Below are 57,671 nucleotides of genomic sequence, written 5' to 3'. Positions count from 1 at the left end.
TCCACTAGGGACGCTGATACCTTTGAATTCGAATTCAGAATCAGGAAAAGCAGAAAGGAATGCACTTTTAACGGCGTTTATTTTAGCTGGGTTCAGCGACGCAATGACGACGGATTTCATGTATTGGATTCTTTTTGTTGTCGATTAAATTGAGTTGGTGTAGTCGATACCATTCGTTCAGTTCTTCCAATGGCATCGGTTTACCGAAGTAATAGCCTTGCAGCATATCGCACTGCGCATCTTGCAACCAGTGATGCATGCTTTCGGTTTCGATGCCTTCGGCTGTGACCTTTTTGCCTTGAGCATGGCATAGCCCGATAATCGGTTTTACTATGTTCTGATTATCGGTTTCAATTAAGGTGTCTAAAAAGACTTTATCTAGTTTGATTTTTTGAGTCGGATACTGCACCAGTTGAGTGATCGAAGTATATCCAGATCCAAAGTCGTCAATCGCTAATCGATAGCCCATTAGCGAGAGTTGGTTGAGTAACGGAAAGCCTTGTGAATCTGAGTAAAATGTTTCGGTTATTTCGAAATCAATCAAGCTAGGTGGAATTTGATTAATATCAGCATGTTCTTTAATGAAGTCAGCAAGGTGCGTCGTTTCTATCCCTGCAGAAGATAAGTTAATTGATAGCTGTACCGAGTGATCAAATTGAGCCTGAAGTCGATGAAAAGACATGAATGCATTTTGAATTACCCAACGGTCAACTTGTTCGAACAATCCAGTTTGTTCAGCAATTGGAATGAATTCATCAGGTGGAACTAAACCAAGTTGTTTCGAATCCCAGCGCAATAAAACCTCAACACCAATAATATGGGCTCCGGTTGAATCCATATAGGGCATATAGACGAGTCTAAATTCGTCATCAAAGTTCTTGTCTCTGAGTGCTCGCTCGATGTTTGCTTGGCGTTGAATTACTTTGTCTAAATCTCTTGAATAGTCAGCAAATTGGTTTTTCCCCGCACGCTTGGCTTGGTACATCGCCGTGTCAGCATGTGAGATTAACTTCTCAATTGAGTGACCGTCGTTAGGGTATGTTGCAATGCCGATACTGGCTGTAATTGGAAAACTTCCAGATTCGGTGGTAAAGCCTTTTTGAAGTGGTGTCAGCAAATCGTCCGAAAACTTATGGGCGATATTTCCTCTCTGAGTGGGAGCATTGATGTACACGACAAATTCGTCTCCAGAGAGGCGAGCAGGCATACAGTGAGCGTCGTATTTTGTTTGATAATGGGCACAAATATCGGAAATACGCTTGGCGAAAGAGACCAATATTGAATCACCAATTTGATGTCCGTATTTGTCGTTAACAAACTTGAAATTATCCAGGTCAAAGTAGAGAACCCATGTTTCGGTATTTGAGCTAGGCTTTGGTAGCGATTGTTGAACAAAGGTTTGAAATTGATGCCTATTGGCTATTTGTGTTAATTGATCATTCTCAGCCAAAAGCTTAGTTTGCTGATAGGTATTATCTAACTCTTGGTACATGTCATAAAAACGCTGCGATAGACGACCAATTTCATCACGAGTACCCAAGCGTTCAATATTCTTACGTTGTTTTTTCTCTACTTGTTGTAGCTGTCTATCGAGTCGTGTTATCGGAGTAATAACACTGCGTGACAAAAGCATGAGCAATAAAATGACGGTAACTAAGGCAGAAAGTGCAAATGATAAACTTAGTTTGTTCCAAATGGAGTCGAGTTTGTTCTCTAATAGAAACTGTGCAGGGTCTACTGTGGCGTAAAGCTCTGGTGCAAGCTTTACTGAGTGAGTGACACTGTTGTCCATCGAAACCGCGATAGGTGTGAAAAACAGACTTGTTTGATAGTCGAACTCTATCTGTTTTCTCAGTGCATTAAATTTGTCGAGAGAGACCGAGACTACAACAAAAAAAACATCATTGAGTGGGCTGTTTGTGGATGGAGCAACGGCTTTTTTACCTAGCATATCATAGTGAACCAACATTCCTTCTCCTTGAGAGTTTTGGATATAGTTGGTGCTCGATGTTGCTAATGTCTCTTGGTAATGTTGATCAACAAATTCTAATATCTTAGTGTCAATCTGAGCTCTAACATCATTGCTATTGTCTGCGTAGTAATTGAGCTTTCGATCACCATTGAGGATCGCTAAGCCAGTATAACTTTCATCACCATCCTGCAATACATGTATGGCTTTTCGAAGATTACTAACCAATTCAAGATCGCGAGATAAACTCTGTTCGGTGAAAAAGTACCGCTTAACCATATCACTTTGAGTCAATGTGTAAGAGTAGCTATTGAGGAAGGCGCGAGACTGTCGAAAATGCCCGGCTAACTTTTCCATATTCAGTTGAAGTGCGTTGTCTTCGCGTTTGATGAAGCTGCTTTTCTGCGTTGAATAGATAATATAGTTAGAAGCCGCGGTACTGATCAGTATCACAGGAGTTATCAGTAGTAATATTTTAGTACTTAGCTTCATAGTTAATGACAACACTATTTATAAATTAAGCAGATGATTTTATGTTACTTAATGCTTGCTCGCTATTAATTGCACTTAGTTCGATGCGTTCCTGTGAAGGGAATTAGATTTTCGATTTATTGTTGGAAGTTTTATCAATGAAGATGGAGTGAATGAAGCTGTTGATTTGGTGAAGCTAGAAAGGTTTGATAGCTGACAATAACCTGCTAACGAATAACTAATTGAGATATAACAAAATATTTTTGTACGTCATTTGGTCGAATCGTTATTACGTTAGCAGTGATGTTATTTTACTTAGTGGTCTATCATAGGCCAAATGCTAGTCACGTCATGCTCACGACAACTTAACTTGAGTCGCCTTAATGTTTTCACTTGGGTAGCATCCCAGTACTTTCAGGTGACGGGTAATGGCCGTTAGTTCAGTTATCGCTTGTTGCATGTTATCTGAATCTAGGTGCGCCTCTAAATCAACATAGAACATCTCTTCCCAAGGGTTTCCCATGATAGGACGAGATTCCAGCTTGGTCATGTTGATACCTAGACGTTGCAAAATAAGTAGTGTCTCCACTAGGGAGCCAGCTTCTTGAGATGTCGACATAATCAACGTTGTTTTAGCTGGAATTTGAGTTGAAACCTCAACGGGTTTGCGAGCTACAACGATGAAGCGAGTATGGTTCTCTGTTTGGTTTGCAATATTGCCTTGGATAGGTTGCAGGCCGTAAAGCTTACCACTAGACGCATTACCAATAGCGGCAACATCATCACCATCCAGTTCTTTTACTTTCTTCATTGCATCTGCTGTGCTTGCACAAGATTCAAGACTCACGCCTTTTAAGCGACTCAAAAACTCACTGCATTGTTGATGTGGCTGTGGGTGTGAATAGAGTGTTTTGATGTCTTCTAAACGGATATCACTTTTCGCAACAAGGCAGTGCTCAATAGGCTGAGAAAGTTCACCAACGATGTAAAGAGTCGTGTGTTGTAGTAGGTCGTAGACTTCGTTAATTGACCCTGAGCTGGTGTTCTCAATAGGCAATACACCGTAGTCAGCATGGCCAGATTCTACCGTTGATGCTACTTCTTTGAAGTGATTACAGTTTAATTCAATCAACTCCATATTCTTACGGCTAAAATATTCACGGCTCGCCAGATGAGAGTAGGAGCCTTTAGAGCCTAAGAATGCAACGCGAGCCAGTGGCTTACGGCTTTGTGGATTCGCCAAATTTTGCAAGTATGACTGTTGCAGTAGAACGGAATCTTCAATGATTGTGTGAAACAGTTTAGTGATGTACTGCGCATCAAGCTCATATTTATCTTTACCATTGTTAATGAGCTTAACCAGAAGCTGCTGCTCACGAACAGCATCGCGTACAGGCTTTGATGTTTCTACTTTGCTTTTCGCAACTTCGATACTGAGTTTGCGACGTTCGGAAAGTAAACTCAGCAGTTCGTCATCTAAATCATTAAGACGAAGGCGGATATCATCCAGTGAAATTGAGCGGTCAGTCATAAATGTGTCCTTATAAAAAAGCCTCCCTAGTGTGGGAGGCTTCTTGTTCGTTTTTGACTTGTTTTTCTAAAACGACTCAGCCTCCGATTTACGGAAGAAAAAAGAAGTCAAAAATAAACAAAGATTGAGAGTGCATAAAAAGTGATTGTTTTATGAATGTTTAAACACAATAAGCAAGCGAGCTACGAGCGTCAAGCAAAAAAATAGCGCCTTGAGGCGCTATTTTTTAATCTGTTCTCTTTCCTTATTCTACTTCAGCTTCTAGCTCTTCAATTTCAGGCTTTTCAGCGCGGCGCGCTTCTGGTTTATGGCGTAGCTTGTTGAGTTGACGCTCTAGTTTTTGTTCTACTTCGTTGATAGCTACGTAGAGGTCGTCATGGATTGATGAAGCAACAAGTTGGCCTTTCGGTACGGTTAGAACCGCTTCAAATTTCTTTTTCTTGTTTGGTTCTTCACTAAAGCTCGCTTGGCAACCAATGATGTCTACTTGCCATTTATCAAGCTTTTTAAATTTGCTTTCTATGTGATCACGGATTGCAGAGGTAATGTCGATGTTTTTACCAGTGATGTTCATTTTCATAGAAGTTTTCCTCTGTTGTATCCCTCATGGGTTAACTTCAGATTACGACTTTTAGGAATTAAGAACGTGATCTAGATCTCATTTTTATTGGGTGGGATGAGCATTAAAATCAAATGTGATCTTACGCAAGTCTTGATATATTTTTGGCGAAAAATGCTTGTTATCCTTATGAAAAACGATAACTTGGAGGCAAGGCTTCGCTAAAAATTACATCAGTTTTTAGGGGCGTTTTACAGCCTTTTTAAAGTGCGTGATGAAAATTCACTCAATAAGATTATGTGAACTAACGCACACTTAGCTTCTGCTTTAATGGAATATTGAAAGCCCGCACCGGTTTCCTTGTGCGGGCTTTTTAGTTTTTCGTTGCTTCGCGATTTCGCAATCGGAAAGTTTCGTATGGACTCAATATGACTTTTTGAGTTTGTACGTTAATCGCTGGTTTGTAGTAATCTCGCTGTACCGTTCTCTCGGATGGTATTAATTGCCTGTAATTGTTTGTAAATAACGAAGTAGCGGTTGATATTAGTGACGTAAGTAACGGGTTCTTTACTCACATACTTACGCGTGATGATTTCTACATTCTTGAACCAGATGTTGGGGTTATAACCTTTTTCCTTGGCTATAGCTCTCATCTTTCTAATTTTAGCGGGTCCGGCGTTGTAAGATGCCAACGTAAAGTAGATTTGGTTATCAGGAGATATTGCCGGGTCATCAAAATACCGATCTTTGATAAAACGCATGTATTTCACGCCCGCGTGGATATTGTTATCCACTTTGTGAATGTTTTTAATATTGACGTTTTTGTCTCTAGCAGTACTCGGGAGTACCTGCATTACGCCAATTGCACCTCGGTGAGAAACCCTGCTCTGATCAAGTCCTGATTCTTGAAAGCCTTGAGCTGACATCATTAAAGGGTCAAATTCATACTTGCTTGAGTATTTTTCAAACACATCAGCGAGTTTAGCCACTTTGTCGACTTTGTTAGGATTGAGAGCTCGGCCTAGCCAGCGAGTATTATCGATATACTTTTGATATATCACGTTGCCGAGTAAGGTGCCGCTGCGAGAGGTTTTAACGTATTTATTGATCTCTTTCTTTAAAATTGGACTGTCTTTTCTTAATGCCCAAGCAATGCGACCATTTTCTCGTAAAGGCAAGTCGGTATGGACTTGAATATTTTCCATTACGTCAGTCCATAGTTTTGCTTTGTGACTATCGAGTATCGTGCCTTGTATATAACCTTGGTTAACTAACTCGATCAGTTCGTAGTCTTGTAATGATTCTTCGACAAAGTGGACGTGAAGTGGGGATAAATCTAATCTGTTGAGTTCTTTGTTCACTCTCTGCACACTCTCGAAATAACTTGAGCTTGCACGAATCCACACCTCTTTGTCGCTTAGTTGTTTGATATCGGTAATAGGGGGAGACTTTTTCCCAGTGATAATGAGTTCTTTGACACTTGTTATCATTGGGTCTGAAAAATCGATGGCTTGTAAGCGTTTATCGGTGACCGTTAGGTTTGCTACGGCGATATCGCCATAACCAGATTGCAACGAGGGGAGTAGGTCATCTCTTTGTATGGGGATGATTTGAACATTGAGGTAAGGGTGTTTCTTACGAAGATTTTTCTCAAAGTGATAGAGCATCTCTGCCACTATACCCTTTGGTTTGCCATCTTCTATGTAATAAAATCCAAGATCGGCCGACACGAGTACTCTAACCATTCCTTTGGTTTTAAGTACATCCAAGTCGCCCATGTAAGGCTTATTGCTTAATGGGGATAACTCCAATGAGTGGGAAATTTGGCTAAATAGCATGATCCCAATAAATAATAACAACCTACTCACATCCACACTCCATGTTGATGATTTGTTAAAAGTTATTTATTGAAGATACCGTGTATTATGCGATTCATCAAGTTTACGAAATGTGGTTAAAAAAAAGCGCGCTAATAAATTAGCGCGCTTTTTTATATTGATATGTAAGTAGTTGATTAAGGTAGTGGGTTTAGCTCAATTAACTGCTCTGTTCTTGCTACCGCATCTTCCAGACCTAGTTTTTTGTAGGCTTCTAACTGTATGTCTAAAGATTTACGAGCCGCAATGGTATCAGGGTAGGTTTTTTGTAGTTCTTGTGTACGGTTCACTGCAGCAATCCAAGCTTCACGTCGTAGGTAAAAGTCAGCCGTTGCTAAGTCATACTCTGCTAGGCGGTTTTTAAGTGCGAACATGCGTTTTTGTGAGTCTTCGGCATAAGGGCTGCTAGGGAAGCGTTCGAGCAGTCGCTTGAAGTCAGCAAAAGCAAGCTTCACGGGTTCTGGATCTCGGTCACTTCGGTCGATATTAAAAATATCGTGCATGAAGTTTCTATCTTGAGCCATGTGCGTTAAGCCACGCATGTACAGTACCCAGTCTTGTTTCTCATGGGTTGGGTTCAAACGTAAGAATCGCGAAATAGTTGCAAGGCCAAGTGCCAAGTCATCATTTTTGTAGTACGCGTAAATTAGATCCAGTTGTACTTGTTCTGAATAGGCGCCGAATGGGTAACGAGAGTCTAAGGCTTCTAGCTTTTCGATTGCTGAAAGCCAACTACCACTCTGCAGTGATTGTTGAGCGTCAGAATAAAGAACCGATGGCGGTACATCCGGTACTATTTCTTCACTACTTGAACAGCCAACTAAGAGTGATACGGCTAATAGACCCGATAAAGTAAGGTGTTTCATGTCAGGCGTCGATTCCTTGAATTAAATATTTCGTAAGCTTCCGTTACTTTCTAACCAGTAACAGATACAATGATGCAATTATTCTATTTTATCCATACTAATGGGTATTAGTCTCACGGTTTTTAAAAAAGTTCGATATGGCTCAGCAGATAACATTAACAGACACAGTAAAAAGCAGCCAGTTAGGTCAACGTTTAGACCAAGCTGTCGCTGAACTATTTACTGATTTTTCTCGCTCTCGTATTAAAGAGTGGCTTCTTGACGGCAAAATCCAAGTGGATGGCGAAGTTATCACTAAACCGCGCACTACAGTTTTGGGCGGTGAAGCGATCATCTTACAAGCGGAGCTTGCGGATGAAGAACGCTGGGAAGCACAAGATATTCCGTTAGACATTGTCTATGAAGATGATGATTTATTGGTTATCAATAAACCTCGTGACCTGGTTGTACACCCAGGCGCAGGTACGCCGGATGGAACCATACTAAACGCATTGCTTTTCCATTACCCTCAGATTGCCGAAGTACCTCGTGCTGGTATTGTGCACCGTCTTGATAAAGACACAACTGGTCTTATGGTTGTGGCTAAAACGGTTCCAGCTCAAACTCGCCTTGTACGAGCTCTTGCCAAGCGTCGTATTACTCGTGAATATGAAGCAATTGCTATTGGTAAAATGACTGCGGGCGGTGTAGTAGAGAAAGGCATTAGCCGTCATGCAACGAAGCGTACGTTAATGGACGTCAATGAATTGGGTAAGCCTGCGGTAACTCACTACCGTGTTGCTGAGCATTTCCGCGAACATACTCGTATTCGTCTGCGTCTAGAAACCGGTCGTACTCACCAAATCCGTGTTCACATGTCATATCTTCAGCATCCGCTGTTAGGTGATATAGCGTACGGTGGTCGTGCACGTATTCCAAAAGGTGCATCTGAAGAACTAACGACAATGATTCGTTCTTTTGATCGCCAAGCACTACACGCGGTTATGCTGAAGTTTGTTCACCCGATTACTGGTGAAGAAGTTGAGTTCCATGCACCTGTGCCAAATGACATGGTTGTGATGGCTGAAGCATTGCGTGTTGATGCTCGCGAAAACATAGAAGACGACATTTAATCGTGTCAATGATCATCCCTGACTGGAATGCACCACAAAACGTAAAAGCATTTGCTTCGACTCGTTTTGATGGTTGTTCTACAGGTGCTTATCAAGGGTTAAACCTTGGTATGCACGTTGGGGATGATGCTTTACTTGTTGAAAGTAATCGAACATGGCTAAAGCAACAATCTAAGATGCCCACGGCTCCGGTATGGCTAAATCAAACTCACTCAACTGATGTTGTTACGGTTTTAGAACCTGCGGTGAATGTGCTTGATGCGGATGGTACATTTACCACTGCAAAGGGTGTTGTGTGTTCTGCGATGACAGCCGATTGTTTACCGGTCATCCTTACCGATACCAAAGGTACTCAAGTTGCTGCAGTTCATGCAGGTTGGCGTGGTCTTGCTGGTGGTATTCTTGAAAATGCCGTCGCAAAGTTTTCAAACCTAGATTCAGATAACCAGATTATTGCTTGGCTTGGCCCTGCAATTGGTAAAGAGGCATTTGAGGTTGGCAACGATGTGTTGGACGCTTTTGTTCGTTTTGACGCTCAAGCGAAGTTAGCATTTAAAGCCAAATCCGAACCTGGCAAGTGGTTAGCAAACATGTCTCAGCTAGCAACCCAACGACTCAATAAGGTTGGCGTTACTTCGGTGACAGATTCGAATTTATGTACTTATACTGATTCCGATGCTTTCTATTCTTATCGTCGTGATGGCATTACTGGGCGTCAGGCTACCTTTATTTGGTTAGAGTAACTTCTAATTAATGTAATTACCCATCGAGCTCATTTATATTTCCATATAAGCTCTATTCTTCATTTTTATCCCTTGAAAATCTTCGTTACCGTATCCATCTTCTAAACATAAGATAAACATATCTAAGAGTAGGAAGGTTGGCATGCGTCTCGATCGATTCACTAGTAAATTCCAAATTGCGATATCTGATGCTCAGTCGCTCGCATTAGGTCGTGATCACCAATATATAGAACCAGTACACCTAATGGTGTCGTTGCTTAATCAAGATGGTAGTGCAATTCGTCCATTGCTTACTATGTTGAATATTGATGTGGTTCAACTTCGTTCTAAATTGAGTGAAATGTTAGACCGTGTACCGAAAGTAAGTGGTATCGGTGGTGACGTTCAGCTTTCTAGTGCGATGGGTACGTTGTTCAACCTATGTGACAAGGTGGCGCAAAAGCGTCAAGACAGTTATATATCCTCAGAAGTCTTCTTACTTGCAGCTATTGAAGATAAAGGACCTTTAGGTAACTTGCTTAAAGAGCTAGGTCTTACAGAAAAAAAATTATCTCAAGCTATCGAACAAGTTCGCGGTGGGCAGAAAGTCGATGACCCGAATGCAGAAGATCGACGTCAAGCACTCGAGAAGTTCACCATTGATCTGACTGAAAGAGCAGAGCAAGGCAAGCTTGACCCTGTGATTGGTCGAGATGATGAAATTCGTCGCACCATCCAAGTTCTTCAGCGTCGAACCAAAAACAATCCAGTTATTATCGGTGAACCTGGTGTTGGTAAAACCGCAATTGTTGAAGGCTTGGCGCAACGCATTATTAATAACGAAGTACCTGAAGGTTTAAGAGGCCGTCGCGTGCTGTCGTTAGATATGGGTTCTTTGATTGCGGGCGCTAAATATCGTGGTGAATTCGAAGAGCGTTTGAAATCAGTTCTCAACGAATTATCTAAAGAAGAAGGAAACATCATCCTCTTCATTGATGAAATTCATACTATGGTAGGTGCGGGTAAAGGCGAAGGCTCTATGGATGCCGGTAATATGCTGAAACCAGCATTGGCTCGTGGTGAGTTGCACTGTGTCGGAGCAACAACTCTTGATGAATATCGTCAGTATATTGAGAAAGATCCTGCTTTAGAGCGTCGATTCCAAAAGGTGATAGTCGATGAACCAACCGTAGAAGATACCGTTGCTATTCTCCGCGGTTTAAAAGAACGCTATGAACTTCATCACCATGTAGAAATTACCGATCCAGCTATTGTGGCTGCGGCAACATTATCTCATCGGTACGTTTCAGATCGTCAGTTACCAGATAAAGCTATTGATTTGATTGATGAGGCTGCTTCGAGCATTCGTATGCAAATAGACTCAAAGCCTGAGTCATTGGACAAATTAGAACGCAAGATAATCCAACTGAAGATCGAGCAGCAAGCGTTAACTAACGAAAATGACGAAGCCAGTGAAAAGCGTCTTCGTACATTGCAATCTGAGCTTTCCGATAAAGAACGAGACTTCGCGGAACTTGAAGAAGTGTGGAATGCAGAAAAAGCGGCTTTGTCTGGAACGCAACATATCAAATCGGAATTAGAACAAGCTCGAATGGATATGGACTTTGCAAGACGAGCTGGTGATCTTAACCGAATGTCAGAGCTTCAATATGGTCGAATTCCAGAGTTGGAGAAGCAGTTAGATCTTGCGACTCAAGCTGAAATGCAAGAAATGACGTTATTACGTAACAAAGTCACCGATGCAGAAATAGCAGATGTTCTATCGAAGCAAACGGGCATCCCTGTTTCTAAAATGCTAGAAGCTGAGAAAGAGAAGCTTCTTAAAATGGAAGGTGTTCTGCACAAGCGCGTTATTGGTCAAGCAGAGGCGGTTGAAGTGGTATCGAATGCGATTCGTCGTAGCCGTGCTGGTTTATCAGACCCAAACAAGCCGATTGGCTCTTTCTTATTTCTTGGCCCTACTGGCGTAGGTAAAACCGAACTTTGCAAAACACTCGCTAACTTTATGTTTGATAGTGACGATGCCATGGTGCGTATCGATATGTCTGAGTTTATGGAGAAACACTCTGTTGCTCGTTTAGTTGGCGCTCCTCCGGGCTATGTTGGATATGAAGAAGGTGGCTATTTAACAGAAGCTGTACGCCGTAAACCTTACTCAGTGATTTTGTTGGATGAAGTTGAGAAAGCACATCCGGATGTTTTCAATATCTTATTACAGGTTCTCGATGATGGACGATTAACTGATGGACAAGGTCGTACGGTAGATTTTAGAAATACGGTCGTGATCATGACATCTAATCTAGGCTCTTCGAGAATTCAAGAAAACTTCAATACACTTGATTATCAAGGAATCAAGAATGAGGTGATGGAAGTGGTCAGTAAGCATTTCCGTCCTGAGTTTTTGAACCGTGTTGATGAAAGTGTTGTGTTCCATCCTCTAGGCCAAGATCACATTCAGTCCATAGCCTCTATTCAGCTTGAACATCTTAAAAAGCGAATGGAAGAAAATGGTTATGAACTTGAAGTATCCGACAAAGCACTTAAGTTGATTTCTCAGGTTGGTTTCGACCCAGTGTATGGCGCACGACCATTGAAAAGAGCGATTCAACAGAGTGTCGAGAATCCGTTAGCGAAAGCGATATTGGCGGGAAAAATCAATCCTGATAAGAAAGTGCAGCTATTAGTGAATAATGACCGAATTATTGCTCATCAATAATCAAACTATGAATAATAGGTACGATTAGCCGAAATTAAGGTTTAATCGTACCTATTTTGAACGCTTTGTGTGAATAGTGTCCGAACGGTCGCTTGCGACGGTTTTTTTTCATTTTTGCCCTTGTGCAAAGGATTATTCTCTCTATAATGCGCCTCCGTTGCCAAGGATAACCAAGCGGTTTGAACTAAGTAACGAGACGCCATTAAGCATTTAAGATGCTTTGAAAAATTAGCGAGAAAAAGTGTTTGACACTGGAATCCAATTCGCTAGAATGGCCGTCCACTTCGAGAGGCTCCTTACTTAAAGGAACGCTTAAGAAGTAAAGCTCTTTAACAATTTAAACCTATCAATCTGTGTGGGCACTCGTTGATGAATATCAAAACGTTTTATCCTTTGGATAAAACAGTTACTTCGGTAACACAATGATTTCAATGAACTGAGTGACCAATACGTTTAACTACTTTCTCTTGTAGAAAGAAATTATTCGGCACAGTCAATTCATTATCTTTCTGTTGGAAAGATAATAGCTTTAGAATTACTTCTTACTTTCGAGTGAGAATGGATTTTGAAGTCAGTATTCGTTGAGTCACACCTATTAATTTAGGTAATCAAAACTTTAAATTGAAGAGTTTGATCATGGCTCAGATTGAACGCTGGCGGCAGGCCTAACACATGCAAGTCGAGCGGAAACGACACTAACAATCCTTCGGGTGCGTTAATGGGCGTCGAGCGGCGGACGGGTGAGTAATGCCTAGGAAATTGCCTTGATGTGGGGGATAACCATTGGAAACGATGGCTAATACCGCATGATGCCTACGGGCCAAAGAGGGGGACCTTCGGGCCTCTCGCGTCAAGATATGCCTAGGTGGGATTAGCTAGTTGGTGAGGTAATGGCTCACCAAGGCGACGATCCCTAGCTGGTCTGAGAGGATGATCAGCCACACTGGAACTGAGACACGGTCCAGACTCCTACGGGAGGCAGCAGTGGGGAATATTGCACAATGGGCGAAAGCCTGATGCAGCCATGCCGCGTGTATGAAGAAGGCCTTCGGGTTGTAAAGTACTTTCAGTTGTGAGGAAGGGTGTGTAGTTAATAGCTGCGCATCTTGACGTTAGCAACAGAAGAAGCACCGGCTAACTCCGTGCCAGCAGCCGCGGTAATACGGAGGGTGCGAGCGTTAATCGGAATTACTGGGCGTAAAGCGCATGCAGGTGGTTCATTAAGTCAGATGTGAAAGCCCGGGGCTCAACCTCGGAACTGCATTTGAAACTGGTGAACTAGAGTACTGTAGAGGGGGGTAGAATTTCAGGTGTAGCGGTGAAATGCGTAGAGATCTGAAGGAATACCAGTGGCGAAGGCGGCCCCCTGGACAGATACTGACACTCAGATGCGAAAGCGTGGGGAGCAAACAGGATTAGATACCCTGGTAGTCCACGCCGTAAACGATGTCTACTTGGAGGTTGTGGCCTTGAGCCGTGGCTTTCGGAGCTAACGCGTTAAGTAGACCGCCTGGGGAGTACGGTCGCAAGATTAAAACTCAAATGAATTGACGGGGGCCCGCACAAGCGGTGGAGCATGTGGTTTAATTCGATGCAACGCGAAGAACCTTACCTACTCTTGACATCCAGAGAAGCCAGCGGAGACGCAGGTGTGCCTTCGGGAACTCTGAGACAGGTGCTGCATGGCTGTCGTCAGCTCGTGTTGTGAAATGTTGGGTTAAGTCCCGCAACGAGCGCAACCCTTATCCTTGTTTGCCAGCGAGTCATGTCGGGAACTCCAGGGAGACTGCCGGTGATAAACCGGAGGAAGGTGGGGACGACGTCAAGTCATCATGGCCCTTACGAGTAGGGCTACACACGTGCTACAATGGCGCATACAGAGGGCAGCAAGCTAGCGATAGTGAGCGAATCCCAAAAAGTGCGTCGTAGTCCGGATTGGAGTCTGCAACTCGACTCCATGAAGTCGGAATCGCTAGTAATCGTGAATCAGAATGTCACGGTGAATACGTTCCCGGGCCTTGTACACACCGCCCGTCACACCATGGGAGTGGGCTGCAAAAGAAGTGGGTAGTTTAACCTTTCGGGGAGGACGCTCACCACTTTGTGGTTCATGACTGGGGTGAAGTCGTAACAAGGTAGCCCTAGGGGAACCTGGGGCTGGATCACCTCCTTATACGAAGATACTTACGATGAGTGTCCACACAGATTGATTAGGTTTAGAAAGTTTAAGAGTAGAAATACTTTTCCAGATGGGGCTATAGCTCAGCTGGGAGAGCGCCTCGCTGGCAGCGAGGAGGTCTGCGGTTCGATCCCGCATAGCTCCACCATCTTTAAGTGTTTTTCTTTGAAAATATTTAAAAATGGTTTTGAAAGTTTAATACTTTTAAAACTCTTGCTCTTTAACAATTTGGAAAGCTGACTGATTAGCTTAATTATTTTTACTTTTTTAAAAGTAAAACAAAACGGCCAAGGCTGTGATTAAGTTAATCAAATTTAAAAGTTCTCAACGTTTATCTGCTCTTATTTAATAAGAACGGTATAAACACAACAAACACATTCAAGTGTCTTGTATTCGAATGATCAGAAATGATTGTTCATTTTTTGATTCCACTTTTTATTAAAAAGTGGAAACAAAAAGTAAATTGAGTCCGGCAAACAGTTATCAAGAATTAACCCTTCTTGATGACAACCAAAAACCTTGGTTAGTTGCCATACGCTAAGACCCTTTCGGGTTGTATGGTTAAGTGACTAAGCGTACACGGTGGATGCCTTGGCAGTCAGAGGCGATGAAAGGCGTAATAACTTGCGATAAGCCCAGATTAGGTAGTAATAACCTTTTGAGTCTGGGATTCCTGAATGGGGAAACCCACTTACATAAGTAAGTATCCTGTTGTGAATACATAGCAACAGGAGGCAAACCGGGGGAACTGAAACATCTAAGTACCCCGAGGAAGAGAAATCAACCGAGATTCCGAAAGTAGCGGCGAGCGAAATTGGATTAGCCCTTAAGCTTTTAATGATGCAGGTGAAGAGTCTGGAAAGTCTCGCAATAAAGGGTGATAGCCCCGTAACCGACACATCATAATCAGTGAAAACGAGTAGGGCGGGACACGTGATATCCTGTCTGAATATGGGGGGACCATCCTCCAAGGCTAAATACTACTGACTGACCGATAGTGAACCAGTACCGTGAGGGAAAGGCGAAAAGAACCCCTGTGAGGGGAGTGAAATAGAACCTGAAACCGTGTACGTACAAGCAGTAGGAGCACCTTCGTGGTGTGACTGCGTACCTTTTGTATAATGGGTCAGCGACTTAATTTTAGTAGCAAGGTTAACCGTTTAGGGGAGCCGTAGGGAAACCGAGTCTTAACTGGGCGTACAGTTGCTAGGATTAGACCCGAAACCAGGTGATCTAGCCATGGGCAGGTTGAAGGTTGAGTAACATCAACTGGAGGACCGAACCGACTAATGTTGAAAAATTAGCGGATGACTTGTGGCTAGGGGTGAAAGGCCAATCAAACCTGGAGATAGCTGGTTCTCCCCGAAAGCTATTTAGGTAGCGCCTCGGACGAATACTACTGGGGGTAGAGCACTGTTAAGGCTAGGGGGTCATCCCGACTTACCAACCCTTTGCAAACTCCGAATACCAGTAAGTACTATCCGGGAGACACACGGCGGGTGCTAACGTCCGTCGTGGAGAGGGAAACAACCCAGACCGCCAGCTAAGGTCCCAAAGTATAGCTAAGTGGGAAACGATGTGGGAAGGCTCAGACAGCCAGGATGTTGGCTTAGAAGCAGCCATCATTTAAAGAAAGCGTAATAGCTCACTGGTCGAGTCGGCCTGCGCGGAAGATGTAACGGGGCTAAGCTATACACCGAAGCTGCGGCTACGTACCTTAGGGTATGTGGGGTAGGGGAGCGTTCTGTAAGCCGTTGAAGGTGGTCTGTAAGGGCTGCTGGAGGTATCAGAAGTGCGAATGCTGACATGAGTAACGATAAAGGGAGTGAAAAACTCCCTCGCCGGAAGACCAAGGGTTCCTGTCCAACGTTAATCGGGGCAGGGTAAGTCGACTCCTAAGGCGAGGCCGAAAGGCGTAGTCGATGGGAAACAGGTTAATATTCCTGTACTTCTTACAATTGCGATGGGGGGACGGAGAAGGCTAGGTGGGCCTGGCGACGGTTGTCCAGGTTCAAGTATGTAGGCGGGTGGTTTAGGTAAATCCGGACCGCTACTAACGCTGAGATACGATGTCGAGCTACTACGGTAGTGAAGTCATTGATGCCATGCTTCCAGGAAAAGCCTCTAAGCTTCAGATTGTAAGGAATCGTACCCCAAACCGACACAGGTGGTCGGGTAGAGAATACCAAGGCGCTTGAGAGAACTCGGGTGAAGGAACTAGGCAAAATGGTACCGTAACTTCGGGAGAAGGTACGCTCTTATCAGTGAAGTCCCTTGCGGATGGAGCAGACGAGAGTCGCAGATACCAGGTGGCTGCAACTGTTTATTAAAAACACAGCACTGTGCAAAATCGTAAGATGACGTATACGGTGTGACGCCTGCCCGGTGCCGGAAGGTTAATTGATGGGGTTAGACTTCGGTCGAAGCTCTTGATCGAAGCCCCGGTAAACGGCGGCCGTAACTATAACGGTCCTAAGGTAGCGAAATTCCTTGTCGGGTAAGTTCCGACCTGCACGAATGGCGTAATGATGGCCACGCTGTCTCCACCCGAGACTCAGTGAAATTGAAATCGCTGTGAAGATGCAGTGTACCCGCGGCTAGACGGAAAGACCCCGTGAACCTTTACTACAGCTTGGCACTGAACATTGAACCTACATGTGTAGGATAGGTGGGAGACTATGAAATTGCGTCGCTAGATGTGATGGAGTCGTCCTTGAAATACCACCCTTGTAGTTTTGATGTTCTAACGTTGGCCCCTGAATCGGGGTTACGGACAGTGCCTGGTGGGTAGTTTGACTGGGGCGGTCTCCTCCCAAAGAGTAACGGAGGAGCACGAAGGTGGGCTAAACACGGTTGGACATCGTGTGGTTAGTGCAATGGCATAAGCCCGCTTGACTGCGAGAATGACAATTCGAGCAGGTGCGAAAGCAGGTCATAGTGATCCGGTGGTTCTGAATGGAAGGGCCATCGCTCAACGGATAAAAGGTACTCCGGGGATAACAGGCTGATACCGCCCAAGAGTTCATATCGACGGCGGTGTTTGGCACCTCGATGTCGGCTCATCACATCCTGGGGCTGAAGTCGGTCCCAAGGGTATGGCTGTTCGCCATTTAAAGTGGTACGCGAGCTGGGTTTAGAACGTCGTGAGACAGTTCGGTCCCTATCTGCCGTGGGCGTTGGAAAATTGAAAGGGGCTGCTCCTAGTACGAGAGGACCGGAGTGGACGAACCTCTGGTGTTCGGGTTGTCATGCCAATGGCATTGCCCGGTAGCTAAGTTCGGAATCGATAACCGCTGAAAGCATCTAAGCGGGAAGCGAGCCTTGAGATGAGTTTTCCCTGGCACTATAAGTGTCCTAAAGGGTTGTCGTAGACTACGACGTTGATAGGCAGGGTGTGTAAGTGCTGCGAGGCATTGAGCTAACCTGTACTAATTGCCCGTGAGGCTTAACCATACAACACCCAAGGGGTTTTGTGGACTCAATAGAAAGACAGACCTTGAATGCGTTTGAAGAGAAATACTTTTAAATCAGTTTTCCGAATTTTAAAATTTGCTTGGCGACCATAGCATTGTGGACCCACCTGATTCCATGCCGAACTCAGAAGTGAAACACAATAGCGCCGATGGTAGTGTGGGGCTTCCCCATGTGAGAGTAGGACATCGCCAGGCTTTAAATTAAATCTTTAGGTTGACCAACCTGGAGATATGGACGCTCACTTAGTGAGTTGACCACTGCGGAGTGGTAGTTCAGTTGGTTAGAATACCGGCCTGTCACGCCGGGGGTCGCGGGTTCGAGTCCCGTCCACTCCGCCACTTATTCAGAGTTTCAGCTCTTTAAAACTGAAAATAGGGGTGTAGCTCCAATTGGCAGAGCAGCGGATTCCAAATCCGCGTGTTGGGAGTTCGAATCTCTCCACCCCTGCCATATTTAAGGCTCTAGCAGAAATGCTAGAGCCTTTTTGCTTTCTGGAGCTTGATAAATTATAGAAAGTAACTTGGTCTAAATAGCTCATTACGCTTCAAAATTCATCTATACCGAGATTTTTCTGTTTTCTCTTTTCCTACTTTATAGCTTTAACCCGTCTCATTCACTGGCTAGCACCAAAAATTTAAATACGATATGCACCTAATCCTAAATGACGACTAATATAATGAGTAAGCGTCAGTAATTTAGGATTATTATGAGGTTTTTTTTCGCACTGTTTGTATTCTTTTGTTCCTTTTCTTTATCAGCAACTTCGTGGGAGAAAGAGAGTCACCCTACTAATAACTCACCCTCATCAATTGGAAGTTATGCTAATGGCTGTCTAGATGGTGCGCAGGCTTTGCCTATTAATGGTTTGGGATATCAGATCATTCGTCCTCAAAGAGGGCGCTATTATGGCCATATAGAAGCTATAAGGTTTATTGAAAGGTTAGGTGGAACGACCAGCGAGAAACTCAATACTAATTTATTGGTCGGTGATATTTCACTTCCTAGAGGAGGGCGCTTTTCTTCGGGTCATTCAAGTCACCAAACTGGATTAGATATTGATATCTGGTTAAGGTTGACGAATAAAAGGCTATCTGAGAATGAACTTGCTGTCCCCAAGCCAATGAGTGTCGTGGATCTCACCAACTACAAGTTGCGTGAGTCGAATTGGACTGATGAGCATTTTCAGGTGATTCGCTATGCAGCTAGAGATGAAAAAGTAGTGCGTATATTTGTCCATCCAGTTATTAAACAAATCCTGTGTAACCGAGAGTCCTCAGATATGAAAGACAGAGCTTGGTTGGGGAAAATTAGGCCTTGGTGGGGGCACCATTCACATTTTCATGTACGCTTAAAGTGCCCCGAAGGTAGTTCGAACTGTATCGCGCAAGCAAACCCTCCAAAAGGTGATGGCTGTGGAGATGAACTTGCAAGTTGGGCTCCGAAAAATATTCCAGTCTCCCCCCCGAAAAAAGTCGCTAAGACTACTAAAAAGAAAAAAATAAAAGTGATGCCTAGTCAGTGTTTAGCTTTGATATCCAAGAAGTAATTTTAGTTACTAGGCTCAACTAGAGTGGTAATGCCATTGGTTTTCTCATTTCTAAAACTGGAGAAATGTCACACTTTTGTCTAGAGTTTATAAACACAAGATTAAGAACATCGTTTGATATTAATAAGAACAATAATGAGAATAGTACGAGTAGTTACGAATTTGATAACGTTTGGTCAGGAATGGAGTGTTTTTGGGGTGAAAGATGCGGCTTATGTGCAGTATGCGAAATCAGAGTCTGATGCCCGTCGATAGATAATTCAAGGATAAGACTATGACTATGATTTGTGCAAAGGAATTTTCAGAATGGTTAAGACATAGATTCAGTACAGAAAATTCAGGTATTTCTATTTCAAGAGATGACATTAATCACCTGACTGGTAGACAACGCTTAGACCCGAGTTTTGTTAATGATGTCCATTATGAGTTGATGCAGTATGGAATGGCATTTGTGACAGATACCAGTAGGGAAAATTTCTATCTTATTCCTATCGCGCAATCGATAAATTGGCGAGAGAGACTTGAATATCAATTTGAAAAGGAGCTCTTTTGCAATATTTATCCAATCGGAAAATCAGGTTAAAAAAAAGGTTCAGCTTATAATAAGTTGAACCTTTTCTTTATTAGGTCAAGCCTTGAATAATGACAAACTTTTCTAGCAGCTCGTCATCAGTTTCAATATGGTTTGGGTCAGTGATGATGCATTTTGTAATGGGGCACACTGACTGACATGTTGGCTTCTCATAGTGACCTTTACACTCAGTACATAAATCAGGATCGATCTCAAAGATACTGTCGCCCATAGTGATTGCACCATTTGGGCATTCAGGATCACACATATCACAGTTTATGCACTTGTCGGTAATTAACAGAGCCATATATTATTCTCAGCAAAAGTTTCTCAAGTAAAGGTTATTTACCTGATGCGTTACGTGTATCTTGACCTGCGCTTAAGTTACGCATCAGTAAGCCGTACTCTAAATCCAAATCTGCTGGTACAGGGATAAATACAAAGTGACCGTTACCTTTTGCATCGTCTACTGCTTCAGATTTACGGTTTTCCATAACTTCTAGTTTGAAAACAATGTTACCTTTCGGTGTCATCATTTCTAGGCTGTCACCAACTAGGAATTTGTTTTTCACTTCTACTTCAGCGAGGTCGCCACGGCGTTTACCTGTGAATTCACCAACAAACTGTTGAGTATCAGAGATAGAGTAACCGTATTCGTAGTTTTGGTATGAATCGTGAGTGTGACGACGAAGGAAGCCTTCAGTGTAACCACGGTGAGCTAGGCTCTCTAGTGTACCCATTAAGCTTTCGTCGAATGGTTTGCCTGCTACAGCATCGTCGATAGCTTTACGGTAAACCTGGGCTGTACGTGCACAGTAGTAGAAAGACTTAGTACGGCCTTCGATTTTTAGAGAGTGAACTCCCATCTTAGTTAGGCGCTCAACGTGTTGGATTGCGCGAAGGTCTTTCGAGTTCATGATGTAAGTACCATGCTCATCTTCAAACGCCGCCATTTTCTCTTCAGGTTTGTGTGATTCAGAAAGTAAAACGACTTCATCAGTTGGCTTACCAAGGCCTAGTGTGTTGTCAGGGCGCTCGTCTTGAACTTCAATACCTTGAGTTTCGACTTCTTGAATAGCAACGCCTGTAGGGTTAGCTTCAACGATCTGACCGTTTTCGTCTTCTTTTGCTGCTTCTGTCTTGTATTCCCAACGACAAGCGTTAGTACAAGTACCTTGGTTTGGATCGCGTTTGTTCATGTAGCCAGAAAGTAGGCAACGACCAGAGTAAGCCATGCATAGTGCACCGTGAACAAAGATCTCTAGTTCTGTTTCTGGACAGTGTTCGCGAATCTCTTCGATCTCTTCAAGTGAAAGCTCACGAGATAGGATCACACGCTCAACGCCTTGAGTTGACCAGAACTTAACGGTCGCCCAGTTTACGGCATTTGCTTGAACTGAAAGGTGGATCGGCATTTCAGGGAATGATTCACGTACCATCATGATAAGACCTGGATCTGACATGATAAGAGCGTCTGGGCCCATCTCAACAACTGGCTTAAGGTCGCGAATGAATGTTTTTAATTTAGAGTTGTGTGGCTGAATGTTACATACAACATATAACTTTTTGCCTTGAGCATGAGCTTCATCGATACCGATTTGTAGGTTTTCGTGATTGAACTCGTTGTTACGAACACGAAGGCTGTAACGTGGCTGGCCAGCGTAAACTGCATCTGCGCCGTAGGCGAATGCGTAACGCATGTTTTTAAGGCTTCCTGCCGGTGATAATAGTTCAGGTACAAATGGTTTTTGTGTAGTCATTGCTTCGTTCTCTAATCTGATCTCAAGTCAGGTTGATACCACCAAGTGATATCAAAGGGGCGCAAATTTTACGCTAAAATGAGTTTGGTTGATAGCCCTAAAGATAACAATGGTATTGCGAAGAGTGTTGTTAGGTGTTGATAAGCGGGGTGGAGAAGAAAACAAGCTCAGATATCGTCGACACCTGAGCTCTAAATCGAAACAATTAAGCGTTAGGTTGAGTTAACCCGCCTAATGATTCAAATAGGTTTGGAAGGAAAACACTGAACTCACCACAAAGTAGAGAGAAGTCTGCATCAAAACGTGCAGCTTGATCTTCACGAGGAATATCGTCGTTCTCATCTTTTAGTTCATCACTGAATTTCAGGCGCTTGATGCTGCCATCTTCAGCAAGGATGAACTCAATGCGATCTTGCCAGTTGATAAGAAGCTTAGTCACAACTTTGTTGGCTTCAATGTGGTTTTTAATCTCATCCGTTTCTAGTTCTTGTTTCTTAACTCGGACAATACCGCCGTCTTCTTGGATTGATTTTAGTTCAGCTTCATCAAGCATGGTGATTCCTTTAGGCGTATCACCTGATTTCACCCACTCTGTCAGAGTCGTTTCAATCGCTTGCTCTGGAATAGCTGGCACTACTGGTAGGCTACCCATAGTTTTACGTAGTAATGCCAATACGTCTTCAGCTTTTTTGTAGCTGCTAGCATCAACCACAATAAAGCCTTCTTTCGGCATGATCAGCGCGTAAGTGAAGTTACTGCGGCTGAAAGCTCGAGGAAGAAGGTCGATGATGATGTCTTCTTTTAGGCTATCTTTCTCTTTCTTTTTCAGAGGAGTACCAGACTCCGCTTCAAGTGTTTCTACTTTTGCATTTAATGAATCTTTGATCACAGAAGCAGGAAGCATTTTTTCTTCTTTCTTTGCACAGATTAGAATGCGGTTTTCTGATACGTGCGTCATCATATCGCCGTGTCTACCCATCGCATTTACCCAACCAAACTTCTGTTTGTCTTGGCTACCACAAGGGGTAAAACGGAACTCTTCAAGTTGTTTCTCTAGCTGATCTGCATTGAAATCAATATCACGGTTGAAGCGATAGACTAGGCAATTTTTAAACCACATAAATTTTTCTCATACCTTTTTAGAAGTGCCTCATGATATGAGATCTAAGTTGATTTGTCCCTAGCTCTGTATCAAAAGTTATAAAGTGAATTGTTTGAGACAGTTATATGAAAATTTGTTTTCAAAGGTCACAAAAGTGTCATAATTAACTCAGATAATGCAATGCGTTGATTAAATACAAAGGCTATTCAATTATGTCGAGAAGGATTCTGGTCGTTGAAGATGAAGCACCTATTCGTGAGATGCTGTGTTTTGTCCTTGAACAAAAAGGCTACCAAGCAGTAGAGGCTGAAGATTACGATACAGCGGTAAACAAGCTATGTGAACCTTTCCCAGATCTAGTATTACTAGATTGGATGCTACCTGGCGGTAGTGGGATAAACTTTATCAAGCACATGAAGCGTGAAGAGTTAACTCGCAACATCCCAGTAGTGATGCTGACGGCTCGTGGTGAAGAAGAAGACAAGGTTCGTGGATTAGAAGTCGGCGCTGATGATTACATCACTAAGCCATTTTCGCCAAAAGAGTTAGTGGCGCGTCTTAAAGCCGTTATTCGTCGTGTAACGCCAACTGCACTGGAAGATGTGATTGATGTTCAAGGTCTTAAGTTAGACCCTGTATCTCACCGCGTTACCGCAAGCGAAGGTCCGGTTGATATGGGACCTACAGAGTTCAAAATGCTGCACTTCTTTATGACTCACCAAGAGCGTGTGTATAGCCGAGAGCAACTATTGAATAATGTTTGGGGCACCAACGTTTACGTTGAAGATCGTACTGTTGATGTACATATTCGACGCCTGCGTAAAGCACTTGAATCCGCAGGTCACGATAAGCTAATCCAAACGGTTCGCGGCGCGGGCTACCGTTTTTCTACAAAGGCTTAGTGTGGCTTCGCTACCCAGTTTACGGAGTCCTGAATGGTTGAAAAGTTAACCTGGAAAAAGCTGGCTTGGGAGCTGGCTTTTTTTTACGCACCTTGGATTTTAGTCGGATGGATATTCGGTTACTTACCATGGTTACTGCTGGCTGCTACGGTATTGCAGCTCGGCTGGCATCTACACAATCAAATGCGTTTGTCCGCATGGTTGTGGGATGAGAAGCGTCTAACGCCACCATCAGGTTCTGGAAATTGGGAGTCTCTGTTCAATGGTATATATCGTATGCAGCAGAGGCAGCGTCGCAAACGCAAAGAGTTGACTAACCTAATTCGCCGTTTCAGAAACGGTGCGGAATCTCTGCCCGATGCCGTTGTGGTATTTCGCGGTGAAGGCAATATCGTTTGGTGTAATAAGCTCGCTCAGTATTTACTGGGCTTTCGCTGGCCAGACGATTCAGGGCAACCTATTTCCAACTTAATCCGCACGCCGGACTTCATCAAGTACCTTAATAAACAAGATTTCTCAGAGCCGTTAGAAATGCCATCGCCACTCAATGTGGAACGTATGCTTGAGCTGCGTATCGTGCCTTACACTGAAGGTGAGCACTTGATGGTAGTACGTGATGTTACTCAGCTAAAACAGCTGGAAGGCATGCGTCGTAACTTCTTTGCTAACGTTTCCCACGAACTGCGTACTCCAATGACTGTACTTCAGGGCTATCTTGAAATGACGGAAGATCCAGACATGATCGTTGGACCTATGTGGCCTAAAGCCCATGGCGTGATGACTGAACAACTGAATCGCATGAACAGTCTAGTGAACCAGCTCTTAACACTGTCAAAAATTGAAGCTGCTCCGATGCATGAGTTGGATGAAGTCGTCAATGTACCGGCTATGTTGGAAGTGCTTGAAAAAGAAGCCGCAAGTCTAAGTGGCGATCGGGAGCACAAGCTAGAATTTGATATTGATAAGAGTTTACGAGTTCTAGCTGATGAAGATCAGCTAAGAAGTGCTATATCGAATCTTGTGTACAACGCAGTCAAATACACACCGCCAGGCGCTACAGTTAAGGTTCGTTGGTATCAAACTAGCCAAGGCGCATGTTTGGACGTATCAGACACCGGAGACGGAATCGAGCCACAGCACCTTCATCGACTCACAGAGCGTTTTTATCGTGTTGATAAAGCCCGCTCACGCGATACGGGTGGTAGTGGGCTTGGGTTAGCGATTGTAAAGCATGCACTTAGTCATCATGACTCGCATTTAGAAATTCAAAGTGAAGTTGGTGTTGGTAGCCGATTCCATTTCACGCTTCCAAATAGACTAACCGTGTCATGAACAATTTGATACGCAGGATGCGTTTACCCATTAGTACATTATTAGCGTTTGCTGTGGTTAATCCTAGCTATGCTGAACAGAGCGTTGAGTCGCTTCCTAATTATTCTAAGGTACCAGGTATTTCTGGGAGCTTATTATCGGTAGGCTCGGATACTTTGGCTGGTATGACAACGTTATGGGTTGAAGAATTTAAATCTTACTATCCGAATGTTAACGCTCAGGTCCAAGCTTCAGGTTCTGCAACGGCACCTCCTGCTCTAACGGAAGGCACGGCTCACCTTGGTCCTATGAGTCGACCAATGCGCCTAAGAGAAGTAGAAGCATTCGAAAGAGAGCATGGCTATAAGCCAACAGCGCTTCGAGTTGCTATCGATGCTATTGGTTTGTTTGTACACCGTGATAATCCAATTGAAGGGCTAAATTTTCACCAGATAGACGCCATTTTTTCTGAGACATTACGCTGTGGTGCGACGAAACCTCTGAACAATTGGCAAGATCTAGGCGTAGACCAACCTTGGGCAAAACATCGATTCCAACTGTTTGGGCGTAATTCCGTTTCGGGAACCTACGGCTATTTCAAGCAAAACGCATTGTGCGGTGGTGACTTTAAGAATCGAGTCAATGAACAACCAGGTTCTGCTTCAGTGGTTCAATCTGTCGCATCATCCGTCAGTGGGATAGGTTATTCAGGCATTGGTTATCGAGTCGCTGGCGTTAAATTAATTCCGATTGCAGAGCAAGGTTCGCAATTTGTTGAGCCTACTCGTGTCAATATTTTAAGCGGTGACTATCCATTGTCTCGCTTTTTATATGTATACGTGAACAAGCATCCCGATAAGCCGCTTTCTCCTGTTGAGAGAGAGTTTCTTACTTTTATATTCTCAAAGCAGGGGCAAGAGCTTGTAGAAAAAGATGGTTACTTAGCGATACCGTCTGAGTTTGCAGAGAAAGAGTTGGCAAAAGTCGGGCTCTGATTAAGGCGACTGGACGTAGAAAAAACGTATGAACAGCTTGCGAAGTCGCAGGCTGTTTTTGTGTTGAAGCTCTATCATTTAAGTATCAATGACCATCCTGCACACCCCCAGCGTTTTTGTTCTTCTCTGAGTTCATAATTAAGCAGTTGATTTTCAGCTAACCAGTTGCTGCAGGTGCCTTTTAATTCCCAATCTCCATGTAGTTCAATCGTTAGGGTGACGTCAGGGACTAGTGCTTGACTTCGCTGTCGATTGAGTAAAATTGCGAGTCTTAATATGCGGATTAGCAGCGTTATTTGTTGTGGATCAAACAGGGAAAGTTCCGGTAAATCTTGTGGCTTGAGTGCTTTTCTTTGGTAACGAACCAATGTTGAGATCAGGCGTTGCTGCTCGGTATTGAAACCGGGCATTGTCGTATGTTTGAGTAGATAAGCTGAATGGCGGTGATAGCCTTGAAATGCAATGCTTTGTCCAACCTCATGAAGCAATGCTGTCCAACCAACCAGATCATATAGCTCATTAGTGACTGTAGTAGTCACTTGAGGCTGCACTTGTTTCAATAATGCAAGAGCGAGTACTTTGACTTTCTGGCCATGGGCTACGTCAACATGGTATCGAGAGACTAGCGTTTCGGCAGTTCTTGTTCGAACATCAATATCTTTAAATCTATCCTCCATGTCATAAAGAACGCCTTCTCTCAGGGCACCATCAGAAAAATGTAACTCCTTGATGTCTAGTGTATCCATGGCTGCTGAAAGAATGGTGACACCAGCTGCAAACACTGACTTTCTCTCATCATTTAGACCTGATAGGTCTAATTTCTCAGATGATGGAAATTCACATAAGTGGTTTTTTAAATAGGACAAACGTTGCGGCGTAATGAGGCCGTCGTTAAACCCTAATTCAGTGAGTACCTCTTTGATTGATTTAGTAGTACCCGATGAACCAAAGGCGATATCCCAAGTTAAAAAGTGGAAGTCATCAACCAAAGGAGTTAATAGTTGAATAGCTGCAGAATAGGCTTCGGAGAACTGTTGCGATGAGAGCTTACCATCAGCAAAAAAACGCTGAGTGAAACTGACACACCCCATTGATAAGCTATGCGTAATCTTGGGTGTAAAGCCTTGCCCCGCAACTATTTCGGTACTTCCTCCTCCGATATCAATCACGAGCTTAGTGTTGGAGGTTACTTGTGTATGCTCGACACCATTATAGATAATCCGAGCTTCTTCTGGGCCTGAAATTATTTCTATAGGAAAGGGGAATATGGTCTTCGCTCGTTCCAAAAATTCTTTTGAGTTCTTCGCTTTTCTTAGCGTGTGTGTGCCAACCACTCTGACATCATCAATTTTAAAGTCAGTGAGCCTTTCGGCAAAGAGTGTCAGGCATGCCAAGCCTCTTTCGATAGAACTTTCGGTTATACATTGATGCTCATTGAATCCGTCGGCTAATTTGACTTTTTGCTTATGTCGACTAACCAATTGTAGGTGTTGTTCAAAAACTTGAGCGACCACCATATGGAAGCTGTTCGAACCTAAATCGATAGCTGCGATACATCTGGGGCGTTTACTTTCGATTAACTGCATGATTTGTTCTCTTGCTTGTATTTCTTACGAGCCAGTTTCTCAATATGTTTAATATAGTGGTAAGTCGCAAGCTGTGACGTTGAATCATCTAAGCGGTTAGATTGTGGTGCTAAGTAATGGTTGCTCATTGTTCGGTCAAGTCTTCGGGCTTTGTTGCAGTCGTCAAAATGAAACTCAGTGATGTCGATAATAGTTTGCTTGATCTTTGGATCTAAAATTGGCGTCGCCACTTCGATTCTACGGTCAAAATTTCTCGTCATCCAATCAGCAGAAGATATATAGACTTTGGGATTATCATTATTACCAAAGATCATTACTCTTGGGTGTTCAAGAAAACGGTCTATCACGCTAATGATCTCTATATTGTCACTGACGTTGGGGAGCCCTGGAACCAAAGAACACATACCACGAATGATCATTCTCACTTTTACGTTTGCCTGACTGGCTTGATACAGTTTTTCGATGATCTCACGGTCGACTAAGTTGTTTAATTTCAGAGTGATCGATGCTGGTTTGTCATTTGCCGCATTCTGAATTTCATTGTCGATCAACTGATAAAGACGCTTTCTGGTATTTTTGGGTGAAACAATAAGCTGCTTAAATTGTACTTTTTGATAAGGGTTTTCAATGTATCTGAATACTTGCCGAACCTCTTGCGTTAACTCCTCATTTGCAGTCAGTAAAGAGAAGTCAGTATAGACGCGAGCCGTCACTTCGTGAAAATTGCCCGTTCCAATATGAGCATAATGTTCCAGCGCTTTGCCGTTTTTTCTTTTAATGAGCAGTAGCTTGGAGTGAATTTTTAAACTTGGTAGGCCATGGAGTACTTTGACACCAGCGTCTTGAAGAGTCTTCGCCCATTGAATATTGGCTTGTTCATCAAAGCGGGCTTGCAGCTCAACCACGACCGTCACTTTCTTACCATTATGTGCAGCATCAATAATGGAGTTAAGCAGCTTTGAGCCTTTAGCTACACGATAGACATTGATCTTTATAGCCTTTACCTTCGGGTCAAATGAGGCTTGTCTAACCAGTTCCGTGATGTGGTCAAAGGTGTGATAGGGATAATGTAATAAGATATCGCGTGCTTTGATAGCTTCAAAATAGTTAGGGTAATGGTTGAATTGAGCGCATTTAATTGCTGAGAGGGGGCGATTAATTAAGTCGTGTCGATTGAGGCTTGGGAACTCAGAAAAGTGTTTGAAGTTATGATATCGCCCACCTGCAATGACGCTGTCATAATCTGATAGCTTGAGCTTTAGTCGCAAATAACTCAGCATCTTTGATGGCATTTCAGATTCATAAATGAGGCGAATTGGCAGTGCTGTGAGACGCTGTTCTAAGCCTAATGACATTGCCTCTAGTAGGCCGTTGCTTTTCTGAAAATCGTAGTCTTTTTGCAGATCGTAATCGGCATCGCGAGTCATTTTAATGGCAAAGCAGCTCAACGAATCATAATCAAAGAACCCTTTTAGCAGGTCGTCTAAACAGAATCGAACTATATTATCTAATAAGATCAAAGTTGTACGTTGTGAATCTGAAGTCTCTGGAAGTTTGACAAAACGAGGGAGTTGTTCAGATGGGATCTCTAGTAAGGCATATTGAGAAGATCTATTACGGTTGATGTCGATGGCTAAATAGCTCTGATCATCTTTTAGGGTGTTGAGCAACAAGCTATCTTCGTTTAGCAATAAAGGGGTTAAGTGCGGGAGTATTTTCTTTCTAAAATATTTTCTAACCCATTCACTTTGTTCTGTGCTGATTTGCTGTTCGTTGACCAAAAAAATACGGTTACGTGCTAATTCCAATAATAAATCATTATAAAGTTCATGGAAGTGAACCTCTAGATCTCTGGTTTTGTTCTGCATTTGGGTCAGCAAGGTTTTGGGAACATTTGTTGACGGTGGATCTTTTAACAAGATCTTACGTTTTACATCAGCAAATCGGACTTTGTAGAACTCATCGAGATTTTTGGAGTAAATGCCCAAAAAACGGACCCTTTCGATCAATGGAACCGATTTATCTGCCGCTTCTTGCAGTACTCTTTCATTGAAAGATAACCAGCTAAGTTCTTTTGTGACATAGTCTTTTTCCATCGTTATGATTAGTCCTAGAATGCAGGTTATTGAGGCGGTATTTTAATTTAGAACAATAAGATTCACAAAATGCACGATCTTATTTTAAGAAATAAGGTGAACAAACTTGTTATTAGTATCAGTTGTTTAACGTTACTTGTAATATAACTGTCATCTAAGGTACATATTATGTCAGTAGCTAAAAAAAGGTAGATAAACAGATGGCTTCAGCCCAATTTTCATTGAAAGAACGCGACAAAAAAAGATGGTTGAAAGATCGTCTCGTCCGTTTTTCCGTGACATGTGGCGGCGTCAGTGTTTTAGCTGCTTTGGTTTTGATCTTTGTTTACTTGGCGATGGTTATTTTACCCGTATTTTCTGATACCGGTTTAGAGACGGCTCAAGTCGTTAAAACCGTTGGTGTAGAAGAGCCTATCGCTTTATCTGTTGATGAATATGGCCAACATGCATTTACCATCGAAAAATCTGGTTTGGTACAATTTTGGGATTTAGACTCTCAAAAAAAACACTCTTACTTTGAGCGTAGTGTTGTAACCAATCCAATAGCTTTTTCTCGAAATACCCCTTCTGAAAATTGGTTTGCCTTTGCGGATGGCGCAAGCAACATGACTTTTTTCTACCCAGAGTATAGTGCGCCTGTGCTGCAAAAGGGCACAGAGACAGAGCCAAAAATAGAACAGATCACGCTCCCTGAGCCTTTTTTACACGATGAACCTGCAAATGGTGCTGTGATCGAACAATTCGCGTTTTCTAAAAGTGGACGTGATATCACCGTTATTGCTCAGTTAACAGATCAGCGAGTCCTTGTTAAGTGGTACCAGAGTGATCTTGCAGGTGCATATACTTTTAAAAAAAGCCAATGGCTATCGGACAAGCTAGGTTTACAGCAACAGCTGCTCATTACCCCTGATGGGCAAACTCTATACCTAAGATCTCAATCTGATCTCGTGATATTAAAGCGATCGGACGTTGGTTTTGATGTTCGCGAAGTCATTGATCTTAGTTTGAATGATGCGAAGCACGCCGTTAAAAGCATCGATTTATTATCGGGTGCTTACTCCCTGTTAGTAACGCATCAGGACGGACAAGTTTCCCAATGGTTTGATGTGCTGAAAGATGAACAGCGTAGTCTGACTCACATCCGCGATTTCCAACTGGCTGAAGAAGTGCAATTTATTTTGCCGGATACTTACCGAAAGGGTTTCTACAGCTTCTATAAGAATGGCACATTACAAAGCCATTATACGACCAGCGAGAAGCTCTCTCTATTTGAACGAGCATTTGATAAATCACCTACATTAGCAGCCATGTCTGCTAATGAATTACATCTGGCAACGCTAATTGACAACAAAATAAGCGTGGCTAAGGTCGACAATGAATACCCACAAATTTCGTTTTCATCGCTGTGGCAAAAAGTTTGGTATGAAAGCTATCCAGAGCCTCAATATGTTTGGCAATCAACGTCTGCCAATGATGATTTTGAAGAGAAGTTCAGTTTAGTCCCTATCACTTTCGGTACCATCAAGGCGGCTCTGTTTGCCATGATGTTTGCAGTACCGGTTGCTGTACTCGGGGCTATTTATACCGCTTACTTTATGTCTCCACGGATGAGAAGAGTAGTGAAGCCTTCGATTGAACTGATGGAAGCTTTACCGACAGTTATCATTGGCTTTTTAGCTGGCTTATGGTTTGCCCCAATCGTTGAAACCCATTTAACGGCTGTATTTTCATTAATGGTGTTGCTGCCATTAAGTACGCTATTGACTGGGCTAGCTTGGTTCTGTTTACCTAAGGTGGTGACGAGTCGCTTCTCTAATGGCTGGCATGCGCTGATTTTGATACCCGTTTTGATTGTCACTGTGGTTGCGGTATTTGCTGGTGGCAGCAGCATTGAAGCTTTGTTGTTTGATGGTGATATTCGAACTTTCCTGGCTAGTTATGGCGTCGATTTTGATCAACGTAACGCGTTGGTCGTTGGTTTTGCTATGGGCTTTGCGGTCATTCCTACGATTTTCACCATTGCAGAAGATGCTATTTTCTCAGTACCTAAGCACCTGTCAGATGGATCATTAGCTTTAGGCGCAACAGCGTGGCAGACCCTGATTTACGTCGTATTACTCACGGCCAGCCCCGGTATTTTTTCAGCAATTATGATGGGGCTAGGGCGTGCTGTCGGTGAAACGATGATCGTTTTGATGGCAACAGGTAATACACCGATCCTCGATTGGAATATTTTGGAAGGGATGAGGACGTTATCGGCAACGATCGCTGTCGAATTGCCAGAATCTGAAGTGGGCGGGTCTCATTTCCGCTTGTTGTTCTTAGCTGCACTCCTGCTGTTTATTTTTACGTTCGCGGTGAACTCAGTTGCTGAGTGGGTAAGACAAAGATTGAGAGATAAATATCGTGCTCTGTAGTTTTGATGTTTTGTCTCATTGCGTGCTTGAATCTCGTTGTTTCACTAAGGACACTGAGCGTTGTGCTATTCATGAAAACGATGACAGTTTTGTTTATGTGGACAGCGTTCGAGGTTGGTGGTGATGGATAAGCTAAAATCATTAATATCTTGGATTAAATCTGGCTCTCCATGGATCTGGTTAACCGGCGGTGCAGTGAGTATTAGTATGCTTTCTGTTCTTGGTTTAATGTTATTGATTGGCTGGAAAGGGTTAACTTATTTTTGGCCGACCCCGCTGTACCAATGGCAAGTTGAGTCTAAAGATCTATCTTTGGTTGTCGACCTTGATGAAACGGTGTCAAAGCAAGATGTGCTAATTGGTCAGTTGTATGAACGAAAATACATTCCGATAGAACAGGTACCACAAGCTCATGATCTTTTATCGCCACAAAACATTTCTACTGGGTTAATACAGCGCTTAAATATCAAAGTCGCAAACAGAGAACTTTACCCTGCTGATTTTGTATCAATACTGGATGTGAATTTACTAGAGCCAACCACCCCCTCTGAATGGGCTGTGATTGAACGCAGTCGTGGTGGGTATTTCTTTGGTAAACCCGTTGGCTTTAAAACGGCTTCTGGAACCTTTTACTCGAACATTGACCAAAAGCTTGAAGACGGTTTGGCGTTTGCCGATACATTGCGTGAAGAAACGTCACGTGTTGTAAATCAAGAGATACGTAACGTTAGTTGGCAATTAGAAAATTTACGTTTAGAAAAGCGTAAGCTAGAGCTAAATGAGTCAGTGAGTGATGACTATCTTAAAACATATACAGAAACCAAACTTGAATTAAACCGTCAATTAGATGAAGCCGAATTAAAGCTGGAGCATCTCAGAACGCAATTGAATGTGGAAAGTTTGCTGGTGGAAGATATGACAGGCGAAAAGGTAGAAATACCGCTCAGTCATATACTGGATTACTGGTATCCCAATAAAATGTCTTATCCTGAAAAGGTCGGGCATTGGGGTAAGCAAGTTTGGAAATTCTTATCTGAAAATCCGCGAGACTCCAATTCTGAAGGCGGGGTTTTTCCTGCTATTTTTGGTACTGTGTTGCTTGTAATACTGATGTCGATCGTAGTGATGCCTTTAGGCGTTGTTGCGGCTATTTACCTACATGAGTACGCAAAAAGTAACGCATTGACTCGTTTAATTCGTATTGCCGTGATCAATTTGGCGGGTGTTCCATCGATCGTATATGGTGTTTTTGGTTTAGGCTTTTTTGTTTATACCATTGGCGGATCAATCGATAGCTTATTTTATGCAGAGCGTTTACCTGCTCCAACATTTGGGACTCCTGGACTGCTTTGGTCTGCACTGACTTTAGCGGTATTGACGCTTCCGGTTGTTATTGTGACAACAGAAGAAGGTTTGACGCGAATTCCTAGCTCTGTAAGACATGGCTCTTTAGCGCTTGGTGCAACTCAATTTGAGACGCTATGGCGTATTGTGTTACCGATGGCAAGCCCTGCGATTATTACGGGGTTAATATTAGCGATTGCTAGAGCTGCGGGAGAAGTTGCCCCATTGATGTTAGTAGGGGTTGTTAAACTCGCATCAAGTTTGCCTGTTGATAGTCAGTTCCCTTACATACACTTAGATAGAAAGTTCATGCATTTAGGCTTTCATATCTACGATGTTGGTTTTCAGACTTCGAATATCGAAGCGGCACGACCTTTAGTGTATGCGACTTCATTTTTATTGGTTACGGTTATCGTTGGACTGAATTTAACAGCCATCAATATCCGTAATAACTTGCGTGAAAAATACCGAACCTTAGGACAAGATTAAATGTTCTCGATTAATGAAACCTTGGGTTACCAAGCACCACTTGATGTTCACAACCTAAAGGATGAGCAAATTGCTATCTCGATTGAAGGGCTGAATCTTTATTATAAAGAGAGCCAAGCACTCGATGATATCTCAATGCAGATTCCTAAAGGACAAGTGACCGCATTTATCGGCCCATCTGGGTGTGGTAAGTCGACCCTATTACGCTGTATTAATCGTATGAACGATTTGGTTGAGGGGTGTAAGGTTTCAGGGAAAGTAAAACTTCATGGTAAGAATGTCTATCACCCTAAGGTTGATGTGGCTACATTGAGACGTCGTGTTGGAATGGTTTTTCAACGCCCAAACCCTTTCCCTAAGTCTATTTATGAGAATGTGGTTTACGGTTTGAGACTACAAGGCATGAGTAACAGTCGAGATCTCGATGATGCTGTTGAACGTTCTTTGCGCGCAGCTGCGCTATGGGACGAAGTGAAAGACCGATTGCATGAGAATGCCTTTGGTTTATCTGGCGGTCAACAGCAGCGTTTGGTCATTGCCCGTGCAGTGGCGATTGAACCAGAAGTTCTGTTGTTAGATGAACCGACATCAGCATTGGATCCTATCTCTACGTTGACCATTGAAGAGTTGATTAACGATCTGAAAACCCAGTATACCGTAGTGATTGTTACTCATAACATGCAGCAGGCTGCTCGTGTTAGTGATCACACTGCCTTTATCCATATGGGAAAATTGATCGAGTACTCAGATACGGATTCAATCTTTACGTCTCCATTGAAAAATCAAACAGAAGACTACATAACAGGTAGGTATGGCTAACGTTTAATCGGAGCCACTCAGAGCTAAGCCACTCTTATATCAATGGCTTGTTTCATTTCTTTTCAAGGAGCTGATATGCATTTCGGTCGTCATATTTCAGGGCAATTCAACGTAGAACTAGAGTCTATCCGTACTCATGTACTTACCATGGGCGGGTTGGTGGAGCAGCAACTTTCGTTTGCGATGCAAGCTCTCCATAAAGATGACGTGGAACTGGCCAAAAAAGTGATTCGTGACGATCACAAAGTGAATGCAATGGAAGTATCTATTGATGAGGCTTGCACTCGTATTATCGCCAAACGTCAGCCTACAGCGAAAGATCTACGTTTGATTATGGCGATCATCAAAACAATTACTGATCTCGAAAGAATTGGTGATGTTGCTTCTAAGATCGCTCAAGGCGCGATAGAGATTCCATCGACCAAAGAACAAAAGTTCCACGTATCGCTAGAGCCACTTTGTAGACAAGCGATCACTATGCTACATCAAGTCTTGGACGCATTTGCTCGAATGGATGTTGATGCTGCGGCTGAGGTTCATAAGCTTGATGACAAATTGGATGCTGAATACGAAGCGGTGATTCGTCAGTTAATGACTTATATGATGGAAGACCCTAAGAATATCCCCAACATCCTACAAGTGATGTGGTCAGCCCGCGCGATTGAGCGAGTGGGGGATCGTTGCCAAAATATATGTGAATACATTATTTATTTTGTGAAGGGTAAAGATGTACGTCACCTTGGCGATCAAAGCCTAGATGACGCGCTCAAATAGAACTTATCTTCAGAACCTAACGATGGCACCTAGGTTGAGGTTGATGGTCGTATCGTAAGGCACAAAGGTCTTATTATGATCAAAAATATTCATATCAAAACCAGCGCGTAGCCCAAGCACTGGTGTTGCTTGGTAAACGTAGGCACCGCCTAGACTTAAACCATGCGCTGTCTTCTCTTCTATTTCAGTTGAACGTGTTTTCGCACCGTCATAACTGGCCATTCCGATCTCAGCTTGAAAACCGTGAATTTGATTTCGCCCAAACATATTTTGAATACCAATACGGTAAGCATCCACTGTTTCATCATAGCGACTGCTGTCATACCAAAGGTGGGAGTAGCTTAAGTACAGTGCCCCCGAGTTTGCCACATCAGTAATACCCGCCTGGATCCCAAAACCATGATAAGCGCCGATTTTTACTTCAGGAGATAGGTGAAGGCCGTTTGAAAATGCAGATGTTGAAAATAAAGCGGAAGTGAGAAGGAGTGTTTTTAATTTCATGGTACCACCGAGGTAAATTTAGCTCTCCTTAGCATTATGTCGCTCCATGTGTAAAACCAGTGAAGCAATTGAATAACACTCATATTGTAATATTTTAGAAAGAGTAGGCTAATTCGTATTGGTTATATCGGTGATAATGCCTACTTATTGGTACGCATGATTACTTTGCTCACAACCCAAACAGATTGTGAACAAAGTGTTTAATTGATGGAAAGCTATTCTTAGAACTTGTATCCGACAGTGAAAGATAACTGATCGATGTCATAGTCATCCATCATGATGAAGTTGAAGCGTAGGTCGGTATAAAGACCGAAATCAAAATTTGCTCTAACTCCGGTGCCTAGCAATAGAGAAGTATTGTTGTCTTTGATACTCGCACTACCGTCAGGCGTATTTAACGTGATCTTTTCCTCTACACGAGCAAAACCAATAGCACCGTATGGCTTTACATCAAAGCCATTGAGGAAGAATGCATAGCCGATGTCTGTGTCTATTTTGAAGGTTGAAACTTTAGTCTCATATCCATAGCCTTCAAAATTTTCATCTTCTTTACTCGTATCTGATGAGATATTCACACCAAAGATTCGGTTAATGTCATAACCATATTCGAGCTTTAACCCATTACCTAAATCGCTTCGAGAGAAATTTGAATCTAGATGATCGACTTCACTAGAAACAATACCGAAACCAATACGATGTCCAGAATAGTCTTTCTGAGCATAAGCTGATGAAGCAGAAGTGATTGCGATAACGGTTAGTGCTGTAGTTAGTAATTTCATATAAATAACGCTCTTAATGTTTAATTATTGCATCCTTATATTTGATTGACTCCCTGTCGATGGAGTGAATATTAAACAGTGTTATATTTTTAAGCTAAATAGGTTCTCGTATATCTGTAATAAGCATTACTTATTAATTTGTTGTAGTAGCGCATCTTTGATTACATCGAAAAGCCAGGATATGAGAGGGTTATTGCGGTTTTTAGTGTGTATGTGGCTGTAAACGCTGATATTTTTGTGTTTAGTGTCAAGATCTACATCTATAGCTCGCAGCGTTGGGTAGTTATCTATGGGGAATAGGTTGGAATGTGGCATGTACATATCTGAGTTCGCCACGACATCGATGATAGCCATCAAAATCTCGGAACGAAAGCCAATACTGTGTGGAATTGAACGTGACTCTAATATGTTGGCTGCATGGCTAAAATTGTCGTTCCAGCCAGGAGATATCATTGATGCTATTTCATAACCTGCTAACTCTTCGGGACTGACTGAAGCTTGCTTTATCGGATGATCCTTTCTTACAAATAATCGGCCGGTAATTTCCACCAGTTTTTTTACATAAATCTCTTTTGATGTAAAAGGAAGCTCGTAAGCAACGCCTAATAGAACCTCTCCTTTCTGTATATCTTCACAAGATGAGGTAGACCAACTTACAAGCTCGAGTTTTGAATTTGGTGCTTGTCTCATAAGCTCTTTATATAAGGTACCGGATAAACAAGCTAGTACTACAGGTGATAACGCTATCTTTAAGGGGTAGTCAATTTCACTTGGATTAAATCGATTGGATGCATTCACAGCGGTCATTAGGCCATCAAAGTGTGGTGTTATTTCATTGATGAGTTGCTCACTGAATGAGGTAGGTTGCAGGCCACCATGAACCTTTACGAAGAGGTCATCATTGAAGTGATATCTTAGCTTCTGTAGGGCTTGGCTGACTGCTGGCTGTGAAACAAAGAGTCGCTCCGCAGCCTTTCTGGTGTTTTTTTCTTGATAAACAATGAGGAATGTTCGTAACAGGTTTAAATCAAGAGTACTGAATAAGTCTTTAGCCATATCTATCCATGAAAATTTTCGGCACTATTAAATCTAATATACGTCAGTTAGTTAGATTAGTCGCGAGGTTCTCTTAGATTTGTGTTAGTGATTATTGCCCTAAACAATGAGGGCTTCTCTTACATCGGATATCTTATTAGCGTCGGTCACTGGGATCTGATAATCATCAATATCATCACTGCCCATTTGAGCACTTGAGTTGTTTTCCATTAGGCTTGGTCTTGTTGATTTTCCTGAAAGGTGAAGAGCTGGCACTTGGGTATTGCTTTGAATAATCTTAGCATTTGTTGCGTTGACGCCAGCCCCAGCCATGATATCGATTCTGCTATCGGCTTGTTTGACCATTGCTGCCAATACATCGATGCCTTGCTCTGCATTAACAGCAAGCCCTGACGTTAGGATTCTTTCGCATCCAAGTGTAATGATTTGTTCTAATGCTACTTGGTAGTCAGAACTTTGATCAATGGCTCTGTGGAACGTAATTCCAAGCTTTAATGAGTGCGCTTTGTCAGCCAGTTGCTGCATTTTTGGCATATCAATACTTCCATTAGGCTCTAACACGCCAAGTACGACCCCATTTACCCCGGCACTTGCACAAGCTTCAATATCTTCAAGCATACAGAGCATGTCGTCATCATCGAAAATGAAGTCGCCTTGTCTTGGCCGTATCATGGCATATACTGGAACTGACGAAACTTTTGCTGCTTGCTTCATCATTCCGAAGCTTGGAGTTAACCCGCCAAGTGACAAGGAAGAGCAAAGCTCAATTCGATTCGCACCGCCAGATAGTGCGTTATGTAGAGATTCTAAGTTATCGATACAGACTTCAATTTCGGTGTTCATCAGATTTATTCGTTCAAAAAGTTATTGATGAAATAATAGCAATCTAGATGTGATTCTGAATAGATGTTTGAAGAGGGAAATAGGGGTAAAGTTTTGCTTTGCAGTTACCCCTATTCATTGTGAGAAAGGGAATGGATTAAAGCGTGTAAAAACAAAAAGCCCGAAGCGTTAACTTCGGGCTTTTAATAGGACTTTACTTCTTAACTGATTGGCGGTGCGCTTTGCGCTATTAGCTTATGCTTTATTTCTCTTTATAGAGAGTCTTCCAACCATTAACCCGCGTTGAGTTCGGGCTTAAGAGGTAATTACTTGCTTAGGTCGCCAGCGTGCTCAGATAGGAATGCTGCAACACCTTTTGGAGATGCGTCCATACCTGATTTACCTTCTTCCCATTGTGCAGGACAAACTTCACCGTTCTTCTCGTGGAAGTTTAGTGCGTCTACCATACGTAGCATTTCGTCGATGTTACGACCTAGTGGAAGATCGTTCACTACTTGATGACGTACAAGACCGTCTGCGTCGATTAGGAAAGAACCACGGAAAGCAACGCCTGCTTCTGGGTGCTCAACATCGTATGCTTTGCAGATTTCGTGCTTAACGTCAGCAACTAGAGGGTATTTAACTTGACCGATACCGCCATCAGCGATAGCAGTGTTACGCCATGCGTTGTGAGAGAATTGTGAATCGATAGAAACACCGATTACTTCAACGCCTTTAGCTTGGAAATCTTCAAGACGGTTGTCGAAAGCGATTAGCTCTGAAGGACAAACGAAAGTGAAGTCTAGTGGGTAGAAGAAAACTACCGCTTTCTTACCTTTAGTGAATTCTGCGAAGTTGAAGTTATCAACGATCTCGCCGTTACCTAGAACAGCTGCTGCAGTAAAGTCAGGGGCTTGACGACCTACTAGTACCATTTGGAATCTCCTAAAAAATTAGTTGGCCCAACACATCTTTGTTTGAGCTCCGTTTCTACGGGACAAACTATAGTACAATCGGTACTATAGAAAAAAGCGAATTAAATAGATTAAGTTAATCGAAAAAAGCGATAAGCTTATTCTTTGCTCAGTCCTTAGGTCTGCTGACCTTTGTCCAACTTATCCTACTCATATTACAAAGTAATTTCATGAATAAATGGCCAAGTCTTAAGCAACTTTATTATCTCGTTACTCTTCACGAAACACGCCACTTCAGCGATGCTGCTGATCGCTGTTTCGTCAGTCAATCCACGCTAAGTAAAGGTATTCAAAACCTCGAAGAGCTGATTGGTTGCCCTTTGTATGAGAAAAAAGATAAAAAGAGTCCATTAGTATTTACACAAGCGGGTGAGCTGGTGGTTAAGCATGGTCGAGAGCTACTGGCGAAAGGGCAAGACCTTGTTGAGCTCGGAAACTTATGCAATGGGGATGCAATGCAAGGGCAGCTACGAGTAGGGTGTATTCCTACCATCGCGCCGTTCTTGTTGTGCGATTTAGTACAAGAAGTTAACCAACGCTTTCCACAGTTAAATTTGCTGTTACGTGAAGACACAACAACTAACTTATTAGCAGCGCTGCGTCATGGTGAGTTGGATGTTTTGATTTTGGCTTTGCCTGTCGATATCGACAACATGGAGAGCCAAGTTGTTGGGCAAGACCCATTCAGAATGGTGATCAGTCGCAATCAAGCAGATGGCATTCGTGTTCCGATTAAATACGATGACTTACCAGATGAGTCTGTATTTTTGTTGGAGAATGAGCACTGCTTAACCGAGCACGCGGTATCAGCCTGTAAGCTAACCGACAAAGAGAAGATAAACCCGTTCACCGCCACAAGCCTACATACATTGGTACAAATGGTGGCCAATGGTTTAGGAACTACCTTTATTCCACAAATGGCTATCGACCATGGCTTACTGGAAAATCAAAACCTAGTGGTTATTGATCCTCCTGGTCAGCAAGCGTACCGAGATATCGGCCTTGTATGGCGCCCGAGCTCTTCGCGTCTCGAGACATTCCACCAATTAGCTGATGTGGTTTCTGAGTTGTTGTAATAACTAGAACATCAAATAGATAAAATAAAAAGAGCGGCCATTTTAGCCGCTCTTTTTATTTATTTTAGAAGAAAAACGCCACAAACTGTGGCGTTGGAAATTTATTTACAGCGTTAGATTTTGAAAAAACTCAGTAAGTCTTTTTGTTTCACTGCTAATGAAGATAACTCCTCACTCGCTTGTTTGCTTTGTTCGATTCCTGAAACATTTTGGTGAACGATATCAAAGGTCAAAGAAACATTTTGTGAAATATCCTGTGTGACTCCTGATTGCTCTTCAGATGCTGTTGCTACTTGTGTATTCATATCTGAAATCAGGCCAACAGACTCCGTTATTGATGCGAATGCCGTTCTAAGCTGTTCGCTGTAATGACGCGACTCGACGGCTAACGATAGGTTAGATTGCATGAACTGGTTGGCATCTTTTGCCTGTGCTTGAAGTCGAGAGATTATCTCTTGAATATCGACAGTTGATTGTTGTGTTTTAGCGGCCAGAGAACGAACTTCATCAGCAACGACAGCAAAACCACGCCCTTGCTCACCAGCTCGTGCTGCTTCAATTGCCGCATTTAACGCAAGCAAATTCGTCTGTTCGGAAATCGAGTTGATCACTTCAATAACAGTCCCGATCTCTACCGAGTACTCTTGCAGTTGATTGACGATGTTTGATGTTTCTTCGATTGAGTCTTCAACCTTGCGAGATATATCATCGGATGCATCGAGTGAAACTCCCCCCTCTTTGACATTGGAAGTTGCACCCGTTGCCGCGTTCTCAGCACTAGCAGCGTTGTGGCTGACTTCATTCGCAGTACTAGAGAGCTCATTGATGGCAGTTGCTATTTGTTCCATTTGACTCAGCTCTTGTTGAGCGTTCCCCTCGGTTTGGCTCATTACGGCTGTTAACTCGACTGAAGCTGCTGAAACGTTGTCTGAAATTTGGTGGAATCCATCGATGATGCGACGTAGTTCTTGGCGCATTTCTAAAATGTTGGCGTATATACCCGTTTCTTTACCTGTTACTGGAATCTGTTTTGAAAGATCGCCTGAAGCAACTTCTTCGACAATCGATTGAATCTCGCTAGGCTCCCCTCCTACAACTTTCCATACGCTTCGGTAAATGGAGATTGCAATGCCAAGGGCGATAGCGATAACAATGATTGAAAGTGCACCTAAGATAAATTGAGCATTTGAAAATCGTTCAACCATGCTTGGTCCTACAGAGTCTTGTTTTGACTTTGTGGATAGTTTGATTTCTTCAATTGTTTTTGCTGCGTTGCTACCAGCAACATCAAGGGTGCCAGAAACGATGCGGTTTCGTTCATTTATCGTGTCAACGACTTCTGAAAATGTCAGACGGTAGGCTTTAAAAGCGGTATTAAAATCAGTTAAGTATCGAATTTGCTCGTTCGACATTAGTTGAGATTCTATTGTTTCCACAAGCAACGCTGCTGATGCAAATTCTTTTTCTGCTCGCTGAGCATCTTCTGTGTTGTTACTGGTCAGAAATTTAGAAGCATATAATCTTGATAGCAATACGTGTTGTTGAAGTTGTCCTGAACTGACTGCAACCTCTAAATCCTCTTCAGCAGATGCTTGAGTCATCAAGTTAGTCACTGCTTGTCGCATTTTTAAACCTGATGGGTCTAAGCTCTCTTTTACTAAGCTATTTCTAGTATTGACCAGTTGAACAACTTGGCTAAACCCTTGGCTATACTGTTTAAGCTGCTTCTCTATCGCTAAGAACTCATTTTTATGGAGGTCGTCAAGATGAGCCTCTAACACTTCATCGATCAATTGAATTGATGTAGTGATGCGCTTGTCCAGTTCTGAAGCATGCGATGCAACAGGGTCCTTTATATATTTTAATGCAGATAAACGAGCTTCCAATATGTTGGCTTGGATTCGCCCTGTGGATACGCTTGTTAATGCGAGGGAACGATAGATGTTAAATCCATCACTCGATTGATAAAAGCGCAATGAAGCAACGACTGAAATAACCAAAATTAGCGCAAGAATTACGCCAAAACCCAAGGACAGCAATTTCTTTAAACTCATACGTATCATTCCCAGAAAGGCAGTTTGTTTTTATTGTTAACAAATTTTTACATTATCCAAACGATAGATATATCAATAAATCCAATTAGAGCCTTACATTCTCATATATAAGAACAATAAGTGAGTTCGGTTTATTGAGAGGCTTGAACTTTGGAACTGGTCTCTAAGAAGAAATGAGGGATACAGTGAGTTTCACAGTGAATATGTGATTGTTGGACATGTAAAGAGCCTTGGATTGAAAGGCTCTAGGGGGATAGCAGATAGAACAACGTTGGCTAACTTTCGACTTCTTCCGGTTCTACTTCTTCTTGGAGTTCGAGTAGATTGATCGCTATCGTGACGAAGTCGCTATCAGTGATAATCCCTATTAATTCGTGGTCATCGACAACAGGTAAACAGCCCACTTTGTGCTTTTGCATATAAACAGCTGACTCTTTCAATCCAGCTCGCGGCTCTACCGACATAACGCTTTTGTGCATGATATCGTTGAGTGGTGTCGCAAGAGTAAATGATTGAGCTTGTGGGATGTTTTGTAGACTAGATTCTTGAGCGGCAAGAACGTCACGTTGTGTTACGACGCCTAATAATTTTCTGTCGGCATCTACAACTGGGATATGGCGGATATCAAGCGCTTCCATCATGTGCTTAGCATCGGCCAGTGAGTGTGAGCGCAATAGGGTATGAGGGTTGCGAGTCATCATATCTTCAACCTTGATCATACGAACCTCCTTCTTTTTTATTTGTTGCTATTACTATAGTTTTTTATCCAAAAAATAACTGAGACCTGACGCATTTTTGGGCGAGTTTTATGCAACTAATTCTTTAGTTTGAGGAGGTGAATCGTTAGCTTTATTTTACGCCTCTTTACAATAATCCAGTGCTGTAAACCTTGCTATTGCGGCTCGTGTGCCTATACTAGCCCACTGCGAAATTTTTAGTCGTGTTTGTCATCAGTTCCCGGTAATGAATTACTTATCGTAACGATCGATTAGCAAGCATGATTTATTATTCGTCAACGGCACGAATCTCATCAACTAAGACAAGACTAGACACATGCAAGTTTCAGATTTTCACTTTGACCTACCAGATGAACTTATTGCTCGTTACCCTCAAGAAGAGCGTACAGCAAGCCGCCTGCTTAAATTAGACGGCAATAATGGCAACCTGACGGATGGTTCGTTTAAAGACGTTTTAGACTTGGTTGAGCCGGGCGATCTTGTCGTTTTCAATAATACTCGAGTTATTCCTGCTCGCGTGTTCGGTCGCAAGGCATCAGGCGGTAAGCTTGAAGTGTTGGTTGAACGAATGCTCGACGAGAAGAGTATTCTAGCCCACGTTCGTTGTTCTAAATCTCCTAAACCAGGCACTAAATTGTTTCTTGGTGAGAATGACGAGTATGAAGCTGAAATGGTAGCGCGTCATGATGCGTTGTTTGAAATCCATTTCACTTCCGACCAAAGCGTATTAGAAATTCTTAACAGTGTTGGTCACATGCCACTGCCACCTTACATCGATCGTCCTGATGAAGACGCAGATAAAGAGCGTTACCAGACGGTTTACAATGAGAAGCCCGGTGCCGTTGCTGCGCCAACAGCTGGCCTTCACTTTGATGACAAGCTAATGGCTGACATGAAAGCTAAAGGTGTAGAGTTTGCTTACGTGACACTTCACGTAGGTGCGGGCACATTCCAACCAGTAAAAGTTGATAATATCAATGATCATCACATGCATGCTGAGTACGTTGAGGTACCGCAAGAAGTGGTTGATGCCGTTGCTGCAGCAAAAGCTCGTGGCGGTCGTATTATTGCCGTTGGTACAACATCAGTGCGCTCACTAGAAAGTGCAGCGCAAGATGCACTGAAGAAGGGCACCGAATTAGTTCCTTTCTTTGGCGATACAGAAATTTTCATCTTCCCTGGTTATGAATATCAGTTGGTGGATTGCTTGATTACCAACTTCCACTTACCAGAATCAACACTGATTATGTTGGTGAGTGCATTTGCTGGCTACGACAATGTGATGGGCGCATACGATCACGCAGTGAAGAGCGAATATCGCTTCTTTAGCTACGGTGATGCGATGTTCATCAATAAGAAAACGAGCTAATCTAACTCGTTATAAACGATATAAAAAGAATTTACGGGTGCTAGCAGTAAGCTAGGAGTTGGGCAGAGTGTCTGTCTAATCTCTCGCAGGGAATACGCGACCGCTCCTCATAGAACTCGCGAGATTGAACTTATGTTTAGCTTAAGGTTCTGAATTATCAGTCAGATTGTTTCTCTGGCATATTGGAGGCTTCGTGAAATTAAAATACGAACTTAAAAAAACAAACAGCGGCGCACGTCGTGGTCAACTTCAGTTTGAACGTGGTACCGTTGAAACACCAGCATTCATGCCAGTAGGTACTTACGGTACGGTAAAAGGTATGACGCCTGAAGAAGTGAAAGACACCGGTGCTGAAATCCTACTAGGTAATACGTTCCATCTATGGTTACGCCCTGGTCAAGAAATCATGAAGCTGCACGGTGACTTGCACGATTTCATGAACTGGAAAGGACCTATCCTGACTGATTCAGGCGGTTTCCAAGTATTCAGCCTAGGTGCGACGCGTAAAATCACTGAAGAGGGTGTTCACTTCCGTAACCCTGTAAACGGTGACAAGATCTTCATGGACGCTGAAAAGTCGATGGAAATCCAAAAGGATCTAGGCTCAGACATCGTAATGATCTTTGATGAATGTACGCCTTACCCTGCGACGCATAAAGAAGCTAAAGACTCGATGGAGATGTCTCTTCGTTGGGCTCAACGTTCACGCGATCACTTTGATAAGCAAGAAAACCCGAACTCACTGTTCGGTATTGTACAAGGTGGCGTATACGAAGACCTTCGTGATGTGTCCGTTAAAGGCCTAACAGAAATTGGTTTTGACGGTTACGCTGTTGGCGGCCTAGCTGTAGGCGAACCAAAAGAAGACATGCACCGTATTCTTGAGCACACATGTCCTCAATTACCTGAAGATAAGCCACGTTACCTAATGGGCGTAGGCAAACCTGAAGACTTGGTTGAAGGTGTTCGTCGCGGTATCGACATGTTTGACTGTGTAATGCCAACGCGAAATGCACGTAATGGCCACCTATTTGTAACTGAAGGTGTGATCAAGATCCGTAATGCGAAGCATAAAATGGATACAACACCACTAGATTCAGAGTGTGACTGTTACACTTGTAAGAACTATAGCAAGTCGTACTTACACCATTTGGATCGTTGTAATGAGATCCTAGGTGCTCGACTGAACACGATTCATAACCTGCGTTTCTACCAGCGAGTAATGTCAGACATTCGTCAGTCTATCGATGAAGATCGCTTTGAAGAGTTCGTTGCAGAGTTCTACGCAAGAATGGGGCGTGAAGTGCCACCACTAGGTAAAGAATCTTAGTATTTCTTTTTTTGCGAGCCCCATCTCTCTTCCGAGAGTTGGGGCTTGAAAATAAAGGGGTGCAACCCAATTAGACAAACAATTACGAAAATATAATAGAGGATGTTTTAAATGTTTATTTCTCAAGCTCACGCAGCAGCAGAAGGTGCACCAGCAGGCGGCGGTTTCGAAATGCTTATCATGCTAGGTATGTTTGCTGTGATCTTCTACTTCATGATCTACCGTCCACAAGCTAAGCGTGTTAAAGAGCATAAGAACCTTATGTCTTCAATGGGCAAAGGCGATGAAGTTCTTACAAGCGGTGGCTTAATCGGTAAGATTACTAAGATTGCTGAAGACAGCGACTACGTTGCTATCGAATTGAACGCAAACAACGAAGTAGTTATCAAGAAAGACTTCGTTACAGCAGTGCTACCAAAAGGTACTCTGAAATCTCTATAAACAGCTAGAGGATCCTCGCTGTGCTAAACCGTTATCCGTTATGGAAGTATTTGATGGTGATGTTTGCCATCGCTATTGCTGCGTTATACGCACTTCCAAATATATACGGTGAAGATCCGGCAGTTCAAGTTACAGGGGCGCGCGGCGCCTCTGTAGATCTGTCTACGCTGGATGCTGTCACCGATGCTCTTGAAGCAGAGAGCCTTTCTACTAAATCCGTTGCTCTAGAGAACGGTTCCATTCTTGTTCGCTTTAACGATACAGATACGCAAATTAGTGCCCGTGATATCATCACAGAAGCACTAGGTGATGATGTTATCGTTGCTTTAAACTTAGCGGCTTCAACTCCTGATTGGCTTGAATCTATTGGTGCTGCACCAATGAAGCTCGGTCTTGACCTACGTGGCGGTGTTCACTTCTTAATGGAAGTGGATATGGATGCTGCAATGGAAAAGCTGGTTGGCCAACAAGAAGAAGCGTTCCGCAGTGAACTTCGTGAAGAAAAGATTCGTTACCGTGCAATTCGCCCATCAGGTAAAGATGCGGTTGAAGTGATTCTGCGTAACGAAGAGCAGCTTGCTGAAGCGAAATCGCTACTGCAATCTAAACACCAAGACATGACGTTCGTCGATTCTGCATCTAACGGTCGTTTTTCTTTGGTTGCAAACTTCACAGAAGCTCGTCTTCAAGAAATCCGTAACTACGCGGTAGAGCAAAACATCACTATCCTACGTAACCGTGTTAATGAACTTGGTGTAGCTGAGCCTTTGGTTCAACGTCAAGGTGCTAGCCGTATCGTAGTGGAATTGCCTGGTGTTCAAGACACGGCGCGCGCTAAAGAAATTCTTGGTGCGACGGCAACACTTGAATTCCGTGAAGTGGATAGCAGTGCTGATTTAGCCGCTGCCGCTTCTGGTCGTGCCCCTGCGGGTAGCGAAATCAAGCAAGATCGTGATGGTCGTCCTGTTGTACTTCAGAAGCGCGTTATCTTAGGCGGTTCAAGTATTACTGACGCAAGCTCAAGTGTTGATGAATATGGTCGTCCACAAGTTAACATCTCGCTAGACAGCGAAGGTGGTAGCAAGATGTCTGCGTTCTCTCGTCAGAATATCGGTAAGCTAATGGCAACGGTATTTGCAGAGTATAAAGACAGCGGTCGTAAAACGCCTGAAGGCCGAGTGATTCTAAGTAAGCACGAAGAAGTGATTAACCAAGCGACGATTCAATCTGCACTTGGCCGTAACTTCCGTATTACAGGTATCGACTCAACGGCTGAAGCTCATAACTTGGCACTTCTACTACGTGCTGGTGCATTGATTGCGCCTATCTCGATTGTAGAAGAACGTACGATTGGTCCATCTATGGGGCAACAAAACATCGATATGGGTATCATGGCGATGGTTTGGGGTATGGCTGCAGTAATGCTGTTTACACTGCTTTACTACCGAACTTTCGGTCTGATCGCGAACGTCGCTCTGATGGCTAACCTTGTGTTGATTATTGGTGTCATGTCGATGATTCCTGGCGCGACAATGACGCTACCAGGTATTGCCGGTATCGTATTGACGGTTGGTATGGCAGTCGATGCCAACGTTCTTATCTTTGAGCGTATACGTGAAGAACTTCGAGATGGACGCAGTCCACAACAAGCAATTCACCAAGGCTATGCAAACGCATTTAGTACAATCGCCGATGCCAACATCACCACACTACTGACAGCAATCATTCTGTTTGCTGTAGGTACAGGTGCGATTAAAGGCTTCGCGGTAACGTTATCAATCGGTATCTTGACTTCAATGTTTACAGCTATTGTCGGAACACGTTGTATCGTGAACCTGATGTATGGCGGCAAACGCGTTAAGAAACTGTCGATCTAAGGCTAGGAATTAATATGTTTCAGATTCTAAAAGCAGAAAAAATGATCGACTTTATGCGTTGGTCAAAGGTTGCCTTTGTATTCTCTATCTTGATGATTGGTACTGCTATCTTCACCTTAACAACGAAGTCGTTGAACTGGGGTTTAGATTTTACCGGCGGTACGCTGATTGAAGTGGGTTTCGAGCAACCAGCAAACCTACCTGACATTCGAAGTGCACTAGAAGCTGAAGGCTTTGGTGATGCTACGGTTCAGAACTTTGGTTCTGCGCGTGAGGTAATGGTTCGTCTACGTCCACGTGACGGTGTTGCAGGCGAAACGCTTGGTAACCAGATCCTGACTGCAATTAAAGATGGTACTGGTGAGCAAGTTGAAATGCGCCGTATCGAGTTCGTTGGTCCAAACGTGGGTGATGAACTAACAGAAGCTGGTGGTCTTGCTATTCTAGTTTCTCTTATCTGTATCTTGATCTACGTGTCAGTGCGATTTGAATGGCGTTTGGCTGCAGGTGCTGTATTAGCCCTAGCACACGACGTTATCATCACACTAGGTGTGTTCTCTCTAATGCAAATTGAGGTAGACCTTACAATCGTAGCAGCCTTGCTGACGGTGGTCGGTTACTCCCTCAACGATACCATAGTGGTATTTGACCGGATTCGTGAGAACTTCCGTAAGATGCGTAAGGGTGAAGCACCTGAAGTACTGAACAGCTCAATCACACAAACATTGAGCCGTACATTGATCACTTCTGGTACAACGTTATTCGTAGTTATCGCACTGTTTGTTCAGGGCGGAGCTATGATTCACGGCTTCGCAACCGCACTTCTACTGGGTATTACGGTTGGTACATACTCTTCTATCTACGTTGCATCTGCACTGGCTATGAAGTTGGGTATTACGCGTGAACACCTAATGCCACCGCAAGTGGACAAAGAAGGTGAAGAGTTTGACGAGATGCCTTAGGCCTTGGCTTAATAAGTTTCGCTAAACAAAAAAACCGCTGCCTAGTCAGCGGTTTTTTTACGTCTGTATTTTGTCGATAAGCTCAATGCAATTCATCAGCGAAGTGTGTTGTGCTCATCGCGACTAACCGCCATCTTGCTCGTAGCTCGTATCACAGATACAAAAAAGCCCCGCAATAGCGAGGCTTTGAAAATCTTCTGCTCTTAACTAAAGAGCATTAACGTAAGGTCTGAATTACTTCAGCATACCTTCGTTAGAGTTTTCACGAACGTGCTTAAGAATAGACTTAACACCACGAGCGCTTGAAGCAACAACATTACCAGACGTCATGTAATCAGTACCGCCAGCAAAGTCAGTCATGATAGCACCAGCTTCACGAGCGATTAGATCGCCAGCAGCTAGATCCCATGGCTTAAGACCAAGTTCTAGGTAACCGTCAACACGACCAGCCGCTAGGTAACATAGGTCAAGAGCTGGAGAACCAGTACGACGGAAGTCAGCGCAATCTACGAATAAAGCTGAGATGATTTTCATGAAAGATTCAGAGTGTTGTTTTTGCTTGAATGGGAAACCAGTCGCTAAAACAGTACCTTGAAGGTCTTTAAGTTGAGTAACACGCATACGAGCGTTGTTAAGTTGAGCGCCAGCGCCACGTTGAGCAGTGAATAGCTCGTTTAGCATTGGGTCATAAACACAAGCAACTTCTGTACGACCGTTCATACGAACAGCAATAGATACAGAGAAGTGAGGGAAACCTTTTACAAAGTTGTTGGTGCCATCTAGTGGGTCAACGATCCATTGTACGTCAGAGTCTTTACCTTCAGTCAGGCCTGACTCTTCAGAAATAATGCTGTGCTCTGGGTAAGATGATTTGATTGTCTCAATAATCATGTACTCAGCTTCTTGAGCAATGTTAGTAACGTAATCGTTGTTACCTTTTAGAGATGTTTCGATCTTATCAGTTGTTTCAAGAGATTTAGCAATATGGTTGCCAGCTTTACGCGCAGCGCGTATCGCAATGTTTAGCATTGGATGCATATGGTTTTTCCCACAAGATGTTAAAGAACAATTTAAAGCGGCGGCGAGTATACCAAAGTTTCCGTAAAAGGGAAGTGGTTATTTTTTGAACTCTTGGTTTCACATTCCGTTAAGGGTCTGACCATTTTACTTTGCTATGTGTTAATATCTCGCGATTATTTTTAAAGTGGTGTCATATAGCATGTTAGACAATGTAAAAGTCGTTCTGGTTGGTACGTCTCATTCGGGAAATATCGGCTCAGCAGCTCGCGCAATGAAAGTGATGGGTTTGAGTCAGTTGGTTCTTGTAGACCCTCAATGTGAAGTTGACGAGCAGACCTTAGCACTGGCTGCGGGTGCAGGTGACATCGCAGAAAACGCGACCATTGTTTCTACTCTAGAAGAAGCAGTAAAAGACTGTGGTTTGGTTGTAGGCTCAAGTGCTCGTTCTCGTACGCTTGAGTGGCCAATGCTTGAGCCTCGCGAGTGTGGCGAAAAGTTTGCCGTTGAAGGTCAAAAATATCCAGTCGCATTAGTGTTCGGTCGTGAACGTACTGGCTTAACGAATGACGAGTTGCAGAAATGTCACTATCACGTATGTATCCCTGCTAACCCAGAATACAGCTCATTAAATCTAGCGATGGCGGTACAGACTCTGAGCTACGAAGTTCGTGTTGCACACCTTGATATGGTGGCTAGCCAATATCAGCCACAACAACAAGATGACTACCCACGTCACGAAGAACTAGAAATGTTCTATGAGCACCTTGAAAAAGTGATCATTGATACCCAATTTATCTCTAAGGATAAGCCGGGTCAGGTGATGAACAAGTTACGTCGTCTATTCAGCCGTGCTCGCCCAGAGCTTCAAGAGATCAACACTTTGCGCGGTATTTTGACTTCGATTGAGAAGAGTAAATCGGGCAAATAAATCCCATACAACCTCTAGGGATGAATACTTGACTAAAATAGTCAACTAAATACTTGACCAATTTAGTCGGGTATGGGAAAATTCCAACCACATAAACAATGTGGATACGGTGTGATATGAAACTTACATCTAAAGGAAGATATGCGGTAACAGCTATGCTAGATGTAGCACTGCATTCGCAAAAAAGCCCAGTTCCTCTGGCTGATATTTCAGAGCGACAAGGCATCTCGTTATCTTACTTAGAACAACTCTTTTCTAAGTTACGTAAAGCTGGCTTAGTTGCTAGTGTTCGCGGCCCTGGTGGTGGTTACCGCTTAGGTGCTGAAGCGAGCGACATTGCTGTCGGAACTGTTATTGCAGCAGTAGACGAATCAGTGGATGCAACCAAGTGTCACGGTCGAGCAGATTGCCAAGGTGGTAGTCGTTGTTTAACTCACACTCTTTGGCGTGATTTAAGCTCCCGAATCAGCAGCTTCTTAAATGACATTACGCTCGGTGAGCTAATGAAAGATAACGAAGTTTTAGAGATTTCTGATCGTCAAGATATCGATCTTGCGGTTAATAATGGTTTTGCACATAAAAATACGAGCACTACAACGATTAGTGCAGCACCTCACGGTGTTAATGCCCGCTCTTAGCGGTCAGTTTTTACATTGGAGTAGAAAATGAAACTGCCTATTTACTTTGACTATTCAGCTACATGCCCAGTCGATCCACGTGTTGCTGAAAAAATGGTTCAGTGCATGACGATGGACGGTAACTTCGGTAACCCTGCATCTCGTTCACACCGTTACGGCTGGCAGGCAGAAGAATCAGTAGATAATGCTCGTGAGCAAATTGCCGATCTACTAAATGCAGACCCACGTGAGATTGTTTTCACGTCAGGTGCTACAGAGTCAGACAACCTTGCTATCAAAGGTGCAGCGCACTTTTACGAGAAGAAAGGTAAGCACGTAATCACGTGTAAAACAGAACATAAAGCGGTTCTTGATCCATGTCGCCAACTAGAACGTGAAGGTTTTGAGGTGACTTACCTTGAGCCTGAAGCAAACGGCATCATTGATTTAGACAAGCTACAAGCAGCAATGCGTGAAGATACGGTTCTTGTTTCTATCATGCACGTAAACAACGAGATTGGTGTAATCCAAGATATCTCTGCAATCGGCGAATTATGTCGTTCACGCAAGATCATCTTCCACGTTGATGCGGCTCAGTCTGCGGGTAAAATCCCACTAGATGTAAAAGAGATGAAAGTTGACCTTATCTCTCTTTCTGCACACAAAGCATACGGCCCTAAAGGCATTGGTGCTTTGTACGTTCGTCGTAAGCCACGTATTCGTCTTGAAGCACAGATGCACGGTGGAGGTCACGAACGTGGTTTCCGTTCTGGTACGCTTGCTACTCACCAAATCGTGGGTATGGGTGAAGCTTTTGCTGTCGCTAAACAAGACATGCAGAAAGATTATGACCACGCACTAGCACTTCGCGAGCGTCTATTGAAAGGGGTTCAAGATCTAGAAGCAGTAACGGTAAATGGCGACTTAGATCAACGTGTACCACATAACCTAAACGTGAGCTTTGCTTTCGTTGAAGGTGAATCTCTGCTTATGTCTTTAAAAGACTTAGCGGTATCATCAGGTTCTGCATGTACATCAGCGAGTCTTGAGCCTTCATACGTTTTACGCGCTCTTGGCTTAAACGATGAACTGGCACACAGCTCAGTACGTTTTTCATTCGGCCGTTTCACTACGGAAGAAGAAATCGACTACGCGATTGCACAAATCCGTGTAGCAGTAAATAAATTACGCGACATGTCTCCTCTATGGGATATGTATAAAGAAGGGATTGATTTGAACACTGTTGAGTGGGCTCATCACTAATCTCACGGAAATAGAGGATTCGAGGTAACTATCATGGCATATAGCGAAAAAGTAATTGATCACTACGAAAACCCACGTAACGTAGGTTCGTTTGATAAAGAAGATCCAAGTGTAGGTAGCGGCATGGTTGGCGCACCAGCTTGTGGTGACGTAATGAAACTGCAAATCAAAGTATCTGCAGAAGGTATTATTGAAGACGCAAAATTCAAGACTTACGGTTGCGGTAGCGCAATCGCTTCTAGCTCACTAGTAACTGAGTGGGTTAAAGGTAAAAGTATTGATGAAGCAGCTGCTATTAAAAACTCTGAAATCGCAGAAGAGCTAGAGTTGCCACCAGTGAAAGTTCACTGTTCAATTCTTGCTGAAGATGCAATCAAAGCAGCGGTTGCGGATTACAAAAAGAAGCACTAATCGTTTCTACAACGTAATCACTTCAAAAAAGTAATATTTGGGAGCACCCTTTGTGCTCCCCCTGAGTTCTCAATTTATATAAAACACAAGGTTGTAGTATGGCCATCACCATGACAGATACGGCAGCAAGCCGAGTTCAAGCTTTCCTAGATAACCGAGGTAAAGGTATCGGGTTGCGCTTAGCGGTAAAAACTACTGGCTGTTCGGGTATGGCGTATGTACTGGAATTCGTTGACGAGCTCAACGAAGAAGACGAAGTGTTCGAGCATTCAGGTGTTAAGGTCATCATTGATCCAAAGAGCCTAGTTTACCTAGACGGTACTGAGCTTGATTACGTAAAAGAAGGCCTAAACGAAGGTTTTGAATTCAACAACCCTAACGCGAAAGGCGAATGTGGTTGTGGTGAGAGCTTCAATGTATAAATGCCTCAATCGTTGAGCGTTTATAATGAGCGAAGAATAAAATTAGGCTCTAAGTAAAGAGCCTAAACTTAGGACCACCGTTACATGAATCATTTCGAATTATTTGGGCTACCACTTCAGTTTCAACTGGATGGTAGCCTTCTTTCTTCTCAGTTTAGAGATCTGCAACGCCAATTCCACCCTGATAAATTTGCCACGGCTTCTGAGCGAGATCGCTTGCTGGCTGTGCAAAAAGCTGCGCAAATCAATGATGCGTACCAGGTGTTGAAAAATCCAGTCAGCCGTGCTGAATACCTGTTAGTTCAACATGGTGAGGATATTCGTGGTGAGCAGCAGACTATGCAAGATCCTATGTTCCTGATGGAGCAAATGGAATTGCGTGAAGAGCTGGAAGATATCGCCGACAGTTCTGATCCTGAAGATGCTTTGTTTGCATTTGAAGGAAAGGTTAGCAAAATGTATAAACAACAATTAAGCGCTATCCAACAAGAACTCGACAGCGAAGCTTGGTTAGAAGCTGCAGACCGAGTAAGAAAGCTTAAGTTTATTGCAAAATTAAAGAATGAAATCGAGTTAGTTGAAGATCGCTTGATCGGCTAGTTCGTATAACAAGGACACATCCATGGCACTACTTCAGATTGCAGAACCAGGGCAAAGCGCCGCTCCTCACCAGCACAAGCTTGCAGTGGGTATTGATTTAGGTACAACAAACTCATTGGTTGCGTCAGTGCGCAGTGGTGAGGCGAGCACGCTTGTTGATCAACAAGGTCGCAGTATTCTCCCTTCCGTTGTTCACTATCAGTCAGAGTCGTACACCACTGGTGATGAAGCGCGTGTAAATGCACAAACTGATCCTAAAAATACCATTATCTCAGTTAAGCGATTAATCGGTCGTTCACTGTCAGATATTCAACAGCGATACCCATCTCTGCCATATCAGTTTGAAGAAAGTGATAATGGCCTGCCTGTGATTAACACAGCGCAAGGAAATAAGAACCCAATTCAAGTATCTGCAGATATTCTTCGTGCACTCGGTCAACGTGCTGAGTCGACGTTAGGTGGTGAATTGGCTGGTGCCGTGATTACCGTCCCTGCGTACTTTGATGATGCACAACGTGCAGGTACCAAAGACGCAGCGCAACTTGCTGGTCTTCATGTGTTACGTCTTCTTAATGAACCCACTGCAGCTGCGATTGCTTATGGCTTGGATTCAGGTAAAGAAGGGGTAATCGCTGTTTATGACTTAGGCGGTGGTACGTTTGATATCTCTATCCTACGCCTGTCTAAAGGTGTCTTCGAAGTTTTAGCAACCGGTGGCGACTCTGCATTAGGCGGCGATGACTTTGACCATTTAATTGCGGATCATTTCCAAGAGCAAATGGGCTTGTTAGAGCTGACAGCAGAACAGAACCGTATTCTTCTAGACGCAGCAACAGAAGCGAAGATTGGCTTATCTGAAGCTGAAAGCGTTAATGTTGAAGCACTAGGTTGGTCTGGCTCATTAACTCGTGAAGAGTTCGAAGAGATCATCAAGCCACTAGTTAAGAAAACGCTGCTTTCGTGCCGCCGAGCACTGAAAGATGCGGAAGTTGACGCGGATGAAGTACTAGAAGTCGTGATGGTAGGTGGTTCAACTCGTACCTTACTTGTTCGTGAAATGGTCGGTGGCTTCTTTGGTCGTACTCCATTAACCAGTATTAACCCTGATGAAGTGGTTGCGATTGGCGCATCGATTCAAGCGGATATCTTAGTTGGCAACAAGCCTGACTCTGAGATGCTGCTATTGGATGTTATCCCTCTGTCACTGGGTATCGAAACCATGGGTGGCTTAGTCGAAAAGATCATCCCTCGTAATACCACGATCCCAGTTGCTCGTGCACAAGAGTTTACCACGTTCAAAGACGGTCAAACTGCAATGACAGTACACACCGTGCAAGGCGAGCGTGAGATGGTTGATGACTGTCGTTCACTGGCTCGATTTGCTTTGAAAGGCATCCCGCCGATGACAGCAGGTGCTGCTCATATTCGCGTTACTTACCAAGTGGATGCTGATGGTCTACTGTCGGTTACCGCAACGGAGAAGAGCACTGGCGTTCAAGCTGAAATCCAAGTTAAGCCTTCTTACGGTCTAAGCGATAACGAAGTGGCCAGCATGCTGAAAGATTCGATGACGTTTGCAAAAGAAGACATGCAAGCGCGTGCTCTTGCTGAGCAACGCGTAGAAGCGGATCGCGTTATTGAAGGCTTAATTGCTGCGATGCAAGCCGATGGTGATGAGTTGCTGGATGAGCAAGGCAAGCAACAACTTGTTCAAGCCATTGAAGCACTGATTGAAGTGCGCAATGGCGACAATGCCGATGCCATTGAACTAGAAATTAAAAATATCGACAAAGCGAGCCAAGACTTTGCTTCTCGTCGTATGGATAAATCAATTCGTGCTGCACTGTCAGGTCAGTCAGTCGATAATATTTAATAGTTAGAGAATAGATAAACATGCCAAAGATTATTGTTTTACCTCACGAAGATCTATGTCCAGAAGGCGCTGTTTTAGAAGCAAAAACTGGTGAGACGGTTCTTGATGTTGCATTGAAGGCCGGTATTGGTATTGAACACGCATGTGAGAAGTCGTGTGCATGTACTACATGTCACGTTGTGATTCGTGAAGGCTTTGATTCTTTAGAAGAGAGCGATGACCTAGAAGACGACATGCTAGATAAAGCATGGGGCTTAGAGATGGAATCCCGCCTAGGTTGCCAAGCTAAAGTTGCTGATACGGATCTTGTTGTAGAGATTCCAAAGTACACGCTGAACCTAGCTTCTGAAGATCACTAAGAACTTGTTTTTAGTAACGGTTTCTATGGTTATAACTGTGTAATTATTATTTAGACAACCATTACTAGAACAGCCATGTTAAGAAACAGGCCTAGAATATAGATCATAAAGGTGACAGAGCGTCGCTGATAAAAATAAGGAAGTGTTATGAGCTTGAAGTGGATTGATTCGCGAGATATCGCAATTGAACTATGTGATTTGTACCCAGATACTGACCCTAAAACGGTTCGTTTTACCGATTTGCATCAGTGGGTGTTAGACCTTGAAGAGTTCGACGACGCGCCGAACAACTCTAATGAGAAAATCTTAGAGGCTATTATTTTGTGCTGGATGGATGAGATGGATTAATCCTCTTGTCTAATGATTAGGTTGTGGGTTGGCATCAGTCCAATATAAAACGCAGCCAAGTTAACAATTCTTACTAAAAACAGCGGACCTTATGGTCCGTTTTTTTATCAAAATGACATTTTACTCCTACATAATGCTAACATCAGTGCGCTAATAAAAAATAATCAGAACCACTTAATAACGGTGGTTCATGACAAGGAGAAATCATGTCTACACAGATGTCAGTATTTTTAAGTCAAGAAGCTGCCCAGCCTCAGTGGGGAGCTAGAGCTATTTTATCGTTTTCTGAAGCAGGAGCGACAATTCACATTGGTGAAGGTCACGATTTAGGCGCAGTTCAACGTGCTGGTCGTACGCTTGACGGACAAGGTATCGCATTCGTTTCACTTCGTGGTGAAGGTTGGGATCTAGAAAGCGTTTGGGCTTTCTACCAAGGCTACCGTGGACCAAAGAAAAAGAATGCATTGGAATGGGATGCACTTTCAGAAGCTGATCAAGTAGAGCTAGAAGCTCGCATTCGTGCTACTGATTGGACTCGTGACATTATCAACAAAACCGCTGAAGAAGTGGCACCTCGTCAATTAGCGACAATGGCTGCTGAATACATCAAGTCAGTGGCGCCAGCAGGCACAGTGAAAGCGAA

At 43.3% G+C, this 57,671-nt stretch carries 47 protein-coding genes, 3 tRNA genes, 3 rRNA genes and 1 other annotated feature (2 of these 54 cut by a window edge); of the genes, 34 read left to right on the top strand and 19 right to left on the bottom strand.

All coding sequences use genetic code 11. The annotated features are described in order from the left end of the window. The 6 genes from yjjX to SJY39_RS27465 all read right to left on the bottom strand — a co-directional run. Positions 1-120 carry the 5' end (the start) of an inosine/xanthosine triphosphatase gene (yjjX, locus tag SJY39_RS27490; protein ID WP_010434866.1) on the bottom strand. Its footprint begins 402 nt before the window's first position, so the window shows 120 of its 522 coding nt (coding positions 1-120); it begins with the start codon at positions 118-120; the stop codon falls past the left edge of the window. Further along, positions 83-2,461: a bifunctional diguanylate cyclase/phosphodiesterase gene (locus SJY39_RS27485; protein WP_010434868.1), complete on the bottom strand. Its 2,379-nt coding sequence runs from the start codon at positions 2,459-2,461 to the stop codon at positions 83-85. Before SJY39_RS27485 ends, yjjX begins: the two co-directional genes overlap by 38 nt. A 334-nt stretch (positions 2,462-2,795) precedes the next feature. After that, positions 2,796-3,971: a prephenate dehydratase gene (pheA, locus tag SJY39_RS27480; protein WP_010434870.1), complete on the bottom strand. Its 1,176-nt coding sequence runs from the start codon at positions 3,969-3,971 to the stop codon at positions 2,796-2,798. Positions 3,972-3,983: 12 nt separating this feature from the next. Continuing rightward, positions 3,984-4,105, bottom strand: a sequence feature (Phe leader region). Positions 4,106-4,215: 110 nt separating this feature from the next. Beyond that, positions 4,216-4,551, bottom strand: a complete 336-nt coding sequence (gene hpf, locus SJY39_RS27475; protein WP_004735034.1) for a ribosome hibernation-promoting factor, HPF/YfiA family — start codon at positions 4,549-4,551, stop codon at positions 4,216-4,218. 428 nt (positions 4,552-4,979) lie between these two features. Next, a complete protein-coding gene (locus tag SJY39_RS27470; RefSeq protein ID WP_315897589.1) occupies positions 4,980-6,404 on the bottom strand; it encodes a lytic transglycosylase F in 1,425 nt (474 codons plus the stop codon). Positions 6,405-6,544: 140 nt separating this feature from the next. Continuing rightward, complete coding sequence (locus tag SJY39_RS27465) at positions 6,545-7,273, bottom strand: outer membrane protein assembly factor BamD (RefSeq protein ID WP_010434874.1); 729 nt, start codon at positions 7,271-7,273, stop codon at positions 6,545-6,547. 137 nt (positions 7,274-7,410) lie between these two features. Here SJY39_RS27465 and rluD point away from each other — a divergent pair, with 137 nt between their 5' ends. The 11 genes from rluD to SJY39_RS27410 all read left to right on the top strand — a co-directional run bounded on the left by rluD (position 7,411) and on the right by SJY39_RS27410 (position 19,626). Next, positions 7,411-8,385, top strand: coding sequence for a 23S rRNA pseudouridine(1911/1915/1917) synthase RluD (gene rluD, locus SJY39_RS27460; RefSeq protein WP_010434876.1), 975 nt, complete (start codon positions 7,411-7,413; stop codon positions 8,383-8,385). Positions 8,386-8,393: 8 nt separating this feature from the next. Beyond that, positions 8,394-9,128, top strand: coding sequence for a peptidoglycan editing factor PgeF (gene pgeF, locus SJY39_RS27455; protein ID WP_010434878.1), 735 nt, complete (start codon positions 8,394-8,396; stop codon positions 9,126-9,128). A gap of 142 nt (positions 9,129-9,270) precedes the next feature. Further along, the gene (clpB, locus tag SJY39_RS27450; protein WP_010434880.1) at positions 9,271-11,844 is read left to right on the top strand and encodes an ATP-dependent chaperone ClpB; all 2,574 of its coding nucleotides are present in this window, start codon (positions 9,271-9,273) and stop codon (positions 11,842-11,844) included. A gap of 618 nt (positions 11,845-12,462) precedes the next feature. Next, positions 12,463-14,017: ribosomal RNA gene (locus SJY39_RS27445) — 16S ribosomal RNA — on the top strand. Between the two features lie 78 nt (positions 14,018-14,095). Continuing rightward, positions 14,096-14,171, top strand: a tRNA-Ala gene (locus SJY39_RS27440). Positions 14,172-14,582: 411 nt separating this feature from the next. After that, positions 14,583-17,476, top strand: a 23S ribosomal RNA gene (locus SJY39_RS27435). A 99-nt stretch (positions 17,477-17,575) separates the two neighbouring features. After that, positions 17,576-17,691: ribosomal RNA gene (gene rrf / locus SJY39_RS27430) — 5S ribosomal RNA — on the top strand. The 16S, 23S and 5S rRNA genes sit together here with 3 tRNA genes alongside, the layout of an rRNA operon. Positions 17,692-17,758: 67 nt before the next feature. Continuing rightward, positions 17,759-17,835: transfer RNA gene (locus tag SJY39_RS27425), tRNA-Asp, on the top strand. A gap of 35 nt (positions 17,836-17,870) precedes the next feature. Continuing rightward, positions 17,871-17,947: transfer RNA gene (locus SJY39_RS27420), tRNA-Trp, on the top strand. Positions 17,948-18,203: 256 nt separating this feature from the next. Then, positions 18,204-19,043, top strand: a complete 840-nt coding sequence (mepA, locus tag SJY39_RS27415) for a penicillin-insensitive murein endopeptidase (protein WP_016796703.1) — start codon at positions 18,204-18,206, stop codon at positions 19,041-19,043. 274 nt (positions 19,044-19,317) lie between these two features. Further along, positions 19,318-19,626, top strand: a complete 309-nt coding sequence (locus tag SJY39_RS27410; protein ID WP_010440431.1) for a hypothetical protein — start codon at positions 19,318-19,320, stop codon at positions 19,624-19,626. 40 nt (positions 19,627-19,666) lie between these two features. Here the strand turns inward: SJY39_RS27410 and SJY39_RS27405 are convergent, their stop codons facing one another. The 3 genes from SJY39_RS27405 to rdgC form a co-directional block, all read right to left on the bottom strand. Next, complete coding sequence (locus SJY39_RS27405) at positions 19,667-19,921, bottom strand: YfhL family 4Fe-4S dicluster ferredoxin (protein ID WP_004735061.1); 255 nt, start codon at positions 19,919-19,921, stop codon at positions 19,667-19,669. 34 nt (positions 19,922-19,955) lie between these two features. Further along, positions 19,956-21,374, bottom strand: a complete 1,419-nt coding sequence (gene yegQ, locus SJY39_RS27400) for a tRNA 5-hydroxyuridine modification protein YegQ (RefSeq protein ID WP_010440433.1) — start codon at positions 21,372-21,374, stop codon at positions 19,956-19,958. Positions 21,375-21,579: 205 nt separating this feature from the next. After that, positions 21,580-22,494, bottom strand: coding sequence for a recombination-associated protein RdgC (gene rdgC / locus SJY39_RS27395; protein WP_010440435.1), 915 nt, complete (start codon positions 22,492-22,494; stop codon positions 21,580-21,582). A 194-nt stretch (positions 22,495-22,688) separates the two neighbouring features. Between rdgC and phoB the strand changes: the two genes are divergently transcribed. Genes phoB through SJY39_RS27380 form a run of 3 tightly spaced genes read left to right on the top strand, consistent with a single transcriptional unit; the run spans position 22,689 to position 25,684 of the window. After that, positions 22,689-23,378 (top strand): phosphate regulon transcriptional regulator PhoB, encoded by a 690-nt coding sequence (phoB, locus tag SJY39_RS27390; protein WP_004735064.1) that lies wholly within the window; start codon positions 22,689-22,691, stop codon positions 23,376-23,378. A 33-nt stretch (positions 23,379-23,411) separates the two neighbouring features. Then, positions 23,412-24,710, top strand: a complete 1,299-nt coding sequence (gene phoR / locus SJY39_RS27385) for a phosphate regulon sensor histidine kinase PhoR (RefSeq protein ID WP_010440437.1) — start codon at positions 23,412-23,414, stop codon at positions 24,708-24,710. A 17-nt stretch (positions 24,711-24,727) separates the two neighbouring features. After that, positions 24,728-25,684 carry a PstS family phosphate ABC transporter substrate-binding protein gene (locus SJY39_RS27380; RefSeq protein WP_010440438.1) on the top strand — a complete coding sequence of 319 codons (957 nt, stop codon included), beginning with the start codon at positions 24,728-24,730 and terminating at the stop codon, positions 25,682-25,684. A gap of 74 nt (positions 25,685-25,758) precedes the next feature. Here SJY39_RS27380 and SJY39_RS27375 read toward each other — a convergent pair whose 3' ends face one another. Both SJY39_RS27375 and ppk1 read right to left on the bottom strand, forming a co-directional pair. Continuing rightward, positions 25,759-27,270 carry an exopolyphosphatase gene (locus tag SJY39_RS27375; RefSeq protein ID WP_016788428.1) on the bottom strand — a complete coding sequence of 504 codons (1,512 nt, stop codon included), beginning with the start codon at positions 27,268-27,270 and terminating at the stop codon, positions 25,759-25,761. Further along, the gene (ppk1, locus tag SJY39_RS27370; RefSeq protein WP_016796701.1) at positions 27,261-29,366 is read right to left on the bottom strand and encodes a polyphosphate kinase 1; all 2,106 of its coding nucleotides are present in this window, start codon (positions 29,364-29,366) and stop codon (positions 27,261-27,263) included. Before ppk1 ends, SJY39_RS27375 begins: the two co-directional genes overlap by 10 nt. Before the next feature lie 200 nt (positions 29,367-29,566). Here ppk1 and SJY39_RS27365 point away from each other — a divergent pair, with 200 nt between their 5' ends. The 4 genes from SJY39_RS27365 to phoU all read left to right on the top strand — a co-directional run bounded on the left by SJY39_RS27365 (position 29,567) and on the right by phoU (position 35,209). After that, on the top strand, positions 29,567-31,783 hold the full coding sequence (locus SJY39_RS27365; RefSeq protein ID WP_010440448.1) for an ABC transporter permease subunit: 2,217 nt from the start codon (positions 29,567-29,569) through the stop codon (positions 31,781-31,783). Between the two features lie 123 nt (positions 31,784-31,906). Continuing rightward, the gene (gene pstA / locus SJY39_RS27360) at positions 31,907-33,616 is read left to right on the top strand and encodes a phosphate ABC transporter permease PstA (protein ID WP_016796700.1); all 1,710 of its coding nucleotides are present in this window, start codon (positions 31,907-31,909) and stop codon (positions 33,614-33,616) included. Further along, the gene (gene pstB / locus SJY39_RS27355) at positions 33,617-34,435 is read left to right on the top strand and encodes a phosphate ABC transporter ATP-binding protein PstB (protein ID WP_016796699.1); all 819 of its coding nucleotides are present in this window, start codon (positions 33,617-33,619) and stop codon (positions 34,433-34,435) included. A gap of 75 nt (positions 34,436-34,510) precedes the next feature. Then, positions 34,511-35,209, top strand: a complete 699-nt coding sequence (gene phoU / locus SJY39_RS27350; protein WP_009848270.1) for a phosphate signaling complex protein PhoU — start codon at positions 34,511-34,513, stop codon at positions 35,207-35,209. A gap of 9 nt (positions 35,210-35,218) precedes the next feature. Here phoU and SJY39_RS27345 read toward each other — a convergent pair whose 3' ends face one another. The 5 genes from SJY39_RS27345 to SJY39_RS27325 form a co-directional block, all read right to left on the bottom strand. Further along, the gene (locus SJY39_RS27345; protein WP_010440456.1) at positions 35,219-35,710 is read right to left on the bottom strand and encodes a hypothetical protein; all 492 of its coding nucleotides are present in this window, start codon (positions 35,708-35,710) and stop codon (positions 35,219-35,221) included. 221 nt (positions 35,711-35,931) lie between these two features. After that, positions 35,932-36,489: a porin family protein gene (locus SJY39_RS27340; RefSeq protein WP_010440457.1), complete on the bottom strand. Its 558-nt coding sequence runs from the start codon at positions 36,487-36,489 to the stop codon at positions 35,932-35,934. Between the two features lie 126 nt (positions 36,490-36,615). Then, positions 36,616-37,545, bottom strand: coding sequence for a LysR family transcriptional regulator (locus tag SJY39_RS27335; RefSeq protein ID WP_016767126.1), 930 nt, complete (start codon positions 37,543-37,545; stop codon positions 36,616-36,618). Positions 37,546-37,644: 99 nt separating this feature from the next. Next, complete coding sequence (locus SJY39_RS27330) at positions 37,645-38,388, bottom strand: copper homeostasis protein CutC (protein WP_016789119.1); 744 nt, start codon at positions 38,386-38,388, stop codon at positions 37,645-37,647. A 305-nt stretch (positions 38,389-38,693) separates the two neighbouring features. Then, positions 38,694-39,302 carry a peroxiredoxin C gene (locus SJY39_RS27325; protein WP_010440476.1) on the bottom strand — a complete coding sequence of 203 codons (609 nt, stop codon included), beginning with the start codon at positions 39,300-39,302 and terminating at the stop codon, positions 38,694-38,696. 209 nt (positions 39,303-39,511) lie between these two features. Here SJY39_RS27325 and SJY39_RS27320 point away from each other — a divergent pair, with 209 nt between their 5' ends. Continuing rightward, on the top strand, positions 39,512-40,417 hold the full coding sequence (locus tag SJY39_RS27320) for a hydrogen peroxide-inducible genes activator (RefSeq protein WP_016767129.1): 906 nt from the start codon (positions 39,512-39,514) through the stop codon (positions 40,415-40,417). 113 nt (positions 40,418-40,530) lie between these two features. Here SJY39_RS27320 and SJY39_RS27315 read toward each other — a convergent pair whose 3' ends face one another. Both SJY39_RS27315 and SJY39_RS27310 read right to left on the bottom strand, forming a co-directional pair. Next, positions 40,531-42,471 (bottom strand): methyl-accepting chemotaxis protein, encoded by a 1,941-nt coding sequence (locus SJY39_RS27315; protein WP_016796697.1) that lies wholly within the window; start codon positions 42,469-42,471, stop codon positions 40,531-40,533. Positions 42,472-42,746: 275 nt separating this feature from the next. Then, on the bottom strand, positions 42,747-43,190 hold the full coding sequence (locus tag SJY39_RS27310; protein ID WP_010440484.1) for a CBS domain-containing protein: 444 nt from the start codon (positions 43,188-43,190) through the stop codon (positions 42,747-42,749). Positions 43,191-43,524: 334 nt separating this feature from the next. Between SJY39_RS27310 and queA the strand changes: the two genes are divergently transcribed. From queA to secF, 5 genes are all read left to right on the top strand, one after another. Beyond that, entirely contained in the window at positions 43,525-44,577 is a 1,053-nt protein-coding gene (gene queA / locus SJY39_RS27305) for a tRNA preQ1(34) S-adenosylmethionine ribosyltransferase-isomerase QueA (protein WP_010440488.1), read from the top strand. Positions 44,578-44,770: 193 nt separating this feature from the next. Continuing rightward, positions 44,771-45,907, top strand: coding sequence for a tRNA guanosine(34) transglycosylase Tgt (gene tgt / locus SJY39_RS27300; protein WP_010440490.1), 1,137 nt, complete (start codon positions 44,771-44,773; stop codon positions 45,905-45,907). A 111-nt stretch (positions 45,908-46,018) separates the two neighbouring features. Continuing rightward, a complete protein-coding gene (yajC, locus tag SJY39_RS27295) occupies positions 46,019-46,348 on the top strand; it encodes a preprotein translocase subunit YajC (protein ID WP_010440492.1) in 330 nt (109 codons plus the stop codon). Positions 46,349-46,368: 20 nt separating this feature from the next. Continuing rightward, complete coding sequence (secD, locus tag SJY39_RS27290) at positions 46,369-48,225, top strand: protein translocase subunit SecD (protein ID WP_080572723.1); 1,857 nt, start codon at positions 46,369-46,371, stop codon at positions 48,223-48,225. Positions 48,226-48,239: 14 nt separating this feature from the next. Beyond that, the gene (gene secF / locus SJY39_RS27285) at positions 48,240-49,187 is read left to right on the top strand and encodes a protein translocase subunit SecF (protein ID WP_016788422.1); all 948 of its coding nucleotides are present in this window, start codon (positions 48,240-48,242) and stop codon (positions 49,185-49,187) included. 234 nt (positions 49,188-49,421) lie between these two features. On the opposite strand, the gene suhB is transcribed toward secF, so the two are convergent. After that, positions 49,422-50,225 (bottom strand): inositol-1-monophosphatase, encoded by an 804-nt coding sequence (gene suhB / locus SJY39_RS27280; protein WP_010440508.1) that lies wholly within the window; start codon positions 50,223-50,225, stop codon positions 49,422-49,424. Between the two features lie 181 nt (positions 50,226-50,406). Between suhB and trmJ the strand changes: the two genes are divergently transcribed. From trmJ to pepB, 10 genes are all read left to right on the top strand, one after another. Next, the gene (gene trmJ, locus SJY39_RS27275) at positions 50,407-51,135 is read left to right on the top strand and encodes a tRNA (cytosine(32)/uridine(32)-2'-O)-methyltransferase TrmJ (protein WP_016792159.1); all 729 of its coding nucleotides are present in this window, start codon (positions 50,407-50,409) and stop codon (positions 51,133-51,135) included. A 116-nt stretch (positions 51,136-51,251) separates the two neighbouring features. Further along, positions 51,252-51,773: a Fe-S cluster assembly transcriptional regulator IscR gene (gene iscR, locus SJY39_RS27270; protein ID WP_010440512.1), complete on the top strand. Its 522-nt coding sequence runs from the start codon at positions 51,252-51,254 to the stop codon at positions 51,771-51,773. A 27-nt stretch (positions 51,774-51,800) separates the two neighbouring features. Continuing rightward, positions 51,801-53,015, top strand: a complete 1,215-nt coding sequence (locus tag SJY39_RS27265) for an IscS subfamily cysteine desulfurase (protein WP_010440514.1) — start codon at positions 51,801-51,803, stop codon at positions 53,013-53,015. 33 nt (positions 53,016-53,048) lie between these two features. After that, positions 53,049-53,426, top strand: coding sequence for a Fe-S cluster assembly scaffold IscU (gene iscU / locus SJY39_RS27260; protein WP_004735094.1), 378 nt, complete (start codon positions 53,049-53,051; stop codon positions 53,424-53,426). 98 nt (positions 53,427-53,524) lie between these two features. Beyond that, the gene (gene iscA / locus SJY39_RS27255) at positions 53,525-53,848 is read left to right on the top strand and encodes an iron-sulfur cluster assembly protein IscA (RefSeq protein WP_010440519.1); all 324 of its coding nucleotides are present in this window, start codon (positions 53,525-53,527) and stop codon (positions 53,846-53,848) included. Between the two features lie 84 nt (positions 53,849-53,932). Continuing rightward, positions 53,933-54,448: a co-chaperone HscB gene (hscB, locus tag SJY39_RS27250; RefSeq protein WP_010440522.1), complete on the top strand. Its 516-nt coding sequence runs from the start codon at positions 53,933-53,935 to the stop codon at positions 54,446-54,448. Positions 54,449-54,470: 22 nt separating this feature from the next. Then, positions 54,471-56,321, top strand: a complete 1,851-nt coding sequence (gene hscA / locus SJY39_RS27245) for a Fe-S protein assembly chaperone HscA (RefSeq protein ID WP_016796696.1) — start codon at positions 54,471-54,473, stop codon at positions 56,319-56,321. Positions 56,322-56,341: 20 nt separating this feature from the next. After that, positions 56,342-56,680, top strand: coding sequence for an ISC system 2Fe-2S type ferredoxin (fdx, locus tag SJY39_RS27240; RefSeq protein ID WP_010440525.1), 339 nt, complete (start codon positions 56,342-56,344; stop codon positions 56,678-56,680). A gap of 147 nt (positions 56,681-56,827) precedes the next feature. Further along, the gene (iscX, locus tag SJY39_RS27235) at positions 56,828-57,028 is read left to right on the top strand and encodes a Fe-S cluster assembly protein IscX (RefSeq protein ID WP_010440526.1); all 201 of its coding nucleotides are present in this window, start codon (positions 56,828-56,830) and stop codon (positions 57,026-57,028) included. 206 nt (positions 57,029-57,234) lie between these two features. Next, positions 57,235-57,671: the start of an aminopeptidase PepB gene (gene pepB / locus SJY39_RS27230; protein ID WP_016767136.1), read on the top strand. It continues 859 nt past the right edge of the window; 437 of the gene's 1,296 nt are visible here — the first part of the coding sequence; its start codon is at positions 57,235-57,237; the stop codon falls past the right edge of the window.

The sequence above is a fragment of the Vibrio sp. R78045 genome, from assembly GCF_042466085.1.
Lineage (GTDB): Bacteria > Pseudomonadota > Gammaproteobacteria > Enterobacterales > Vibrionaceae > Vibrio > Vibrio cyclitrophicus.
This window is presented reverse-complemented; position numbering and strand designations above follow the sequence as displayed.

Bases quoted from the DNA above. Each gene is read 5' to 3' on its own strand.
- iscR (WP_010440512.1), top strand. From the start codon at position 51,252: ATGAAACTTACATCTAAAGGAAGATATGCGGTAACAGCTATGCTAGAT.
- SJY39_RS27405 (WP_004735061.1), bottom strand. From the start codon at position 19,921: ATGGCTCTGTTAATTACCGACAAGTGCATAAACTGTGATATGTGTGAT.
- SJY39_RS27365 (WP_010440448.1), top strand. From the start codon at position 29,567: ATGGCTTCAGCCCAATTTTCATTGAAAGAACGCGACAAAAAAAGATGG.
- SJY39_RS27265 (WP_010440514.1), top strand. From the start codon at position 51,801: ATGAAACTGCCTATTTACTTTGACTATTCAGCTACATGCCCAGTCGAT.
- secF (WP_016788422.1), top strand. From the start codon at position 48,240: ATGTTTCAGATTCTAAAAGCAGAAAAAATGATCGACTTTATGCGTTGG.
- pstA (WP_016796700.1), top strand. From the start codon at position 31,907: ATGGATAAGCTAAAATCATTAATATCTTGGATTAAATCTGGCTCTCCA.
- SJY39_RS27410 (WP_010440431.1), top strand. From the start codon at position 19,318: ATGACTATGATTTGTGCAAAGGAATTTTCAGAATGGTTAAGACATAGA.
- hpf (WP_004735034.1), bottom strand. From the start codon at position 4,551: ATGAAAATGAACATCACTGGTAAAAACATCGACATTACCTCTGCAATC.
- iscA (WP_010440519.1), top strand. From the start codon at position 53,525: ATGGCCATCACCATGACAGATACGGCAGCAAGCCGAGTTCAAGCTTTC.
- iscX (WP_010440526.1), top strand. From the start codon at position 56,828: ATGAGCTTGAAGTGGATTGATTCGCGAGATATCGCAATTGAACTATGT.
- fdx (WP_010440525.1), top strand. From the start codon at position 56,342: ATGCCAAAGATTATTGTTTTACCTCACGAAGATCTATGTCCAGAAGGC.
- suhB (WP_010440508.1), bottom strand. From the start codon at position 50,225: ATGCATCCAATGCTAAACATTGCGATACGCGCTGCGCGTAAAGCTGGC.
- SJY39_RS27310 (WP_010440484.1), bottom strand. From the start codon at position 43,190: ATGATCAAGGTTGAAGATATGATGACTCGCAACCCTCATACCCTATTG.
- rdgC (WP_010440435.1), bottom strand. From the start codon at position 22,494: ATGTGGTTTAAAAATTGCCTAGTCTATCGCTTCAACCGTGATATTGAT.
- trmJ (WP_016792159.1), top strand. From the start codon at position 50,407: ATGTTAGACAATGTAAAAGTCGTTCTGGTTGGTACGTCTCATTCGGGA.
- SJY39_RS27320 (WP_016767129.1), top strand. From the start codon at position 39,512: ATGAATAAATGGCCAAGTCTTAAGCAACTTTATTATCTCGTTACTCTT.
- SJY39_RS27325 (WP_010440476.1), bottom strand. From the start codon at position 39,302: ATGGTACTAGTAGGTCGTCAAGCCCCTGACTTTACTGCAGCAGCTGTT.
- queA (WP_010440488.1), top strand. From the start codon at position 43,525: ATGCAAGTTTCAGATTTTCACTTTGACCTACCAGATGAACTTATTGCT.
- SJY39_RS27335 (WP_016767126.1), bottom strand. From the start codon at position 37,545: ATGGCTAAAGACTTATTCAGTACTCTTGATTTAAACCTGTTACGAACA.
- pstB (WP_016796699.1), top strand. From the start codon at position 33,617: ATGTTCTCGATTAATGAAACCTTGGGTTACCAAGCACCACTTGATGTT.
- rluD (WP_010434876.1), top strand. From the start codon at position 7,411: ATGGCTCAGCAGATAACATTAACAGACACAGTAAAAAGCAGCCAGTTA.
- iscU (WP_004735094.1), top strand. From the start codon at position 53,049: ATGGCATATAGCGAAAAAGTAATTGATCACTACGAAAACCCACGTAAC.
- SJY39_RS27375 (WP_016788428.1), bottom strand. From the start codon at position 27,270: ATGCAGTTAATCGAAAGTAAACGCCCCAGATGTATCGCAGCTATCGAT.
- SJY39_RS27485 (WP_010434868.1), bottom strand. From the start codon at position 2,461: ATGAAGCTAAGTACTAAAATATTACTACTGATAACTCCTGTGATACTG.
- phoR (WP_010440437.1), top strand. From the start codon at position 23,412: ATGGTTGAAAAGTTAACCTGGAAAAAGCTGGCTTGGGAGCTGGCTTTT.
- clpB (WP_010434880.1), top strand. From the start codon at position 9,271: ATGCGTCTCGATCGATTCACTAGTAAATTCCAAATTGCGATATCTGAT.
- SJY39_RS27345 (WP_010440456.1), bottom strand. From the start codon at position 35,710: ATGAAATTAAAAACACTCCTTCTCACTTCCGCTTTATTTTCAACATCT.
- SJY39_RS27330 (WP_016789119.1), bottom strand. From the start codon at position 38,388: ATGAACACCGAAATTGAAGTCTGTATCGATAACTTAGAATCTCTACAT.
- hscB (WP_010440522.1), top strand. From the start codon at position 53,933: ATGAATCATTTCGAATTATTTGGGCTACCACTTCAGTTTCAACTGGAT.
- SJY39_RS27380 (WP_010440438.1), top strand. From the start codon at position 24,728: ATGCGTTTACCCATTAGTACATTATTAGCGTTTGCTGTGGTTAATCCT.
- pheA (WP_010434870.1), bottom strand. From the start codon at position 3,971: ATGACTGACCGCTCAATTTCACTGGATGATATCCGCCTTCGTCTTAAT.
- yajC (WP_010440492.1), top strand. From the start codon at position 46,019: ATGTTTATTTCTCAAGCTCACGCAGCAGCAGAAGGTGCACCAGCAGGC.
- phoB (WP_004735064.1), top strand. From the start codon at position 22,689: ATGTCGAGAAGGATTCTGGTCGTTGAAGATGAAGCACCTATTCGTGAG.
- SJY39_RS27315 (WP_016796697.1), bottom strand. From the start codon at position 42,471: ATGAGTTTAAAGAAATTGCTGTCCTTGGGTTTTGGCGTAATTCTTGCG.
- phoU (WP_009848270.1), top strand. From the start codon at position 34,511: ATGCATTTCGGTCGTCATATTTCAGGGCAATTCAACGTAGAACTAGAG.
- hscA (WP_016796696.1), top strand. From the start codon at position 54,471: ATGGCACTACTTCAGATTGCAGAACCAGGGCAAAGCGCCGCTCCTCAC.
- yegQ (WP_010440433.1), bottom strand. From the start codon at position 21,374: ATGACTACACAAAAACCATTTGTACCTGAACTATTATCACCGGCAGGA.
- SJY39_RS27465 (WP_010434874.1), bottom strand. From the start codon at position 7,273: ATGAAACACCTTACTTTATCGGGTCTATTAGCCGTATCACTCTTAGTT.
- mepA (WP_016796703.1), top strand. From the start codon at position 18,204: ATGAGGTTTTTTTTCGCACTGTTTGTATTCTTTTGTTCCTTTTCTTTA.
- ppk1 (WP_016796701.1), bottom strand. From the start codon at position 29,366: ATGGAAAAAGACTATGTCACAAAAGAACTTAGCTGGTTATCTTTCAAT.
- pgeF (WP_010434878.1), top strand. From the start codon at position 8,394: ATGATCATCCCTGACTGGAATGCACCACAAAACGTAAAAGCATTTGCT.
- SJY39_RS27340 (WP_010440457.1), bottom strand. From the start codon at position 36,489: ATGAAATTACTAACTACAGCACTAACCGTTATCGCAATCACTTCTGCT.